The following is a 56,794-nucleotide window of genomic DNA, read 5'->3' as shown; positions in this document are numbered from 1 at the left end:
GGCAGATCGAGTCGAAGACGATGTCCAAGCTGCGCCACCCGTCGCGGTCCCAGGTGCTCCGCGACTACCTCGACTGAGTTTCTCAGCGCCTCATCGGGCCCCGCGCCGTTTCTCGGCGCGGGGCCCGATGTGCGTCAGGCGGTGTCCACGTCCAGGGTCCAGGGCCGGGTGGCCCGAGCCGGCTCGGTGAGGCGGCAGGTGTGGCCCAGGGCGTCAACGATCTTGGCGAACTCGGCGGGGGTCGCGGGATCGGCCCCGCTTTCGAGCAGGGCGCGGGCGATCTCGCCCCGTGTCGCCTTGGCCATGTGGCTGACGACCTTGCCGTCCCTGAAGACACGCACGGCCACCGACCGGTCTCCCGGCTGCCACGCGCCCGCGTAGGTCGCCGAGCGCAGGTCGACCACCAGACCGGGCAACCGGTCGAGCTGCTTGGACAGCAGGGGGCGCCAGAACGTGGCCAGGCCGCCCAGGGGAGGCAGGTTGACGCCCATCGACAGTCGGTAGGGCGGCACCTGGTCCGTGACCTTCAGTACACCCCACAGGCCCGAGAAGATGAGCACCGACTCTTCAGCCCGCCGCCGGGCATCGTCGTCGAGCGTGCCGAGGCCCAGGTTGTCGTAGAGGACGCCGGTGTAGAGCTCGGCGGCCGGTAGCGTGGCGGCGGTTCTGAGCGCCTGGTTTCTGATCAGCTCGCCTGCCAGGCCGGGCGTCAGCCCCAGCACGTCCAGGGCGTCCCGCCGCTTCGACGCCTTGATCAACGCGGTGAGCACCCGCTTGCGAGGCTTGTCGAGCGTGGGGAAGGACAGCTCGCCCACCGGCGGCCCGTTCCCTTCGAGCGCCTTGCCTTCGGACGGCGGCAACAGAATCAGCACGAGCCCACAGCCTATTGCCCCAGCCCAGCGCCTATGCCGCCGCCTCTGACCGCTCCTCGGGGTGGGGGCCGGGCCGTGCTGCGCGGGGTGGGGCCGTGCTGCGCGGGGTGGGGGCTAGGCTGCGCGAGGTGAACGTCGACCTCCTCGTCCACCAGGCCTGGCCCGCCTGGGAGCAGCATGTGCACGACGGCTGGATCCTGCGCCACGCCGGAGGCGTGACCAAGCGGGCCAACTCGGTGCTGCCGCTGGGCGCGCCCGCCGACCTCGGCGCCGCGATCGCGGCCGCCGAGAGCTACTACGCCGCCCGGGGACTGCCCTGTGTCTTCTCGATGGGGCAGGGCGCCGCCATCGGGCTCGACGCCGAGCTCGCGGCGAGGGGGTACGCGCTGGTCGACCCGACCGTGGTCATGGTGGGCACGGCGGGGCAGGCCTCTTCTCACGCTGCTCACGAGGTGCGGATCGAGGACGCTCCCTGGCCGGCGTGGCTGGAGACGTGGTGGGCCGTGGACGGCCGTTTCGGGGAGGGCATGGACACGGCAGAGCGCATCTGCACAGGAGTGCCCGCCTGGTATGCCGCGATCGAGGAGGACGGTGTGCCGGTCGCCGTCGGGCGAGGAGTGCCGCAGGGCGACACGTTCGGGATCTACTGCATGGCCACGCTGCCGGCGGCGCGTCGCCGTGGACTGGGCCGCAGCGTGCTGCGTGCCCTGATGCGGCGAGGCGGCGCGAACTCGGCCTACCTGGTCGTCACCGAGCCCAACGGGGCCGCCCAGGCTCTGTATCGGAGCGAGGGCTTCGGTGCGCGGGGTGGCTATCACTACCGGGTGCGGGCTGGCGATGACTCCCAGGTGCGGTGAAGCAGAACGGCGACCCCCGGCATGTCGGGATCGCCGTCCTTCTTCACGCGATATGTGGTTATCTCATCACGACCAGCGCCGATCAGCGCTAGTCGTTAGGGGCAATTATCGATGGTTCGCTGAGCCGAGCCGACTCGTCCAGGATGTCGGCGCCCTTGTCGCGCAACGCCGCGATGTGCTGACGCCCGTGGTGGGCGCAGAACAGCAGTTCCCCGCCCACGGGCAGGGTCGCGCGAATGTATGCCTGGGCGCCGCAACGGTCGCATCGGTCGAGGGCCGTCAGCGGCTTAACGGGGGCGAGAGCTCCAGTCACGTATCGCCTTTCGGGTCACCCTCGCCGGAGCGAGGATCTGGCGTCAGTCACTTGAGACAACATCTAACCGGACGTGGACGTTCCCAACCGCCGCACCAATACGCCGAGAGCAGAATGTGTCCGAAAGTAATGATGATCAGTCGCTTGGTAACGGCAAACATCACGACGTGGCAAGCTTGTACGCGTGCGTAGGGGAAGAACGGTAAGCTACGCACTGGTGTTCGAGCCTAAACCAGAGGAGCCGGAGTGACGCTAGTGGAGGCGGGTTACACGGCTCGTCACCTGTCGGTGCTGGAGGGCCTCGAAGCGGTCCGCAAGCGCCCGGGCATGTACATCGGGTCCACCGACAGTCGCGGGTTGATGCACTGCCTCTGGGAGATCGTGGACAACGGCGTCGACGAGGCGCTCGCGGGCCACTGCACCCGCATCGAGGTCGAGTTGCACACCGACGGCTCCATCGAGGTGCGCGACGACGGCCGGGGCATTCCGGTGGACGTCGAGCCCAAGAGCGGCCTGGCCGGGGTCGAGCTCGTCTATACCAAGCTTCATGCGGGCGGCAAGTTCGGCGGCGGTTCCTACGGCGCGTCCGGCGGCCTCCACGGCGTGGGCGCCTCCGTGGTCAACGCCCTGTCCTCGCGCCTCGACGTCGAGGTCGACCGTGACGGGCGGATCCACGAGATCAGCTTCCGGCGCGGCGTGCCGGGCGTGTTCGACGGCGACGGGCCGACCGCCAAGTTCAAGAAGAAGTCCGGCCTGCGCGACGGCGGCAAGCTGCCCAAGAGGGTCACCGGCACCCGGGTCCGTTTCTGGGCCGACAAGCAGATCTTCCTGCCCGACGCCGAGGTGTCGCTCGACGAGATCCACGTCAGGCTCCGCCAGACCGCCTTCCTGGTGCCCGGTCTCACCCTCGTGGTGATCGACAGCAGGCACGAGGAGCGCATCGAGGAGGAGTTCCGCTTCGACGGCGGCATCTCCGAGTTCACCGAGTTCCTGGCCCGCGACGAGGCCGTCTGCGACGTGCTCCGACTCCAGGGCGTCGGCCACTTCCACGAGACCGTGCCGGTTCTCGACGACCAGGGTCACATGACGCCGACCGAGGTGCAGCGCGAGCTCACCGTCGACGTGGCCGTGCGCTGGGGCAAGGGCTACGAGTCGACCATCCGCTCGTTCGTCAACGTGATCGCCACCCCCAAGGGCGGCACCCACCTCACCGGCTTCGAACGCGGCCTCGTCCGTACGATCAACGAGCAGTTGCGCGAAACCCGGCTGCTCAAGAACGGCGACGACCCGGTCACCAAGGAGGACATCCTTGAGGGCCTCACCGGGGTCGTCACCGTCCGGGTGCCGGAGCCGCAGTTCGAGGGCCAGACCAAGGAGGTGCTCGGCACCTCCGCGGCCACCCGCATCGTCTCCCACGTCGTCTCGCGCGAGCTCAAGGAGCTGTTCGCCAACCCGCCGCGCGGCTTCAAGCAGCCGCTCCGGGCCGCGCTGGAGAAGATCGTCGCCGCCGCCAAGGCCCGCATCGCGGCCCGCGAGCACCGCGACAACCAGCGCCGCAAGAGCGCGCTCGAAAACTCCGCCCTTCCCGCCAAGCTGGTCGACTGCCGCAGCGACGACGTCGACCGCAGCGAGCTGTTCATCGTCGAGGGCGACTCGGCGCTGGGCACGGCCAAGCTGGCCCGCGATTCGGAGTTCCAGGCGCTGCTGCCCATCCGGGGCAAGATCCTCAATGTCCAGAAGGCGTCCGTGAGCGACATGCTCAAGAACGCCGAGTGCGCCGCGATCATCCAGGTGGTCGGCGCCGGTTCGGGCCGCTCCTTCGACCTCGACGCGGCTCGCTACGGCAAGATCATCCTGATGGCCGACGCCGATGTCGACGGCGCCCACATCCGCTGCCTGCTGCTCACGCTGTTCCACCGCTACATGCGTCCCATGGTCGAGGCGGGCCGCGTGTTCGCCGCCGTGCCGCCCCTGCACCGGATCGAGCTCAGCAACCCGGGCAGGGGCAAGGAGAAATACATCTACTGCTACTCCGACGCGGAGTTGCACAAGGTGCTGCGCGGCCTGGAGCGCCGTGGCAAGCGCTGGAAGGAGCCCGTGCAGCGCTACAAGGGCTTGGGTGAGATGGACGCCGACCAGCTGGCCGAGACCACCATGGATCCTCGCCACCGCATTCTGCGCCGCGTCCGCATCGAGGACGCCGAAGGGGCCGAGAGCATCTTCAGCCTTCTCATGGGCAGCGAGGTGGCGCCCCGCCGCGAGTTCATCGTCAAGAGCGCCGCCGAGGTCGACCGCGACCACATCGACGCCTGACCGCGATCCGCCCCCCATCGACCCGAGATGTCCGGGCTGTTTGAGTCCGGTGGTGTCCGGGCTGTACGGGTCGATCGTCAGCGGTGGCTTCGCCCGGATCGCCGCTCCTGGTCGAGGCGTTGGGCATCGACCAGTCCGCGGCGAACGTCCGCACCGCTCAGCGTTGAGGGGGTGGGAAACTCGTTGCCTGGCCTGCCGGCGTGGCGCTCTTCGCCATGAGGATCATCGAATGTCACGGTCCGGGGTGTATGGAGGGGAAGTAAGCAAGCGCTTCCTCGGTGTCCGACTCATGATGTCCACAGGTGACCAGTCCACTTGCCGTGAAAGGGATCGAGGGCGAGTCAGGGGTGGGCGTGCCTTCACCTGGTGCGTGCGGCGATCGGGATCAGCCGCATAAGCAGGAAAATCCGACTTTGTCGGCCCGGTGCTCTAGTGTCCAGCACAGTTGATCAAGCCTGGCACATGGAGAGCACGGACATGACCTACCTGGAGCTGTCTGAAGACGGCGGCGGACCGCACAAGTTCTATGAGGTGACCGTGTCCGGCCCTCAGGTGACGATCACCTACGGGCGCATCGGCGAGAGCGGCCAGACGAAGATCACCAGTTTTCCTACCGAGGCGAAAGCCCAGGCGGCGGCCGCCAAGAAGATCGGTGAGAAGACCCGAAGGGGGTACGCGTCCGCCGTGCGGGGCGTTCGTCAGCGCAGGTCGGTCACGCGCAGGGCGATCGCCAGCACCCGTTCCACCGCCCAGCAGGCGCCGGTGCTGTGGAGCTTCGCCAGTGGCGCCTCCGCGTTCGGCATCTTCGTGGACGAGCAGCGCTGCTGGGTGGGCAACCAGCGCGGCGACGTCTACACCGTCACCCACGACGGGACCGTGACCAGCCGCTACCGTCTCCCGGACGGCGTCAAGTGCATCGTCGCCGACGACTTCTGGATCTACGCCGGCTGTGACGACGGCAAGGTGTACGACCTGACCGGCAAGGTCCCGCGGGCCGCGTACGAGATCGCCGCCGACGTGGACATCTACTGGCTCGACATCCACGACGGCATCCTCGGGGTCTCCGACCGGGCCGGACGCATCACCACGATCGACTACGAGGACGAGTTTCAGTGGGCGCGCACCGGCCGAGGCGACTCGGCCTGGATGGTCAGGTGCGACGAGGACGCCGTCTACCACGGCCACTCCGGAGGCGTGGCCCGCTACACCACCGAGGGCGCTCTCGTCTGGGAGAACCAGGGTGCCGGGGACGTGTTGTTCGGCTGGCAGGAGGAGCACTCCGTCTACGCCGGCACGGCCCGCAGCGCCGTGCACCGCCTGGCCAAGGGCGACGGCCGCGTCGAGGCGGTCTACCGCTGCGACGCGGCCGTCTATTCGTGCGCCACCTCGCCAGGCGGCCGGCACGTCTTCGCGGGCGACAGCCACTCCTCGATCTACTGCTTCGACGCTTCCGGCGAGCGCCTGTGGAAGCTCGGCACCGGCTGCGGTTCGGCTTTCTCCATGCAGTATCTCGACGAACGCCTCTACATCGTCACCACCGACGGCTCACTGGCGTGCGTCGATGCGAGCGAGGCGGCGATCGCGGCGGCCCGCACCGGCACCGTCCCGCAGCGGGTGGACGTGAAGGCGGCGGCGTCGCTCGCCGTGGTGGAGCCGTCGGTCGTGGTGGAGACGACCACGTATACCGGCGACGGCGTGGTCGTGGAATGCGTGCGCGAGGGCGAGCGGCTGCGCGTGCACGTGCTGAGCCCCGGCTACGAGTCGTGGAACGTGCAGTTCCCCAAGGACATTCGCGAACCGGGCGCCCGCTACCTCGTCGAAGGCGTCCGCTCTGCCGCGCGGGGCGGCTTCTACCGGGCCTACGGCGAGATCAAACGCCTCCTGTGACGGGAGCGTGTCCGCCTCCGGCCGGGATCCCCGCCACGAGGAGCCGGTCAGGGGGCATCTCCGGACGGCTCAGCCGCCGGGCGGCCGGAGTTCTCGGTCGGGTGCTTGTGGCGTGGTGAAACGCTCTCGGTAGGCCGTAGGCGTGACGCCGAAGCGTTGCTTGAACACCCGGTGGAGCGTCTCGACCGAGCCGAGACCGACCGAGTTCGCGACGGTCCGGAGGCCGTTGCCGGTGTGGAGCAGGTGCCGCGCCGGGGCATCCACACGGACCGACTCGACGTACTCCGCAGGCGTGACCCCGACCTGCTGGCGGAAGAGCCGTGAGAAGTGACGGACGCTGAGGTTGGTCCGGCGCGCGAGCGCCTCGTTGGACAGATCCTCGGTGAGGTGGTCCGGGATCCAGGCCTGCAGGCGCGCGATCCCGGCGTCGGTGGCCGAGGAGCGCGCGAGGAACTCGCTGAACTGGCTCTGACCACCTGGCCGCCGCACGTACATGACAAGCCACCGGGCGACTCGACGGGCCAACTCGGCATCATGATCCTCGGCGACCAGGGCGAGCGCGAGATCTATGCCCGTGGACACGCCCGCTGACGTCCAGATGTGCTCGTCTCGCACGAAGATCGCGTCGGGTTCGACGACCACCTCGGGATGATCGACGGCGAGCTGTGCCGCCGTCGCCCAATGCGTCGTCGCCCGGCGCCCGTCGAGCAGCCCGGCGGCCGCGAGCATGTGAGCCCCGGCGCAGACCGACACGATCCTCGGCGCACCGCGACCGGCGACCGACACCCACCAAGGCGAGGATGAGTTCGCGCGCACCGGGGCCGACCTCGCGTGCCGCTTCCTCGAAGCGCGCGGATGGGACCTGGACCGGATTCACCTGGTTGAGGAGGCGATCCTGCGGCACACCAACCTCGTCGCCGAGGAGGTTCCCGTGCACCGGCTGGTCCAGGCGGGAGCCGCCGTGGACGTCGCCGGGCTCGGCCACGAACGGCTCGAGCCAGAAACTCTCGCCGGCATCCTGAAGACCTATCCGCGTCTCGACTTCGTGTCGAGCATGCGCAGCCGTTTCCTCGACGAGGCCCGTCGGCACCCGGAGGGCGCCTTCGCCCATCTCGAGCGGGTTGTTCCGCTCTCCGATCGATTCGGCGTCAACCCGATCGACGGACCGGAGGGGTAGCCAAAGCCGGCAGATAGGGGACTACGTCGCCATCGTGATCACGCGCGCGTCGATGACGTTTCGCGCAGACCTCTCCTGAGCGTCGAGAAGCTCGTCGCCGTGCTCGTTCGCCCAGTGTCCGAGAGCCTTCATCGGGCCGTCGACCAAGCTCTGGCCCAGGCCGGTCAGGGTGTATTCGACACGCGGCGGGGCTTCGGCATGTGCTCGGCGGTCGATCAGCCCGTTGGCGAGCAGGCGATGCAACGCCTGCGTCAACACCTTGTCGCTGACGCCGCCGATGGCGTCGCGCAGCTCGCGCCGCCGGCGCGACCCAGAGGCAAGAGCCACCAGGACCACAGGATCCCACGTGTGGGCGAACAGATCGGTGGCCGCACGCACACGGCAGTCCGCCACGAACTTGTCTCGATCCACGTCCCGATCGCTCCTCTCGCCGACCATCATCGCCTCCGTGTTACGCACCGATCGGTGCGTAACGTCTTCTCTACCGTAGCCACCGGATGATCATCACTTGGGAGGAGATGCGGATGCGCATCGGGATTTTGGGCACGGGAACGCTGGCGGCGGCACTGGGCGAGGGCTGGGCGCGCGCCGGACATGAGCTGGCCGTCGCCGGGCGATCCCCGGCGAAGGCGCAGGAACTCGCTGATCGACTGGAGCGCAGAGCGCGCGCCCTCACGCCGCGCCAAGCGGTCGTGGATCGCGACGCCGTGCTGCTCGCGGTGTCCTGGCAGGGCGCCGAGGACATGCTGCGCAGCGCGGGCGCGGCTGACGGCTCCCTGGAGGGAACGGCGTTGATCGACCCGACGAACGCCGTCGAGCACGGCGTGGGTGTGGTGCTCACCGGCCCCGGCGAGGCGATGGCGCAGCGGATCGCCCGGTTGTCTCCGGGAGCGCACGTCGTGAAGGCCTTCCACTTGTTCCCGTCCGATCACTGGACGCGGTCTCGTGCCGGCGGCGAAGACCCTGTCACGGTGGCGATGTGCGGTGACGATCCGCACGCGTTGCACGTCGTCGGCGAACTGGTCCGTGATCTCGGCGCGGCCCCGGCCGTGCTGGGGTCGCTGGATCGTGTTCGTCAACTGGAGGAGGTCGCGGGTTTCGCCATCGGGCTGGCCTTCGCCGGCACCGACCCCAACTCCGCCATCCCACGCCTCCCACCAGCAGCGGCTGCGTGACACCCATGACGTGAACTCCCGCCGAGCGTAGGTCGCCACGCATGGTCGATCACCTGCGCCGGGCGTTCATCAGCCGTGCCGGCGACCGTTCCACCGCCGGGCCGGCACCTCGAACCCGGTCTGGCGGGCGTACTCGCCGCGATCTTGAGGCTTCCGCTACAGATGGCTTCCGCTACAGATAGATGGAGACTTGAGCGGCGAAGTCGTCGGAGGTCACGATAGGCACGCCGAGCGCCTCAGCCTTCGCTCGCTTGGATCCCGCGCCTCCCCCCGCCACCAGGAGACTGGTTCTGGCTGAGACGCTGGAGGACGCCCGGCCGCCGGCTCGTTCGATGAGTTCGTTCATCTCATTGCGCGACAGGGCTGCCAGCTTTCCGGTCATCGCACCGGTAACGACGACGGACATACCGGCAAGAGGCAGTTGTGTGTCGGTGACCACGACGGTGGCGTCGCTGCTCGCGGCACTGGGTGTGACGCCCGGCTCCGTCATGTGCACCCCGGCCTTGACCAGCTTGTCGATCAACGGCGCGACTTCGATCAGCTCGGCCACCACCATGGGCGCCTTCTCCGGGCCCATGCCCTCGACTTGCTGAATCGCCTCGGCGTCGGCCGCGCGGACGGCGTCCATGGTGGCGAAGTGGCGGGCGATGCGGCGGCTCATGGAACGGCCGGTGCCGCGCACACCGAGCGCCGCGAACACCCGGCTGAGCGGCCGGGACTTGGCCTGCTCGATGGCGGCCAGCAGGTTGTCGCTGCTGGTCTCGCCCATCCGCTCCAGCCCCAGCAACTGCTCACGGGTGAGGAAGAACAGGTCAGCGAAGTCCGTGATCAGACCGGCGTCGAGCATCTGCCTGATGCGGTTCTCCGCCAGGCCCTCGATGTCGAGCTGGTCGCGGCCGGCCGCGTAGACGATGGAGGCGATCGCGCGGCATGCCCGGCCGCGTACGCATCGCCACCGCTCCTGGGAGGCGTCGATGGCGTCACCGCAGGACGGGCAGACCTCCGGGATGGGGATCGGCTGCTCCTCGCCGGTGCGCAGGTGCACCACGGGAGCCTCCACCCGCGGAATCACGTCTCCGGCCTTGTAGACGACGACGCTGTCGCCGAGCATCAGGCCGCGCCGGGCGATGTCGGCCGCGTTGTGCAAGGTGGCGTATGTGACGACGCTGCCGTCGAGCTCGACCGGCTCCAGCACGGCGCGTGGAGCGATGATGCCGGTGCGGCCGGTGTTCCACTCCACAGCGAGCAGCCGAGTGACCTTCTCGACCGGTGGCAGCTTGAAGGCCACCGCCCACCGTGGTGCCCGGGAGCTGAACCCCGCCTGTGCCTGGTCGGCGGCCAGATCGCATTTGATCACGATGCCGTCGATGCCGAACGGCAGTCCGGCACGGATCGCGGCGATCTCGCCGACGCGCTCCTGCACCCGCTCCAGCGTCTCGGCCACGAGGCCGGCGACAGGCGTGGCGGCCGTGGTTTGCACGCCCTGCGTGGCGACCCAGTCCATGATCTCGCTGTGCGGCAGCTCGCGCAGCCGCACCGCCGGCTCGGAGGCGTCGTCGGGCGGCGGAAGCACGCCGTAGCCGAAGAACGTCAGCTCGCACACGTAGGGCCGGTCCTGCGCACGCAACGTGCCCGCGGCGGCGCTGCGCGGGTTGGCGAACGTCGTGCCGTCGTGCGCCTGCCGCTTGGCGCACGCGTCCTCGAATTGCGAGGCCGTCATCATCACCTCGCCCCGCAGCTCCACCGTGACCGCGTCGGCCAGCCGGTCGGGTAGGCCGATGATGGTGCCGATGGCGTGCGAGACGTCCTCGCCCTCGCTGCCATTGCCCCGCGTGACCAACTGCGTCAAGCGGCCGTGCCGGTAGCGGGCCGAGATCGCCAACCCGTCCAGCTTGGGCTCCACGCTCCACGCCGTGACCGGGCGGCCGAGCCTGCGCTCCAGCGAGGCCGCCCAGTCTGCCAGCTGCTCGGGGCCGAAGACGTTGTCCAAGCTGAGCATGGGCACCGTGTGCGGCACGTCGCCCGCGACCGCGCCCCCGGCGACCTTGCCGGTGGGCGAGCCGGGCAGCACCTGGTCGGGGTGGGCCCGCTCGTAGGCCTCGATGCCGCGCATCAGCCGGTCGTAGGCGTCGTCGTCGAGCGGCGAGTCACCGCTGCCGTAGTAGGCGGCGTTGGCGTCGACGGCGAGCTGGACGGCCGCGGCGTAGGCGGCCTGGTCGTCGAGCGGGGTGAGCGGAGGTGCCTCGGTCATGGTCACATCGTGCCGTGCGCCACCGACAATTCCGTGGCGCCGCGTCAGTCCACCAGGGGCAGCAGCCTGCCGGTGCGGACGTCGTAGATCGAGCCGCCCACCGGCAGGTCGTCCGGGAGGAACGGGGTGGTGCGGATGCGGGTGAGGTCGTGCCGCAGGGCGGCGTCCTGGTCCGGGACGGTGTGGAACTCCAGGCTCCGGGTGTCGATGCCGTGCCGCTGGGTGAGGTCGTGCACGTCGGTGTCGGTGACCTTGGCCATGCCACAGTCGGTGTGCGGCATCACCAGCACGCGTTGTACGCCCAGCAGGTAGACGGCCAGGACGAGGGTGCGCAGCACGTCGTCGGTCACGCGGGCTCCGGCGTTGCGCAGGATCTTGGCATCGCCGGCCTTGAGCCCCAGCAGCCCGAGTGGGTCGATGCGGGAGTCCATGCAGGTCACGACCGCGAGCCCGCGCGCCGCCGTGCCGGTGAGGGCGGAGTAGGCGAACGATTCGGCGTAGTCGGCGTTGGCGGCAAACAGATCATCGAACGCGCTCATGTCGCAAATAATCCCTCATGCGCCTTTGGCTGACTCTCGCGGGGGGGCCGACAGGCGGGAGTTGGCGAACGTCCCACCATCACCCCTCACCATGCGTGATGATGTCGTAGCTGAAAGTGCTGATCGAAGAAGGATGTCGTGAGTAGGTCCGAATCGCTCGCCGCGTACCTCCGTGCCCAGGCCCGTCGTCTCCTCGACCGCGTGGAGATCAACGACGGCGGCCGCAACGCGAGATCGGCGCTGGCGTTGTTCGACACCGCGGCCTACGCGGCGTGCCTCCCCGACGACGACCCGCTCATCCTGCAACTGGATGAGGCGGGTTGTTTCGGGCCGCTCGGATGCGAGGAGTTCGATCCGGGACAGGCGGGTTTCCGCCTCATCCGCGACTGGCCGGGCGGCGAGCCCCACGAACTGCTGCTCGCCCTTCCCGCCGCCATCAAGGCCTCCGCCTGAGCCTCATGCGGGGGCGTTGCCCGGCTTCCACTTGATGCCGCAGCCCAGCGACGGGTTCTGGGGTGAGTCCACCGGATCCCCCGCCAGCACCGCGTCGACGGCGGTCCGCAGCGACGCGCCCGTGACCGGGACGTCGTTGCCGGGCCGCGCGTCGTCGAACTCGCCCCGGTAGACGAGCGCGAACGATGAGTCGTACAGGAAGAAGTCGGGCGTGCAGGCCGCTTTGTACGCCTTCGCCACCTCCTGCGTCTCGTCCAGCAGGTACGGGAAGGTGAATCCGGCCCGGGCGGCCTGCTCGGCCAGGTGTGTGGCGTCGTCGTCGGGGTAATGGACGCTGTCGTTGCTGCAGATGGCGACGATCGACAGCCTGGAACCGTAGTCGGTGGCGAGGGCGGCGAGACCCTTCTCGATGCGCCGCACGTACGGGCAGTGGTTGGACAGGAAGACCACGAGAGTGGCGGGAGAGCCCTTGAGATCGGTCAGCGAGACGCTGCCGCCGTCGATGGCGGTCAGGTCGAAGGACGGCGCTGGGGTGCCGAGCGGAACCATGAAAGAGTTGACAGCCATACCGTCCATTGTCCTCGATCGGCGCCGTTTCAACCGCTTTGGAGGTACTGAGTGAAGGGCATCGCGGAATTCCGCACGACCGTGATCGACTGCGGCAACCCGCGCAAGGTTGCCGAGTTCTACTCACAACTGCTCGGGTGGCCGATCGACTACCAGGACGATGACTGGGTGGTGGTCACCGACGGCGGTTCGCCCGCTCGGCTGGCGTTCCAGAAGGTGGAGGAATACCGCCCGCCCATCTGGCCCCGCTCAGAGCGTCCCCAGCAGTTGCACATCGACGTCACGGTCGACGATCTCGACGCCGCCGAGAAGGCGGTGCTCGACATCGGCGCGACCAAGCACGACCACCAGCCGAGCGAGGACGACAGCTTCCGCGTCTTCCTCGACCCGGCCGGTCATCCGTTCTGCCTCTGCAGAGACTGACGCGCCCGGAAGGTCCGGGGGCCGGTCGCGGCCCCCGGACCGATCCGATCGTCAGCGGGCCGACTGCGCCAGCAGGTCCACCGCCGCGTCGAGATCGCCCGCGGCCAGCTTCTGGTCCGCCCTGGCCTGCAGGTCCGGGCGCTTGCCCGCGGCCTGAGCCAGATCCCTGGCCACCGACACCACGGCGTCGCCCTGTGCGAACGTGTCGGTCTTCGACCGTTCGAGCAGCGCCGTGGCGGCCCGCAGCGCGCCGAGGACGGCGCGCGTGTCACGTACCGTCCCGTCGGTGTTCCAGCTGGGGCCGGCCAGCGCCACGGTCAGCGCCGCCGCCGCGGCCTTCGACGACCCGTCGCCGGAGGCGAGCCGGTCGCGGACCGTCTTGAGGCGGTCACGGCCCCGATCGGTGCGCAGCCCCCAGCCGTAGGGGAACAACGGATCGTACGCCGCGTCGCCCACGTTGATCGGCAACTGCCCCACCGTGCGGAACCAGGTGAACGGCAACCGCCCGGTGTACGGCACGGCGCCGAACAGCGGGTCGGTCACCCCTGCGCCCTCGGTGCCCGGCAGCCACGCGGCCACCAGCGCCGGCACCCGTGACAGGTCGCCCAGCAGCAGCGGCCGCCCGGAGACGACCAGCACGACGCACTTCATCGCCCCGCACACCCGGTCGATCGCGGCCTGGTCGGCGGCGGACGGCTCCAGCGTGCGCCCCTGGCGCCCGACGTCGCCGAATCCCTCCGCGTACGGGGTCTCGCCCACCACCACGACGCCCACGTCATGCCCCGGCAGCGGCGCCGAGGCGTCACGCGAGTAGGTCACGGCGGAGGCGCGGGAGCGGATGGCCGACAGGATCGTGGTGCCTGGCGTGATCGGCCCCGAGGAGCCCTGCCAGGTGATCGTCCAGCCGCCCGACTGGTTGCCGATGTCGTCGGCGTTGGACCCGGCGACGTACACCTTGGAGTCGCGGCGCAGCGGGAGCAGGCCGCCCTCGTTCTTCAGCAGCACCTGCGACCTGGCCGCCGCAGTGCGGGCGACGGCGCGGTGCGCGGGCGAGCCGACGTCGGCGAGGTGTGACCGGTCGGCGTAGGGACGTTCGAACAGGCCCAGCCGGAACTTCTGGGTGAGGATCCTGGCCACCGCGTCGTCGACCCGCGCGAGCGGCACCCGCCCGGCCTCGACCTCGGCCTTCAGGGTGGCGACGAACGCCGGGTAGGCGTACGGCACCATGATCATGTCGAGTCCGGCGTTGACCGAGACGCGCACGTCGCTCGGGTAGTCGCCGGGGATCTGGTCGATGGCCTGCCAGTCACTGATCACCAAGCCCTTGAACCCGAGCCGGTCCTTCAGCACGTCGGTGATCAGCTCGCGGTGCGCGTGCATCTTCGTCGGCCCCTGGCCGTGGTCGACGCTGGAGAACGACGGCATCACGCTGGCCACGCCGCGCCTTACCGCTTCCACGAACGGCGTCAGGTGGATGGCCTCCAACTGCGCCCGGCTGCCCTCGGTGACGCCCTGGTCGATCGTGTAGTCGCCGGTCGTCGAGGAGCCGAAGGTCGTGCCGCCGTCGCCGACGTAGTGCTTGGCCGTGGCCAGCACGCCGTTGTCCTGAAGGCCGTCGATGATCGTCGCCATCCGCGACACCAGGGCCGGGTCCTCGCTGAACGACTCGTACGCGCGTCCCCAGCGGTCGTCACGTGAGACGCACAGGCACGGCGAGAAGTTCCACGGGATGCCCGTCGCCTTCACCTCGCGCGCGGTGATCTCGCCGGTCCGCTCGACCAGCTCGGGGTCGCGGGTGGCGCCGAGCCCCACGTTGTGCGGGAAGATCGTCGCGCCGACCACGTTGTTGTGGCCGTGCACGGCGTCCACTCCGTAGATGAGCGGGATCTGCAGCCTGGTCTGCTGGGCCTGTAGCTGGAAGCCGTCGATCATGTCGGCCCAGGCCGTGGGGGTGTTGGTGGCAGGCGTGGAGCCGCCGCCCGACAGCAGGGAGCCGAGCCGGTAGGCGGCGATGTCGTTGGGACTGGCCAGCGCGCCGCGTTCGGCCTGCGTCATCTGCCCGACCTTCTCGTCGAGCGTCATGCGCCCGAGGAGGTCGGCGACGCGCTGCTTGACCGGCCTGCGAGCGTCGAGGTACGGCAGGCCGTGCGCGTTGATCACGATGGCCGGATTCTCGGCCGGCGGCCTGGTGCCGGTGCCCGACAGCACGATCGGGATGGTCTCGGCGGCCTCGGCCGAGCCGTCGCCGCGTGTCCTGACGGTGAAGGACCTGGCGGAGCCCGAGGTGGTGCCGGCGGGGAAGGTCAGGGTGCCCTCGACCGCCGTGTAGTCCTCGCCGGGAGTCGCCGTGCCCTCGCCGGTGCGGTAGCCGACGGCCAGGTCGGCCGGCAGCGGCTCGCCCGTGGCCGTCGTCACCGAGACGCGGACCTGCACCGAGCCCTTCTCGTCGACCGGGTAGACCGGGCGGTCCGTGGCCAGCCGTACCGGGCGTGGGGGAGCGGTGCCGTACACCTGCACGTCGTCCCAGAGCAGCGTGCCGGACGCGACCGGCAGCCGCATGCTGTAGCCCCACATGGCGTCGAGGTCCAGCTCGCCGTCTGTCGGCGCGCCGCCAGGCTGGTAGTCGGCGCGGCGGACGAAGTCGGCGAACGGCACCTTCACCTGCCGCCAGCCGGCGCTGTCGTCGGTGAAGGACGACTCGAACAGCTCGGAGCTGCCCGCTCCACCGCCGCCGTCCTTGACCTCGAAGAAGATCCGCTGGCCCGATCCGGAGCCGTTGACCCAGAAGGAGAAGCCCTCGTACGGGGACCAGTCCTGGGTGGCGGTCAGGTCGTGGGACCAACCGCCCCATTGGCTCACGTCGTAGACGGACTTGAGGATTCGGTTGGCGGCGGGCGCACCGGGCCGGTCGGCGCCCGGCTCGATGGTCAGGACGGGGGTGGACGGGCCGTCGTTGCCCCAGGCCGCGACGCCCGGCGGCAGGCCGTCTGTCTCGAAGTCGGTGATGGTGAGGTCGGCGGCCGCCTGGGCGGGTGGGACGACGAGGAGCGACCCGAGCAGGGCCAGGGCGGCCCAGATCGGGGTCCTTGATCGGAACACGGTGCCTCCTAGAGAGAGCGCTCTCTCAGATGAGATCGGAAGGCGAGGCCGTTTCATAACATCCGATGAAATATCGCTGTTAGATCCCTGGTCAGAGACTTCCTCAGGAACAAGGTCGTCGTCACGAAGGACCAGCGCCGCACCTGCCGTGTGTCGCTGCGGCAAGTGCGATAAGTGGCGTGCGTCGCTCGGCAAGTGCGGCAAGTGCGGCAAGTGCGGCCAGTGCGGCCAGTGCCGTGTGTCGTTCAGCGAATAGAGCGATCACCGCTCCGCCGGGGAAGCCCTGGCAGAGCGGTGTCTCACCCTCCCGGGAGGTCTAACCCTCCGGTGGCGCCGAATCCTCCGGAGCCGCCGTGTCCCCGCTGACCGGGCCGGAGCCGAGGGCGCCGCCGATCGCCCCGATGGTGTGGGTGAGCCGGACGCCCGAGCCGTCTCGGCGGCCGACTTCCTCAGGCAGCGGCACCGGCTTGCCCACCGCGGAGACGGCCTTGGCCGGAGCAGGGCCCGCCCAGGCCAGCAGCAGCACGTCCTCGCCCTTGAGGAATCGCTGGGCGCGGACACCGCCCGTGGCCCGGCCCTTGGCCGGGAACTCCGCGTAGTCGGCCACCTTGCCGCCGCCCACCTGGGTGCCGGGAAGCGCGGTGGACGAGCCCGCCACGGTCACCACCTGGGACGGAAGGGACGGGTCGACCGCGCCGAACCACACCACGCGGGCCCCGTCGTCGAGCCGGATGCCCGTCATGCCGCCCGCGGGCCGGCCTTGCGGGCGGACGAGGGAGGCGGAGTAGCGCAGCAGCTGGGCGTCGGAGGTGATGAAGACCAGATCGTGTGCCTCGGAGTCGAGCTCGACCGCCCCCACGACGGTGTCGCCGTCCTTGAGGGTGATCACCTCGAAGTCGTCGCGGTTGGCCGGATATTCGGGCACCACCCGCTTGACCACGCCCTGGGCGGTGCCGAGAGCGAGGCCGGGACCGTCGGGATCGAGGCTGCCCAGGCCCACGACCGTCTCGTCGGGCTGCAACGAGACGAACTCGGCGACCGGATGGCCGCCCGACAGCGACGGCGGGTTGGCCGAGGGCGGCAGCGTGGGCAGGTCGACCACCTGGACGCGGATCAGCCGGCCCAGGGACGTCACGACGCCGACCTCGCCTCTGACGGAGGTGCGGACCGCGGCCACCAGCACGTCGTGCGCTGTGCGTTCGCCCTCGCCGGCCAGCGGGGAGACGTCGGTGGTGCGGGCCAGCAGGCCGGTGGAGGAGAGCAGGGCCAGGCACGGCTCGTCGGCCACCTGCAGCTCGACCGTGGGGGTGCGGGTGGCGCCGGACGCCTCCAGCAGCACGGTGCGGCGCGGAGTGCCGTACTTCTTCGCGATCTCGGCGAGCTCGCCGGACACCACCTGGCGCAGCCGGGTGTCGGAGGACAGGATGCCGGTCAGCTCGGCGATCTCGTCGGACAGCACCTGCTTCTCGCGGTCGAGCTCCAGCTTGTCGTAGCGGGTCAACCGGCGCAGCGGCGTGTCGAGGATGTACGCGGCCTGGATGTCGGTGAGGTCGAAGACCTCCATCAGCCGGGTCCGGGCTTGAGCCGAGTCGTCGGAGGCCCGGATGACCTGGATGACCTCGTCGATGTTGAGCAGTGCGACGATGAGGCCGTCGACCAGGTGGAGCCGCTCCTCGCGCTTGCGGCGGCGGTATTCGGACCTGCGGCGCACGACCTCGATCCGGTGGTCGACGTAGACCCGCAGCAGCTCGCGCAGGCCCAGCGTGCGCGGCTCGCCGTCGACCAGCGCGACGTTGTTGATGCCGAACGTCTCCTCCATCGGCGTCAGCCGGTAGAGCTCCTCCAGCACCGCCTCGGGGATGAAGCCGTTCTTGATCTCGATGACCAGGCGCAGGCCCTTGTGCCGGTCGGTGAGGTCCTTGAGGTCGGCGATGCCCTGGAGCTTCTTGCTGGTCACCAGCTCCTTGATTTTGGTGACCACGCGCTCGGGCCCGACGTTGTAGGGCAGTTCGGTGACGATGATGCCCTTGCGGCGCGGCGTGATCTGCTCGATCGCGCACCTGGCGCGCATCCGGAAGGTGCCGCGGCCCGTCTCGTAGGCGTCGCGGACGCCCTGCAGGCCGATGATCGAGCCGCCGGTCGGCAGGTCGGGGCCCGGGACGAAGCGCATGAGCTCGTCGAGCGTCGCGTCGGGCTTTTTGATCAGATGGCGGGCGGCGGCCACGACCTCGGTGAGGTTGTGCGGCGCCATGTTGGTCGCCATGCCGACCGCGATGCCGGTCGTGCCGTTGACCAGCAGGTTGGGGAACGCCGACGGCATGACCGTGGGCTCGGTCTCCTGGCCGTCGTAGTTGGGCTTGAAGCCGACCGTGTCCTCGTCGAGCGACTCGACCATCAGCATCGCGGCCGGGGCCAGCCTGGCCTCGGTGTAACGCATGGCGGCCGGCAGGTCGTCGGGGGAGCCGAAGTTGCCGTGCCCGTCGACCAGCGGCAGGCGCATGGAGAACGGCTGCGCGAGGCGGACGAGGGCGTCGTAGATGGCGCTGTCACCGTGGGGGTGGAGCTTGCCCATCACGTCGCCGACGACGCGGGAGGACTTGACGTGGCCGCGATCGGGACGCAGGCCCATCTCGCTCATCGAGTAGAGGATGCGCCGCTGCACCGGCTTGAGGCCGTCGCGCGCGTCGGGGAGCGCCCGCTGGTAGATGACCGAGTAGGCGTACTCGAGGAAGCTCGTGCGCATCTCGGAGGAGACGTCGATGTCGACGATCCGCTCCTCGAAATCCTCGGGAGGGGGTGTTGTCGTGCGTCGGGCCATGTCGAACATTGTGCCGAAGAAACCCTAGTGCCCGCGACACTTCGGTTCCGCGCGACGGCGGTGACCGGCGCCGTCACTCCAGTCACCCAAGCAATTGCTTGGGTGTTTCGTTCCGAAAACAGATGGTTTCCGGCTCCAGAAGGTGTCGTGACCCGCCCGGATGGGCGCGGGATGTCGGCGGGACCTGGTAACAAGGAACACATGATTGAAGCCCCCGATGTGGCGATGCTGCGCGAAGAGGCCGAGGGGCGGCTGCGGGCGCTCGCCGGAGAGCACGCCCGGCTCCGCGACGACCAGTGGACCGCCATCGAGGCGCTCGTCGTCGACCGCCGCAGAGTGCTCGTGGTGCAACGCACCGGCTGGGGCAAGTCCGCCGTCTACTTCGTGGCCACCGCGCTGCTGCGCGAGCTCGGCGAGGGGCCCACGGTCATCGTCTCGCCGCTGCTCGCGCTGATGCGCAACCAGATCGCCGCCGCCGAGCGGGCCGGCATCCGCGCCGTCACGATCAACTCCGCCAACCCCGAGGCGTGGGAGGAGGTCTACGGCCGGGTCGCGGACGGGCTGGTCGACGTGCTGCTGGTCAGCCCCGAGCGGCTCAACAACCCCGACTTCCGCGACAACGTGCTGCCCGAGCTGGCCGAGAGCGCCGGGCTGGTGGTGGTCGACGAGGCCCACTGCATCTCCGATTGGGGGCACGACTTCCGGCCCGACTACCGCAGGCTGGCCACGCTCTTCGAGGAGCTGCCGCCCGGCATCCCGGTGCTGGCGACCACCGCCACGGCCAACGCCCGCGTCACCCGCGACGTCGCCGAACAACTGCGCCCGCCCGCGGACGTCCGGTCCGACGCCGACGAACCGCTGGTGCTGCGTGGGCCGCTGGAGCGCGACAGCCTGCATCTCAGCGCGGTGCGCCTGCCGACGGCCGAGCAACGGCTGGCCTGGCTGACCCAGACGCTGCGCGAGCTGCCCGGCTCCGGCATCGTCTACACCCTGACCGTGGCGGCGGCCCACGAGATCGCCGCCTACCTGCGCGAGCAGGGCCACGAGGTGGCGGCCTACTCCGGGCAGACCGACCCGGCCGAGCGGCTGGCGGCCGAGGAGGCGCTGCTCAACAACAAGATCAAGGCCCTGGTCGCCACCAGCGCGCTGGGCATGGGCTTCGACAAGCCCGACCTGGGGTTCGTCGTCCACATGGGCGCGCCGCAGTCGCCGGTCGCCTACTACCAGCAGGTCGGCCGCGCCGGTCGCGGCGTCGAGCGGGCCGAGGTCATCCTGCTCCCCGGCACCGAAGACCGCGACATCTGGGCCTACTTCACCTCGCTGGCCTTCCCGCCGGAGCCGGTCGTCCGGGCCACGCTCCAGGCGCTGGAGGAGCGCGGCACGATGTCCACCCAGGCGCTCGAGACGGCCGTCGACCTGAGCCGGAGCCGCCTGGAGATGATGCTCAAGGTCCTCGACGTCGACGGCGCGGTCCGCCGGGTCAAGGGCGGCTGGGAGTCGACGGGTGAGCCGTGGGCCTACGACGCCGAGCGCTACTCCCGCATCGCCGCCGAGCGCCGGGCCGAGCAGGAGGCCATGCTCGGCTACCTGACCACCACCGAGTGCCGCGAGCACTACCTGCGACGGCACCTCGACGACGACGCGGCCGGGCCCTGCGGCCGGTGCGACAACTGCACCGGCCACCACCGCTCGCCCGAGATCGCCACCGAGGCGGTGGAGGTCGCCCGGCAGAGCCTGAGCAGGCCCGGTGTCCCGGTCGAGGCGCGCCGGCAGTGGCCGACCGGCCTGGCCGACCTGTCCGGCCGGATCAAGCCGGAGCTCGGCGCCGAGCCGGGCAGGGCGCTCGGGCGGCTCACCGACATCGGCTGGGGCAACCGGCTGCGCGAGCTGTTCAACGGCCCCGACGGGCCGATGGCCGACGACATGTTCAAGGCCGTGATCCAGCTGTTGTCCGCGTGGGAGTGGCGCGAGCGGCCGGTGGCCGTGGTCAGCGTCCCCTCCTCGACGCGCCCCCTGCTCGTGCGCGGGTTCGCCGAACGGCTCGCCCAGGTGGGGCGGCTGGCCTACCTCGGCGAGCTGGGCTATCGCGCGGGGCCGCCCGGGCAGCAGTTCAACAGCGCCAAGCGGGTGCAGGCGATCAGGGCCACCCTGGCCATGCCCAAGGACCTCGGCGTGGCCATCGCCGAGTGCGGGGGGCCGGTGCTGCTGATCGACGACCGCATCGACACCGGCTGGACGATGACCCTGGGCACGGCCCTCGTGCGGCACGCGGGCGCCCCGGCCGTGCTGCCCCTGGCGCTCGCCACGACCTCCTGATCGCCGACGACCGATCGGTCGGGCCGGTCGGGCCGGTCGGGCGGGCTGGTCAGACGGGGCTGGTCGGGCGCGGTTGGTCGGGCCGGTTGGTCGGGGGGCCGGTCGATCGGACTGGTCAGGCCCCGGCTCAGGCCACGCCCATCGTCACCAGGTCGTAGTTGCCGTACACCGGGCTGACGTGCACGTTGGTCGCGTCCCGGCCGCGCAGCAGCAGCGTGCGCCGCCAGACCAGCGGCACGAGCACCGCCTCCTCAGCGATCCGCTGCTCGGCCCGCGCCCACAGGGCGGCCCTCTCGGTGCCGTCGAGTTCACGTGTGGCCTGGTCGACCAGGGAGTCGATCGCGGGCACGCGGACACTCACGTTGATCGAATACTCCTTGGTGATCTGCCTGCTGTCGGCCAGCAAGGACAGGAACGACCCCGTGTCGGGCCAGTCGGGCGCCCAGGTCTTGGCGATCAGCCCGATGCCCTCCTTCTTCAGGTAGGCCGGGTTGCCGCCGTACCTCTGGTGGAACTCCGCGACCTGGTGACCCCGCGGAGTGACCCGGATGCCGGCCCTGCCGAGGGCCGTACGCACCGCCTGCGCGGCCGCGGCCTCGCCGGGCACGTCACGGTAGATGTACGTGGTCTCGAACCCGCCGGGCTCGCCGCAGGCGGCGAGCGAGCGCCGGGCGGCGTCCGGGTCGCCGTTCGCGGTCAGCCCGGGAATCGGCGCGTGCGTGCCCGGGATCGACGGCGGCACCAGTGACGTCGGCACCTGACCCGCGCCGAGCCCGGTGCGGAACCCCTGCGGCACCGCCGCGAGACCCAGCGCCTGGATCACCGCGCGCCGGCAGCCGGGGTCGTCGAACGGCTCCACCTGCGGGTTGATCGCCAGATAGTTGACGCCGCCGGTGAGCGGTGTGTCCGACCGGCTCCGCAGCGCAGAGGAGGCCGAGATCTCAGCCTCCTGCTCCTGCGTCACGGGCGGCCCGAAGGTGACCTCGCCGGCGGACAACTTCCTGGCCGCCTCGGCCGCGTCCTGGCCGAAGTCCATCTCGAACCGGTCGGGCAGCCGCGTGCGGTTGGGGTCGGTCGCGGGATCCCACTGCTCGTTGCGCACCAGCACGAGCCGCTGCTCCGTCGCGCTCTCGAACATGTACGGCCCCGACGACGCGACGGCGAAGCGGTACTTGTCGCGCGTGTCCCTGCCTCGGGGCACCGGTACGGTCTCGGGGAGCTGGACGACCTGGTCGAAGGCGCCGTACGGCTCCTTGAGATGGAAGACGATCGTCCGGTCGTCGGGGGTCTCGATGGCCGAGTCGGTGTCCGCGCTCGGCGACCTGTAGGGCCCCTGGTAGCCGGTCGGCAGGGCCAGCAGCTCGTCGAAGTGGGCCGAGCCGTTGGCGAAGCCCTCGTCCATGCTGCGCAGCACCGCGTACTTCACGTCCGCCGAGGTGATCGGGGCGCCGTCGTCGTACTTCGCGCCCCGCCGCAGCGTGTAGGTCCAGGTCTTGCCGGCGTCGCTCGGCTGTCCCAGTCGTTCGGCCAGGTCGGGGACGATCTGCGTGCCCGCCGCGCCAGGGGCGGGCTTGAACATCGTCAGCGACCGGCCGTAGAGGCGGATGAGGTTCAGCGTGTCGGGGAAGTAGGCGTCGCCCGGGTCGGTGGAGTCCAGGGCGGAGCCCGAGGCCACACGGACTGTCCCGCCGGTCCTGTTAGACGGGTTCGCGATCGCCGCCACCGCCGCGTCCTGGCCGGTCGCCCGTCCGGTGGCCGTTCCCGGCTGCCCCGAGCCGGCCGGGGTGTCGCCACGGCTGACCAGCCAGGTGACCACCCCGATCACGAGGGCCGTCGCCACCGCCACGGCCGGCACCAGCACCCTGCGCCGGGAGCCGCTGCCGCCAGGACCCGGCGCTGCCTGGGATCGCGGGCCCACGTGGGCAGGCGGCGTCTGATGGGCCTGGGATGGCGGGCCCACGTGGGCCGGTGGCGCCTGGTGGTGTGCGCCCGGAGCCGGGAGTCCCGGCACGGGTGGCCCGGAAGGCGGCGGTGGAGTGGTCGTACCGGCGGGGGCGTTCGACCGGATGAGCTCACCCAGCACCTGCTCGGCCGTCGGCCGTAACCGGGGATCCTTGCCGAGCGCGGCCCAGAGGAGCGCCGCCAGCGGCTCCGGCACCCCGGACAGGTCGGGCGTGGCACTCAGGATGCGGTGCATCACCATCGGCAGCGTCCCGAACCCGAACGCGCTTCGCCCCGTCGCCGCGAACACCATCGTGCCCGCCCACGCGAACACGTCGCTGGCCGGCTCCGGCCTGCCGTGAAACTGTTCCGGAGCCATGTACGCGGGCGTGCCCACCACGCTCGTCGTCAGGCTCTGGCTCACGTCGAGTGCCCGGGCGATCCCGAAGTCGATCACCCGGGGCCCGTCGGGGCCGAGCAGCACGTTGCTCGGCTTGAAATCACGGTGCACCACGCCCGCCCGGTGGATCGCGGCCAGCGCCGTGGCGGTCGCGATCGCCAGGCGTACCAGCACCTGGCCGCGCATGGGACCCTCGGTGGTCACCTGGTGCTGGAGTGACGGCCCGTCGACGTACTCGCCGACGATGAACGGCCGGTCATCGACCGCGCCCACCTCGAGCACCCGCGCCGTGCAGAACTCCGCGACCCGGCGCGCGGCCTCGGCCTCGCGGCGGAAGCGGCGCACGGCCTGCTCGTCGTCGGCGAACCGGGCGTGCAGCAGCTTGATCGCGACGCGCTCGCCGGAGGGGGACAGACCCAGGTAGACGCTGCCCTGGCCGCCTTCGCCGAGGAACCCGGTGACCGGGTAATCGCCGACCGACTCAGGGTCGCCCGGCCGTAACGGACGCACGCCCAGCATCCAGCTCCTTCTGGAGAGACATCGGGCCTCTCACGATAGAACGAGCCGGAAGATCCGCACTAGAGCCGGGGGCGTGCTCCCAGGTGCGTGATCGCCTTGGTGGCCAGCCGGCAACCGGAGGCCAGCGACTCGGCCGGAGGCTTGCCCGCCAGCCACGACGGCAGGAACCCGGCGCAGAACGCGTCGCCCGCACCCGTGCCGTCGATGATCCGGTCGACCGGATCGGCGGCCACCCGGACCGGGTCGGGGCGGCCGTTGCCGAACCACAGCGCACCCTCGGAGTTGAGCTTGATCACGACCTGCGGGAACCACGCGGTCAGCACCTTGGCGGCAGCCTCGGGATCATCGCGGCCGGTCAGCACCTTGGCCTGGTCGATGTTGGCGAACAGCAGCTTGGCGCCACTCGTCCACTCAAGGAACGGCTCGGCGCCCGTACGGTCCAGAGGCGCGGACGAGGCGCAGTCGACCGTGATCGACATGCCCGAGTGGTGGGCCATGTCGAGCGCCGCGAGACCCGCGTCGCGGGAGCCCTCGTTGATCAGTGTGTAGCCCGACAGGTGCAGGTGGCCGCCGCCGTTGAACAGGTCACGCGGCAGGTCCTCCGGCGAGAGGGCGGCATTGGCGCCCGGGTCGGAGAGCATCGTGCGCTCGCCCTTGTGCGTGACGAGCACCACACAGGTGCCGGTCGGCCGCTCCGGATCCATCACGAGCCGGGCGTCGACGCCGTAGCCCATCAACTCCATATCGCGGTTGCGGCCGGTGATATCGGCGCCACGGCGCCCGATGAAGGCCACCTCCGCGCCTTCGACCGCCAGCCAGGATGCGATGTTCGCCCCGGAACCGCCACCGTGCATGGTCACGACCGCCGGGGTGTCGCTGGCCCTGGCGAGTGCATAACGGGCGCGGGCGACCGCGTCGGTCATGAGATCGCCCACCACGACGACCCGCGTCATGATGCCACCACCTTGCTGCTGCCTACAGAACGAGCCTGGCCACGGCAAAGCTAACAGCTTCAGGGCTGCTCGTGGGGCGGACCCCCGACACCGGGCATCAGTCGATGCACAAGCGTTGCCCAACGGACGGCCGGGTCTTGGCATCCGGGACGCGCGGCTACGCTCGGGGTGTGGAGGCTCACTATCCCGCCCACTGGGAGGCCGACGTCGTCCTCGCCGACGGCGGCACCGCGCACGTGCGTCCGATCAGGCCCGCCGACGCCGACCGTCTGCGCGCCTTCTACTCCCGGTTGTCCGAGGAGACGATCTACTTCCGCTTCTTCGGGCCGAGGCCGAGGCTGTCCGACCGGGAAGTGGCCTGGTTCACCAACGTCGACTACGTCGACCGGGTGGCGTTGATCACCACCATCGGCACCGAGATGGTGGCCGTCATCCGCTATGACAGGACCGGCCCGGGCGAGGCCGAGGTGGCCTTCCTCGTCGAGGACGCCCACCAGGGCAGGGGAGTGGCCTCGGTGCTGCTCGAGCATCTGGCCGCCACCGCCCGCGAGCACGGCATCGAGCGGTTCGTCGCCGACGTGCTGCCCGCCAACATGAAGATGATGGGAGTGCTGCGGCAGGCCGGCTACACCGCCGAGAGCCGGTTCGCCGACGGCGTGGTCCGCATGACGCTCGACCTCACCCCGACCGACGTCTCCGCCGAGGTGACGACCTCGCGCGAGCACCGCGCGGAGGCCAGGTCCATCGCCCGGCTGCTCGCCCCCGGCTCCGTCGCGGTGATCGGCGCCTCGCGCGAGCCGGGCGGCATCGGCCAGACCGTGCTGCGCAACCTGCTGGCCGCCGACTTCACCGGTCCCGTCTACCCGGTCCACCGCGAGGTGCGGGCCGTGGCCGGGGTGCGCGCCTACCCGAGCGTCACGGCCATCGACGACGAGGTGGACCTCGCCGTGGTCGCGGTGCCCGCCGGGAGCGTCGCCGACGTGGTCAAGGAATGCGCCGAGAAGGGCGTGCACGGGCTGGTCGTGGTGTCGTCGGGGTTCGGCGAGACCGGTGCCGAGGGCCGGGCCAGGCAGGACGAGCTCGCCCGCATCGCCCGCGCCTACGGCCTGCGCGTGGTGGGGCCCAACTGCCTGGGCATCGCCAACACCGACCCCGCGGTCAAGCTCAACGCCACGCTCGCCGCCACCGTCCCCGGCAGGGGACGCGTCGGCTTCTTCAGCCAGTCGGGCGCGCTCGGCACGGCGCTGCTCCAGCGGGTGGCCCAGCGTGGCATGGGCATCTCGTCGTTCGTCTCGGCCGGCAACCGGGCCGACGTGTCGGGCAACGACCTCTTGCAGTACTGGGAGGAGGACACCTCGACCGAGGTGATCCTGCTCTACCTGGAGTCGCTGGGCAATCCGCGCAAGTTCGCCCGCCTGGCCAGGCGGATCGCCCGAGCCAAGCCGATCGTGGTGGTCAAGAGCGGCGGCACCCCGGCCGGTCACTCCGCCCGCGAGCTCGGGCTGCCCGACACCGCGATCAGCTCCCTGTTCGAGCAGGCCGGGCTGATCCGGGTGGACGACCTCATCCAGCTGTTCGACGTGGGCGAACTGCTCGCCTTCCAGCCGCTGCCCGCCGGTCCCCGGGTCGGGCTGGTCACCAACTCCGACGCGCTCGGGCTGCTCGCCGCCGACGCCTGCGTCTCCGCCGGGCTGTCGCCGGGCACCCCGGCCAACCTCGGCCCGCGGGCAGGCGCGGCGGAGTTCGGGGCGGCCCTGGCCGAGCAACTGGCCTCCGACTCGGTCGACTCGGCGGTCGTGATCTACATGCCGCCCCTGCCCGGCGACTCCGACGACGTGGCGGCCGAGCTGCTGCGCGTGTCGGAGGGGGCGGGCAAGCCGGTGCTGGCCACCTTCGAGGGGCACAACGGCATGCACCCCTCACTCAGCGTGGGCGCCACCCCTGGCCGGGGCTCCATCCCGTCCTACCCGGCGCCGGAGGAGGCCGTCAGGGCGCTGGCCCACGTGGTGCGCTACGCCTCGTGGCGCTCGCATCCCGTGGTCGCGCCGCCCCAGCTGGAGGACATCGACACCGACGGTGCCCGCGACCTGGTCCGCCAGACCCTCGCCGCCACCACGGACGAGCCCGACGGCTCGGTCGCCGGAGGGGAGACGTCGCCGGCTCTGGGGTCCTTCGCCGAGCCGGGGCCGCCCGTCGAGGTCGACGCCGCCGAGCTGCTCTCGCGCTACGGCCTCAGCGTGTGGCCCGCCGAGGTGGTGGGCTCGCCCGACGAGGCGGTCGAGGCGGCCGGACGGGTCGGCTGGCCCGTCGTGCTCAAGGCCGCCGGCCCCGAGGCGGCCGGCCGGGCCGGCACCGTGCGGCTGGGCCTGGCCACGCCCGACGGCATCCGGCACGCCTATGCCGAGCTCACCGAGCAGCTCGGTGCCGGCACCGAGCTGGCCGTGCAGCGCATGGCGCCCCAACCTGCCGTTCCCACGGTGGTCGGCGTCGTCGAGGACCCCGCGTTCGGGCCGGTCGTCTCGTTCGGGCTCGGCGAGGTGACCGCGCGCCTGCTGCTCGACCAGGGGTTCCGGCTCGCGCCGCTGACGAAGGAGGACGCCGGCGCCCTCGTACGTTCCGTCCGCGCGGCCCCGCTCCTGTTCGGCGAGTACGGCTACCCGCCCGTGGCCGTCGGCGCTCTGGAGGACCTTCTCGTACGCGTCGGGCGGATGGCCTCCGACCTGCCCGAGATGGCGCGGCTGGAGCTCGACCAAGTGCTGGTGGGCGAGTCGGGTGTGATCATCCTCGGCGCCCGGGCCACCCTCCGGACACCACCCGGCCCCCGCCTGGACGGTGGCCCGCGCCGGCTGTCCTGACCAGGCGGCCCGGGACACCGGCGACCACCCAGGCGAACCCGGAAACGCCGGCAATCTTCAACTCTGGATATCGCGATGAGCAGATAAAAGACGTTATAGGTCGTTATGCGCGAGGGGTGAGGGCACTGCGTGCTCCTGGCAGGATGGACCCATGAGGGAAACCCGAGTCTCAGCCGCGGGCCTGCGTGAAGCGATCGAACGCAGCGGCTACTACCCCGACCTCGTCACCGATGCGGTCGAGTCAGCGCTGGGCAAGGAGGCCGTGACCGCCTACGTGGTGCACCACGAGGCCACGTTCGACCCGGCCATGGAGGTGCGCAGGCACGTCACGGTCCTGGTGCTGTCGGCCACGAGGCTGCTGGTCTGCCACACCGACGAGCACCCGGCGGTCGAGGGAGTCTCGACCTCCTACGCCTCGACCACCACCGAGGCCGTCCGCCTGAGCCGGGTCCAGTCGGTCGCGGTCACCCGCGTCGTCCCCGACCCGGCCGCCTACGCGCCGGGCGTTCCTCCCACCGAGGTCACGCTCACCATCGGCTGGGGTGCCATCTCCCACGTCGACCTCGAGCCGGCCACCTGCGGCGACGAAAACTGCGAGGCCGACCACGGCTACACCGGCGCCATCACCGCCGACGACCTGTCCCTGCGGGTCAGCGAGGCCGCCGACGGCCCTGAGGCGGTCACCCACGTCCTCGCCTTCGCCAAGGCGCTGTCCGAGGCCACCGCCCGCGCCGCCACCTGACCGGCGCCACCACGAGCCGGCGCCGCCCCCTCATGGCTCCGGCGCGACCAGGGACGCGGTTAAGCTCGGAGAATGGTCGAGAACACGCCCCTGATTCCGGCGTACGGCGGGTCGTCACTGGCTGACCTGCCCCGCTCCTTACTCGCCGCCCTGGGCCTCGACGAGCACAACGTGCTCGGCCTCGAGCCTGCCCGGAACATCTGCCTGTTCCTCGTCGACGGCCTCGGAGCCGAGCTGTTGCGCGCCCACGCCGACGTGGCGCCGTTCCTCGCCGCCGCCGGCCGCACCACGCTCACCGCGGGCTTCCCGGCCACGACGGTCACCAGCCTGTGCTCGCTCGGCACCGGGCTGTCGCCGGGCGAGCACGGGATGATGGGGCTCACGCTGGCCGTTCCCGGCGCCGGCCACCTCTTCAACTGCCTGCGCTGGACGCTGCCCGACAAGATGGTCATGGACCCTCTCGAATGGCAGCCCGCCACCACCGTCTTCCAGCGCGCCGCGGCGGCCGGGATCACGGCGAGCTACGTGGCCCCGGCCGCGTTCGAAGGCAGCGGGCTGACCCAGGCCGTCCACAGGGGCGTGCGCTACCTGGCCGCCGACCCCATCGAGGAGCGCGTCGCCAGGGTGCGCCAGGCGCTCCATGAGGCGCCCGCGTACGTCACCGTCTACTACGGCGATCTCGACGCCGTCGGTCACATGACCGGGTGGGGCAGCGACGAGTGGCTGACGCAGCTCGCGATCGTCGACCAGATGGCCGAGCGGCTCGCGCAGACGCTGCCCGGCGGCTCCGCTCTCTACGTCACCGCCGATCACGGCATGGTCAACGCCTCCGACAAGATCGAGGTCGACGGCGAGCCCGCGCTGATGCGAGGGGTCGCCCTGCTGGGCGGCGAGGCCCGGGCACGCCACGTCTACACCGAGGAGGGCGCCGCCGGCGAGGTGCTTGACGCCTGGCGCGAGACGCTGGCCGGCCAGGCCTGGGTGGTGTCCAGGCAAGAGGCCGTCGAGTCCGGCTGGTTCGGGCCGACGGTGCGGACGGAGTGGCTGCCGCGCATCGGCGACGTCCTGGCCGTCCCCTACACCGATCTCGCCCTCACCGCTCCCACCATCCACAAGATCGAGGCGGTGTTCACCGGCTACCACGGCTCGATGACCGCCGCCGAGCAGTACATTCCGCTGCTGGAGGTATCCACCCGATGAGCCCGCTGATCACTCCCACCGACCTCGACGCGCTTCGCGACGCCACCGTGCTCGACGTGCGCTGGCGCCTCGGCGGCCCGCCGGGGATCGACCTCTACCGGGAGGGGCACCTGCCCGGGGCCGCATACTGCGACCTCGACACCGACCTCGCGGCGCCGCCCGGCGAGCAGGGCCGCCACCCGTTGCCCTCAGCGGCCGGCTTCGAGGCCGCCATGCGGCGGCTCGGCGTCGACGACGACCGGCCCGTGGTGGTCTACGACGACGCCGGCGCCACCGTCGCCGCCAGAGCCTGGTGGACGCTGCGCTACTTCGGCCACCAGGACGTACGCGTGCTCGACGGCGGCCTGACCGCCTGGACCGAGGCCGGCCTGCCGACGGCGAAGGAGGCCCCCGAGATCGTCCCGGGCGGGTTCACCGCCAGGCCGGGCGCGATGCCCGTGCTGACCGCCGACCAGGCGGGAGCGCTCGCCGGTGACGGGGTGCTGCTCGACGCCCGGGCCGCGGCCCGCTACCGCGGGGAGGTCGAGCCGGTCGACCCGCTGGCCGGTCACATCCCGGGCGCGGTCTGCGCGCCGACCACGGACAACCTCGGTGCCGACGGCAGGTTCCTGCCGTCCGGCGAGTTGCTGGCGCGCTTTCGCGACCTCGGCGTCCGCGAGGACGCGGTGGCCGGGGCCTACTGCGGGTCAGGGGTGAACGCCGCCCACCAGGTGCTGGCGCTGGAGGTGGCGGGCCTGCCCGGCGCCCTCTACGTGGGGTCGTGGTCCAACTGGGTCGCCGACCCGGGCAGGCCGGTCGCGACCGGCTGATCGCCCGCGCCGAAACAGGCGAAGCCCAGCACCCCCGTCTTGGCCGCCGCCGAGGCCAGGGCCGAGGCGGGCGGGCAGCCGGTGGCGAGCAGTTCGTGGAACAACGTCATCACGGCCAGCGCGTCCGCGTCGCGCACTGGCACCATCCCGGCGACCACGCAGGTCGTGCCCCTGGCCAGGAACGTGCCGGCCAGCCCGAGCGGCGCGCCCTCGGCCGGGGTGCGGGCCATGCCCGAGTCGCACGCCGACAACACCACCAGCCTGGCCGTACGCGTGAGCCCGAGCAGGTCGTAGGCCATGAGCGGGCCGTCCTCGAGCGTGATGGCCGACAGCAGCGGGCTGCGCGCGTGGAACACGCCGTGCGCCGCGAGGTGCAGCACGTCGGCCGTGACCAGCGCGTCCAGGACAGGGCCGGTGCGTCCGGCCACCTCCTGGCCGCGAGGATGGAGGGCGAGCACCCGGCGGACCTCGTCCCCGGCGTGGGCGAGGCCCGGCCCGGCGGCCGCGGCCACCACCGGTGGCCAGGACGGGACGGGCCCGAGCCGCCGGGCCGCGAGCCACGCGGTCGCGCCGGCGGCCACGCTCACGGGGCGTTCGCGCAAACACGGCAGCGCGCCCCAGGGCAGCGTGTGCAGCACTCCGGCGGGTACGACCACCATCTGCCGGTCGCCCAGCTCGGCCTCGATCGGCCCGAACAGCAGCCGTTCGAGCTCCTCCGCCGTCGGCCCGACCAGCCCGCCTCCGGGCCCGCAGTCGCCCAGGCTGCTCCTGCGCAGGGCGTAGCGCAGCTGGATGAGCGCCTCCGTGATCGGCCCCAGGTCACCGAGCCGCCGCAGCACCATCCGCTCGCCGGTGATCACCACGGCCAGCAGCGATCTGTCCTCGACCACGAACTCGACCAGTGCCCCCGAACCCAGCGCGGCCCGCACCTGGTCGGGGTCGGCCGTGCCGCCGGCGTGCGCGGGAGCCGCCACCGCCCGCCAGCGCTCGGCCCAGCCGAACACCTCGGCAGGAGACCCGTCGCGCACCGCCAGGCTCAGCCCGAACGCCGCCAGCCGCTCGCCGGCCCGCGCCGCGTGCGCCCGCAGCGCCGGATCGTCGAACGCGTCCATCTGGCTGCCCACCTCGGCCAGCCCGTCGCGAACCTCGCGGAGCGCGCCCGGGACGTCGTCCCGCAGCGACGCCTCCAGCGCGAGCGCGTGCCGGCGCACCGGCGCCGGGATCCGCGACACCCGCGCGAGGTGTCCGGCCTGCGCCTCCGAGGACAGGGTGATCAGCCGGGTGCCCTCGGGCACCCGCGGCGCGTCGGGAATCGCGTGCGAGGTCAGGTGAGCCAGCTGGGCGCGGGCCAGCGGGTGGTCGCCCAGCGCCAGGGCCGTCTCGGCGGCCACGAGCCGGAGCGCGCCCGCACCCGCCGCCAGGGCCGAGCCGGTCTCGAGCTCGTCGGCGCAGTCCGCCAGGTCGACCAGCAGCCGGGAGGTGGGACCTTCGAGCATCAGCCGGGCCCGCAGCGTCACCTCCCTGACCAGGGGCAGCCACGCCTCGCGGTCCTGGGCGGCCAGCTCCAGCTCGGCCCGCTCCGCCACGGCCAGTGCCCGGCGCGCGTCGCCGGTCAGCAACTCCACCTGGGCGAGCTTGAGCCGCGCCTCCGCCAGCGCCACCAGGGCGCCGGACGCCTCCAGATCGGGTACGGCCATGGTGAGCAGCTCCCTGGCCTCGCCCGGGAGGTGGGCGGCCAGCAGTGCCCCGGCGAAGTCGGCGCGCATCGTCGCCAGGCGCTCGGGGTAGCCGAACAAGGTGTCCTCGGCCGCCCGGTAGTGGCCGAACGCGCCCGCGAGGTCGCCTCGCCGTACGGCGAGGAACGGCAGGTTGGCCGACGCCAGGCGGACCAGGTGGTCGAGCCCGGCGTGCCGGGCGATCTGCAGGCAGGCGGTGATGTCGCGTGAGGCCGACTCCCAGTCGCCGCGATAGGCGTGGACCAGGCCGCGGTTGAGCAGCCCGCCCGCGAGGAACCTGCGGTCGTCGATCGTGCCGGGGGCGGCGACCAGCGCCTGCAGGGCGCGATCGCAGGAGGCGATGGCCTCCTGGTAGCGGCACAGGTGGGCGAGCGCCACGGCGCGCTGCGTGTCGAGCTTGGCCCGGTCGAGGGGCGAGAGGTAGGCCCAGGCCAGCGCGGCGATCCGGAGCGCCTGCAGGGGATGACCGCGTTCGGTGCGGACCGTCACCAGGGAGAGCCGCGCCTGCGCCAGGCGCTCGCGGGGCGCCTTCGGCGTCGCGATCGCCCGGCGCAGGTGCCGCTCGGCGGCCTGGAGGTCGCCCAGCTCGCGGGCGCCGAGAGCCATCGCCCTGAGGGCGACCACGCTCGCCTCCACGTCGCCGCAGGACTCGGCCGCGGACAGCACGGTGCGACCGGCGTGCAGCGCCTGCTCGGGGTCCACGATGGAACGCAGCACCGCCGCCTCGGCGGCCAGGACCAGCGGCGTGGCGTCGCCGGTCGCCTCGGCCGGAGGCGGCGAATGCGGGGGATGATCAGGAGCAAGGGGGCGGTCAGGAGCAGGGGAGGGGTCAGGAGCAGGGGGACGCCGTCCGGAGACGGCGCCTGATCCCCTGCTGCTGTTCTTCGTCATGGGCGGATGCGCACCCACCGGGTCTGGACCGGCGGGTGGCCAGGGCGATGGCACACCACGCTGAGCCAGCCCGGAGGCAGGCCGGTGGCCGCGAACTGGCCGGTGCGCGCGAGACGCCTCGTGAGCGTCAGGTGGGGGGTCCGGACATCGACGTGGGTGCCCTCTCCTGGATGCGGGACGATCTGCCCCGCGACGTCGATGAGCCCGTCGCCCACCGTCACCTCCAGGTCGAAGGTGAGGCCGGCCGCGACGAAGCGGACCAGTTGGCAACCGTCGATGCCGCGTACGCCGTGGGGCGTGGCGCTTTCGGCAGGCGCGGCGGTCACCGCTTGAGGAACCCTTAGCCCATAGGCATCGCGTGCGGCAGCGGAAACATGCCCGGGCATCGGGTCGTTCCCGGCGGCGAGCCGGAGGGCCGCCAGGAAGTACTCGTCGTTGATCATTGCACCGTCTCCTGTAGTGAGATCAAGGTGCGCAGCTTTTCCAGGCACCGCGTTCTGGTTGGGCCCACGCTGCCAAGGGGCACGCCCAGACGCAGTGCAACCTGCTGGTATCCAAGATCCGTCGCGACCAGCTGGAGCAGTGTGCGGCATGGCTCGTGCAGGGTGGAGACCGTCCTCCAGAGGATGCGGCTGCTGTCGGCCTCCAGAACGGCCGCCGCTGGATCAGAGTCGAGTGCGACGTCGAAGAAAGGCGCTCGGGGGAGCTCCTTCCTGAGGATCAGAAGCGCTTCGCGGCGGGTGGTCGTCGCCAGCCACGCGCCAACGCCTGATGGTTCTCTGATGTCATGGAGGTGTTCGAGCAGACGCAACCACGCTCCCTGGACCGCGTCCGCCGCATCGGCCTCGGTCAGCCCGCACACCCGGGCGACTGCCCACATGCGCGGCCCGAACCTCGACTCGAGCTCATCCCAGGCCGTCTGGTCGTCGTCGGCCGCTGCCTTGAGCAACTCCGCCGGATCGCGTGGCTCCTGCATGCGGCCTCCTCCGCCCGGGCTCACCAGGAGGCCACGCTGCCTCCCCGTGATCAGCCAAGGACTGAGCGTAAACTCTACAGATTCGACGGGACGAGAACCCCCAGATCGGCAATTTGCCGGGCCCTCTCGGGGGCGAGCACCCGCGCCGCCGCCTCGCGCGCCGGCCGCTCCTTCGCCGCGTCGGCGATGGCGCCCGCGACCAGGGCGGTCGCGAAGGACGTGCCGTTCCACGCGGCGTAGCCGGCGAACTCGTCACGTTCCAGGAAACTGCTGGTCAGCCACGTGCCGCGGGCACACGCGTCGACCCACGAGCCGTACGCGGAGAAGGGGGCGCGGTGCTCCTCGCTCTCGTCGACCGCGCCCACCGCGACGACGCCCGGCAGCGCCGCCGGCCAGAACGGGCGGTCGCTCGCGGTGTTGCCCGCGCAGGCGACCGCGACCGTGTCGGGCAGCGCGCCGAGCGCGTCGGCCAGCAGGGGAGGCGGGCGGTCGTCGAAGGTGTGGCCGCCGAACGACAGGTTGAGCACCTGAGGTGGGTCCTCCCGCATCCGGTGCAGCGCCCGGACCACGCCGGCCTCGTCGCCCAGCCCCTGCCCGTCGAGCACCCGGCGGACGGTGAGCGACACGCCCGGAGCCCGCCGCACCAGAATGCCGGCCAGGAAGGTCCCGTGGCCGGCCTGCTCGCCCGGCGGCACCTCCTCGTCCACCTCACGGAACCAGTCGCTGCCCGTCCACCACGGGTGCGGGGCGACGGCGGTGTCGAGCAGGCCCACGACCACGGGCGAGTGGTCACGGCCCGGCCGGTGGTGGACGCGCGGGACGGGGAACGGCCGGGAGGCCGGCCCGCCGAAGAAGAGCGGCTGGGCGGCGAGGACGTGGTTGGGTGAGGCCCGGAAACCCTGCTCGCGCAGGTCTCTGGCGATCTCGCAGACGTCGGCGCCGGCCGTCAGATGGATCACGCACACACCGTCGGCCTCGGAGACGGCCTGGGTCCAGCGCGACGCGGCGGACAGGGCGCCACGGTCGGTCAGCAGCTGGCCTGGCCGGATGAGCGCCGCGCCGACAGGTTCGATGTCCATGAGCGGGTATCTATCCGCGCTCGGGCCAGTGTCACGCGTCACAGCCGCAACAACTTGGTATGGCCCCCCTCTGGTGTCCGATTGCGACCGACGGTAGTCTCTCCCTAGTCACTTGTGATCATCCCAGGACGAGGCCGTTGGGGAAGGCGCACCTCGTACCGATCGGGAGGTCCGGTGTCTGCTTGTGGCGTGATCTACGTCCACTCGGCTCAGCCCGCGCTGTGCCCTCATATCGAATGGGCGGTCGCGGGTGTTCTTGGCGTACCCGTGGACCTGACGTGGACGCCGCAACCCGCCGCGCCCAACGTGGTGCGAGCGCAGGCGGAGTGGGAGGGTCGTCCCGGTGTCGCGGCGGCCATCACCTCTTCCCTCATGGGCTGGCAGCGGATCCGCTTCGAGATCACCGAGGACGCCTCATCAGGGGTCGACGGGTCCCGTCATGCCTATACGCCGACGCTCGGCGCCTTCAGCGCGGTCATCGGGGCGGCGGGCGACATCATGGTGCCCGAAGACAGGCTCCGCGCGGCGATGCTGATGGCCGCCCAGGGCCGCTGCGTGCTGGAGGACGAGCTCGACAAGCTGCTCGGCAAGCCCTGGGACGAGGAGCTGGAGCCGTTCCGGTACGCGGGCGACGGCGCGCCGGTCCGCTGGCTGCACGCCGCCGTCTGACCTCCCCGGGCCTCCGGACAGCCGTTCCGTGAGGCGGACAGGCCGTGAAGGGGACAGCGAAAGGGTCCCGCACCTGACTTCGGTGCGGGACCCTTTCGGCAGCTCTTACAGCGGGATGTTGCCGTGGGCGCCCCTGGCGGGGGTGGCCTGGGCGAGCAGCTTGGCGATCGCGCCGCGCGTCTCGCGCGGCTCGATGACCTCGTCGATCACGCCCAGCTCCTGAGCCCGGCCGAGCCCGCCGGCCAGCTTCTCGTGCTCGCGGGCCAGCCGCTGCTCCAGCTCGGCCCGCTCCTCCTCGGGCGCCGCCGCGAGCTCGCGGCGCTTGAGGATGCGCACCGCGGCGACCGCGCCCATGACCGCGATCTCGGCCGTCGGCCAGGCGAACACCTTGGTGGCGCCCAGCGAGCGGGAGTTCATCGCGATGTACGCCCCGCCGTAGGCCTTGCGCGTGACCAGCGTGACGCGCGGCACCGACGCCTCAGCGAACGCGTGCAGCAGCTTGGCACCGCGCCGGACGACGCCGTCATGCTCCTGACCGACCCCCGGCAGATAGCCCGGAACGTCCACGAGGACAACCAACGGCACTCCGAAAGCGTCACACATGCGAACGAAGCGGGCAGCTTTCTCGGCGGACGTGGCGTCGAGGCAGCCGCCGAGCCGCATCGGGTTGTTGGCGATCACACCGACCGTCCGGCCACCGAGGCGGCCGAGCGACGTGACGATGTTCGGCGCCCACTTGGGGTGCAGCTCGATGCCCGGCTCGTCGAGCAGGCCGTTGACCAGCGGCTTGACGTCGTAGGCGCGGCGAGCCGACTCCGGCAGCAGGCTGGAGAAGTCGATCTCGCCGACGTCGGAGGCTCGCACCCGGCCCTGGTGGCCGAGCAGCGAGGCCAGCTGGCGTGCCCGCAGCAGAGCTTCGGTCTCGGTCTTGGTGGTGACGTGCACGACGCCGCTGCGCTTGCTGTGCGGCTCGGTGCCGCCCAGCGCGGCGCTGGAGACGTCCTCGCCGGTGACGCTGCGGACCACGTCGGGCCCGGTGACGAAGATGCGGCCGGAGTCGGCCAGGATCACCAGGTCGGTGAGCGCGGGGCCGTAGGCGGCGCCACCGGCCGCCGCGCCCACGACCACCGAGATCTGCGGCACCACGCCGGAGGCCTTGGTCATCGCGGCGAAGACCCGGCCGACGGCGTGCAGCGACTCGGCGCCTTCGGCGAGTCGCGCACCGCCGGAGTGCCAGATCCCGATGACCGGCACCCGTTCGCGGACGGCCACGTCGTAGGCGTGCACGATGTGCTCGCAGCCCTCGCTGCCCATCGCGCCGCCCTGGAAGCGGGCGTCACTGCAGAAGGCGACGACGGGAACACCCTCGACGCGGCCCATGGCGGCGAGTGCGCCGCTCTTGTCTTCAGGAGTGATCAGCCGCAGCGAGCCCTCGTCGAGCAGCGCGGACAGACGGACGACGGGGTCGCGGGGATCCGCGGGCTCCTGATCGGAGCCGGACGTCACCACCCGGTTGTCGAGCACGGTCATTCAGGCTCCCTTAAAGACGACGGTCGCGTTGTGGCCGCCGAATCCGAACGAGTTGTTCACCGCGGCGATGTCGCCTTCGGGCAGCTTGCGGTTGGCGCCGTAGACGAGATCCACCTCGATGCCGTCGTCGAGGTTGTCCAGGTTGATGGTGGCGGGCACGATCCGGTCGTGCAGCGCCTTGATCGTGAAGACCGACTCGATGCCGCCCGCGCCGCCCAGCAGGTGGCCGGTCATGGACTTGGTCGAGGTGACGAGAGGATGGGTGCCGATGGCCTTGGCGACCGCTTTGACCTCGATGACGTCCCCGGCGGGAGTCGAGGTGGCGTGCGCGTTGACGTGCTTGACGTCGAGGCCGGTGACGTCGGCGTCGTTGAGCGCCTGGGTCATCGCCATGATGATGCCCCGGCCCTCGGGCTCGGGCTGGGTGATGTGGTGCGAGTCGGCGGAGTAGCCGACGCCCGAGGCGTAGGCGTAGACGCGGGCGCCGCGCGCCCTGGCGAACTCCTCGGACTCCAGCACGATGATGCCGGCGCCCTCGCCGAGCACGAACCCGTCACGGTCGCGGTCCCACGGCCTGGACGCCCCGGCGGGGTCGTCGTTGCGGGTCGACATGGCCCGTGCGGCCGCGAAGGCGGCCACGTTGAGCCCGTGGATCGCGGCCTCGGTGCCGCCGGCGACGACGACGTCGGCGCGGCCGGACCTGATCATGTCCATCGCGTAGCCGATGGCCTCGGCGCCGGAGGCGCAGGCGGACACGGTCGCGTGCACGCCGGCCTGGGCGCCGCGGTCGAGCCCGATCCAGGCGGCCGGGCCGTTGGGCATGAGCATCGGCACCGTGAAGGGCGAGAGCCGGTTCCAGCCCCGCTCCTTGTAGGTGTCGTAGGCGGACAGGGTGGTGTTGATGCCGCCGATGCCGCTGGACACCACGACGCCGAGGCGCTCGGGCGCCACCTCAGGAGCGCCCGCGTCCTGCCACGCCTCGCGCGCCGCGACCATCGCGAACTGCTCGCTGCGGTCGAGGCGGCGGGCTTCCGGCCGGGGCAGCACCTCGGCCGGGTCGACGGAGGCCGTCCCCGCGAACTTCACGGGGACGGTGTCGACCCAGTCCTCGGTGATGGTCGTGACGCCCGACTGACCGGCGAGGAGCGCCGACCAGGTCGAGGTGACGTCTCCACCGACGGGCGTGGTCGCGCCGAGCCCGGTGACGACGACACGTACCCGGTTCGCACTCACGTTTTCGCGCTCCTTGTCGATCAGGGGTGTGACTTCAGTGCTGGATGAAGGTGAGGACGTCCTTGACCGTCTTGAGGTTCTTGAGCTGGTCGTCGGGAATCTCGACGCCGAACTCGTCCTGGGCGGCCACGGCGATCTCGACCATGGACAGGGAGTCGATGTCGAGGTCGTCCACGAAGCTCTTCTCGGGGGTCACCTCGCTCGCCGGAATGCCGGTGATCTCGTTGATGATCTTGCCGAGGCCCTCGAGGATCTCCTGCTCGGTGGCAGCCATGTCGGTGGTTCTCCTTTGGATTTCTGCTGGATTCTGTACGGCTTCAGCCGTACAAGCTGTGGTGGATACGGCCGGAGCCGTAGTGGATCCTATGGAATCTCGATGACTTGACCCGCATAGGTGAGGCCGGCGCCGAAGCCCAGGATCAGCGCGAGCTGCCCTGAGCGGACCTCGCCGCGCTCCAGCATGCGCGAGAGCGCGAGCGGGATCGACGCGGCGGAGGTGTTGCCGGCGGTAACGATGTCACGGGCGACGATGGCGTTGGCGGCGCCGATCTTGCGCGCGATCGCCTCGATGATCCGCAGGTTGGCCTGGTGCGGGACGAACGCCGCCAGCTCTGACGGGTCGACCCCGGCACGCTCACAGGCCTCCTTGGCGATCGGGTGCAGGGCGGTGGTCGCCCAGCGGAACACGGTCTGGCCTTCCTGGTGGAGGAAGGTGTCGCGCTCGTTGATGATGATCGCGTCGGACTTTTCGCCCGAGCTGCCCCAGACTACCGGGCCGATGCCCGGTGTGTCGGAGGGGCCCACCACCGCGGCTCCGGCGCCGTCGGCGAAGATCACGGCGGTGGAGCGGTCGGTCCAGTCGATCCACTGCGACAGCTTCTCGGCCCCGATGACCAGCACATGCTTGGCCGAGCCCGCGCGGATCGCGGAGCTGGCGACGCCGAGCGCGAAGCAGAAGCCGGCGCAGGCGGCGTTGACGTCGAACGCGCCGGGCGCCGTGATGCCGAGCCGGTGGGCCACGATGGCCGAGGCGTTGGGAATCTGCGTCTCGAGCGTGCAGGTGGCGACGATGACCAGGTCGATGTCGGCGGCGGACAGTCCGCTCGCGGCCAGCGCCTTGCCGCCGGCCTGCACGGCCATGTCCTCGACGGACTCGGCAGCGCCGGCGATCTTGCGCTCCTTGATGCCGACCCGCGACTGGATCCACTCGTCGTTGGTCTCGATGGTCTTGGCCAGGTCGTCGTTGGTGACGACGTTGGCGGGCTGGTAGTGGCCGAGGGCCAGCACCTTCGCGCCCGGGGCTACGTCGGGAATCCTCACTTGATCAGCTCCCTGGCCGCGTCGAGGTCTTCGGGGTTCTTCAGAGCCACGGTCTGGATGCTCCGGAGCCCGCGCTTGGCCAGCCCGGTCAGAGTGCCGCCGGGCAGTAGCTCGATCATCGTGGTGACGCCCAGCTCGGCCATGGTGGCCATGCAGGAGTCCCATCTGACGGGATTGCGCACCTGCTTGACCAGGCGCTCGATGAGGTCGGCGCCGCTGGTGACGATCTGGCCGTCGGCGTTGGACAGCAGCCTGACCCCCGGGTCGGCGGGAGTGACGGACTGGGCGGCCTCGCGCAGGTGGGCGACGGCCGGCTCCATGTGCACCGTGTGGAACGCGCCCGCCACGGAGAGCGGGATGAGCCGGGCGCGGGCGGGAGGGGCGTCCTTGAACGCGGCGAGCTGGTCGAGTGTGCCGCCCGCGACGATCTGACCGGCGCCGTTGATGTTGGCCGGGGTCAGCCCGTGCTCGTCGATCGAGGCCAGGACGTCGGCCTCGACGCCGCCGAGCACGGCGGTCATGCCGGTCTCAGTGATGGAGGCGGCCTTGGCCATGGCCTGGGCGCGCTCGCTGACCAGGCCCAGCGCCTGCTCCGGGGTCAGCGCTCCGGACAGCGCGGCCGCGGCGAACTCGCCGACGCTGTGGCCGGCGAGCAGGTCGGGAGTGGCGCCGAGCGCTTCGGCCGAGGCCAGCGCGGCGGCCACCAGCAGAGGCTGCGCGACGGCGGTGTCGCGGATCTCGTCGGCTCCCGCGGTCGTGCCGTAGGCGATCAGGTCGAGCCCCACGACCTCGGACCAGGCGGCCAGCCGGTCCGCGAAACCGGGCAGCTCAAGCCATGGACTGAGGAATCCTGGGGTCTGGGCACCTTGGCCCGGAGCGACGAGTACAAGCACGAAGTCCACCCTGCCCTGTAGAGGTTCGACACGCGGATAAGGATCCGTACGAACTTTGTCCGCACTGTTTTGTAGGAAGCCTACAAGGAGGGTTTCGGGCGAGTTACGTTAGGGCGCGCCAGGTTACGGCGCTCTCCTCGAGCCTGCCCAGAATGAGCCCGACCTGGAGGGTGAAGGCCGATCGGCCGTCGGTCGGCTGATAGCCGGTGAGCTCGGTGATCTTCTTGAGACGGTAGCGCACCGTGTTGGGATGCACGAACAGCAACCGCGCGGTGGCCTCCAGTGAGGTGCCCTGCTCCAGGTAGGTGGCCAGCGTGTCGAGCAGCGGCGTGCCGGCCAGCGGGAGGTAGACGTTCTCGACGAGCTGTTTCCTGGCGTCCTCGTCGCCGTCGAGCGCGCGCTCGGCCAGCAGGTCGTCGGCGTGCACCGGCCGGGGCGCGTCGGGCCAGCCGGACGACGCCTTGAGCCCGGCGAGCGCGGCCCGGGCGGAGCGGGCGGCGGTGTGCAGGTCGGGCACCTCTGGCCCGATGACGATCGAGCCCTGCCCGAAGCGGGCCACCACCTGCCGGGCGGCGTCGTTGACGCTGCCGGCGCCGCCCACGATCACGATCAGCCGGTCGGCCTGGACTCCGGCGAGCAGATCCATGCCGATGCGGCGGCCCTTCTCCCGCAGGCCGTCGATCACCGTGCCCGGATCCTCGTCGGGGGCGTGACCGGCGATCACCACCACGGGGGAGGAGGTCCAGCCGAGCGCCGCGGCCCAGGAGTGCAGCCCGTCGTCCACCTCGCCGCGCACCAGCGCGTCGACGATCAGCGCCTCCAGCCGGGAGTCCCACGACCCCCTGGCCTCGGCCTCGCGCGCGTAGACGTGCGCGGCGGCGAAGGCCACGTCGCGGGTGTAGCGCAGCATGGCCTGCTGGAGCTGGTCCTCGCCGCCCGGCGCGGCCAGCTGGTCGGTCTGGGCCTCGACGACCTCGACGACGATGCGGACGATGTCGACGGTCTGCTGCAGCGAGATGGACCGCTTGAGCTCGCGCGGCGCGGTGCCGAAGAACTCGATGCTGGGCGTCGGCCGGTCCTCGCCCGCGTGCTGGAACCACTCGACGAACGCGGCGATGCCCGCCTGGGCCACCAGCCCCACCCACGAGCGGTCCTCGGCGCTGAGCGCGCGGAACCACGGGAGTCGCTCGTCCATGCGGGCCATCGCAGCGGTGCCGAGCGAGCCCATGGCCCGCTCCAGCCTTCGGGTGGTGTCGGCCCGGATCCGGTCTGTCACGCCTCCTAGAGTGCCAGGTCCGGTCAGATGACCGCGACGGCCGTGATCAGGCCGATCGCCACGTGGGTGACCGCGAGCAGCCGTGACCCCGGCTGCAGCTCGGGCTCCTTGACCAGATCACGGACCGAGATCCCGACCACCTTGTCGAAGACGAGCATGGCCACGGTCTGCACCACGATGCCGACCAGGCCGAAGACCGCGGTGCCCGCGAGCCCCTCGGTCAGCCGGCCGCCGGAGGACCAGATCGAGGCCGCCACGATGAGCCCCACCGCGGCGAGGGCGGAGGTGGCGAGCAGGGTGGCGTTGGGGTTGCGCTCGCTGCGGATGATCGAGCTCAGCTTGCCGGGAATGGCGAGGTCGATCACGTAGAAGCCGACTATCAGCAGGACCACGCCGACGGCGGCGTAGGCGGCGATGGCGCCCGCGCCGCGGGCGAGGGTCTCCAGCAGGGTCATGATCGCTCGATTCGGTGGGGGACGAAGGACGAGGTGTCGTCGGTGATGAGGCCGGTGGTCTCCCTGATGCCCAGACCGGCGGCCTCGTCGGCGACCATCCAGGCGCCGAGCACGGGACGCTGGCCGTCGAAGTCGGGCAGGGCGTCGAAGCCCTGGAAGACGTAGCCCTCCTGGCCGTAGGAGCCGGAGGTCTCCTGGGTGCCGGCAGGGGTGACGATGCGCATCGAGGCGCCCTCCCGGCCGAGCAGCGGCTTGGCGATATAGGAGGTCAGCTCGCGCGGGCCGTCGAGGTAGGCGGGCAGCAGGCCGGGATGGCCGGGGAACAGCTCCCACAGGATCGCGAGCAGCGCCTTGTTGGACAGCAGCGCCTTCCACAGCGGCTCGATCCAGGTCGCGTGGCGCACGGCGTGTCGCCCGAACGCGTCGGCCAGCATCCACTCCCACGGGTAGAGCTTGAACGCCGAGCGGATCATCTGGCCGTCGAGGTCGACGAAACGGCGGTTGAGGTCGTCCCAGCCGATGTCCTCCATGGCGATGGCGGCGGTGGCCAGCCCGGCCTGTTCGGCGGTCTCCTGGAGGTAGGCCAGGGTCATCGCCTCCTCGCCGGTCTCGTCCATGGAGGTCCAGGCGAAGTGGACGGGCCCGGCGGGCAGGGACATCTCGCCCCAGCGGTCGATGAGCCGCTCGTGGACGGAGTTCCACTGGTCGTCGTCCGGGTGCGTGTCCTTCAGCCAGAACCACTGCGCCACCGACGACTCGACCAGCGACGTCGGCGTGTCGGCGTTGTACTCCAGCAGCTTGGCCGGGCCGGTGCCGTCGTAGCGCAGGTCGAACCGGGCGTACAGGTGGGGGTCGCGTCGCTCCCACGATCGGGCGACCTCGGCGACGGCCCAGTCGGGGATGGCCAGGTCGGCGAAGCGGCCGGCAGAGACGACGTGCTCGGCGGCCTGCAGGCACATCGCGTGCAGCTCCTCGACCTGCGCCTCCAGCGCCTCCACCTCGTCCATGGAGAAGACGTAGTGAACTGATTCGTCCCAGTAGGGGCGGCTCAGCCCCTCGGGGTGGGCCGCGCGGTGGTAGGCGAGGCCCTGGCTCTCGATGATCTTGTCCCAGCCGTCTCTGGGCGCTCCGTGCTCGCGCCGCACCCGTCAGCCTCCACCGCTCGAACGGCTGCCGAAACCGCCCCGCTGGATGTCACGGCCGCCGCGTGAGGAGATGTTGACGTCGGACGGGCGCAGACTGGTGCCGCCACGCACGCGGGTGCCGACCCGGTTGCCGCCGTAGTACCAGTGATAGGCGCCGCGCGAGCCGACGTAGTAGTGGGAGTTGCCGTCGTCGTCGTCGCAGTGAGACTCGTCGACGACCGCGTAGGAGCCGTCGGACAGCTGGTCGTTCATGTCGACGCAGTCGGCGGCGACCTCCTCGGTGTTCTGCGTGGCAGCGCAGAACCCGACCACCATGACCGACACCACGCCGATGACGGTCAACGTGATCACCCGCGATGACTTGGACCGTTTCGGTGGGATCGGCCGCCCGGCATGGCCAGGTGAACCTGGTGGCCTCGGAGGTGGCGCCGGGGGGGTGGGGTTTCCCATCAGAATCCTGCTTTCATTGGTCGGTGAGCCTATCGCCGGTGTTCCCTGGCCATCAATCCGCCGGAGGGATGAGACGCCCATGACGCCCGTCGAGGCTCTCCGAGAGATCGCCTTCCTGCTGGAGCGCGCGGGTGAGCCGGCCTACCGCGTGCGCGCCTTCCGCCGCGCCGCCGCCGTCGTCGCGGGCCTGCCCGAGGAGGAGCTGGTACGGCTCGCGGACACGGGCGGACTGGCCGACCTGCCCGGCATCGGCAAGGTGACGGCCCTGGCGGTCACCGAGGCGCTCGCCGGCCAGGTGCCGACCTACCTGCGCCGGATGCGGGCCACCGAGGGAGCCGACCTCGACGACGAGACGGCTGCCCTGAGGGCGGCGCTCAAGGGCGACCTGCACAGCCACTCCGACTGGTCGGACGGCGGCTCGCCGATCGAGGAGATGGCCGAGGCGGCCCGCGCGCTCGGCCACGCGTACTGGGCGCTGACCGACCACTCGCCCCGCCTGACGATCGCGGGCGGCCTGTCGGCCGCCCGGCTGAGACGGCAGCTCGACGAGGTCGAGCGGCTCAACGAGCGGCTGGCGCCGTTCCGGATCCTGACCGGCGTCGAGGTCGACATCAATCCCGACGGGACGCTCGACCAGGAACCCGAGCTGCTGGCACGGCTGGACGTGGTGGTGGCCAGCGCGCACTCGAAGCTGAGGATGAACCACTACGAGATGACCCGCAGGATGGTGACGGCGATCGCCGACCCGAACGTCGACGTCCTCGGCCACTGCACCGGGCGGATCGTCCAGGGCGGCACCCGGCGCGGCGGGCGCAGGCCCGAGTCGGAGTTCGACGCCGAGCTGGTCTTCGAGGCCTGCCGGCGGTTCGGCGTGGCCGTCGAGATCAACTCCCGGCCCGACCGGCAGGACCCGCCGAAACGGCTGATGCGGCTGGCCTACGAGATGGGCTGCGACTTTGCGATCGACTCCGACGCCCACGCGCCCGGCCAGCTCGACTGGCAGCGGTTCGGCTGCGAGCGGGCCGCCCGGTGCGGCATCGAGCCCGCCCGGGTGGTCAACACCTGGCCGCTCGACGAGCTGCTGGCCTGGACCCGGTGACGGGACCGGTGGCCGTGGCGTGAGACCTCTGTGGCGCGCCGGTGAGGAGCGTCTGACGGGGGCCACCGGCCGCCCGCCGATTGTCGGTCGCCGCGCGTAGCGTCCCGGTTGTGAACCGTACTGATCGGCTCTACGCGCTCGTCGAGGACCTGCGCGCCATCTCGCCCCGCCGCCGCTCCGCGCGCGAGCTCGCCCAGCGGTTCGAGGTGAGCGTGCGCACGATCGAGCGCGACATCATCGCCCTGCAGGAGTCGGGAGTGCCGATCTACGCCGAGCCCGGGCGCAGGGGCGGATACGCCATCGACAGGAAGATGTCGCTGCCCCCGCTCAACTTCACGCCCGCCGAGGCAGTGGCCATCGCGGTCGCGCTCAGCCGGGCCGGTGACCAGCCGTTCGGCCGGCAGGCGCGCAGCGCGTTACGCAAGGTCGTGGCCGCCATGCCGGGGCCCGAGGGCGAGCTGGCCCGGGAGCTCGCCCGACGTGTCCAGCTGGTCGCCGAGCCCGCCGAGCAGGGCACCGGGATCAGGCCGCTCGGCGGCGAGGGCATCTCGCGCGCGATCGAGGACGCCTTACAGCGGCGGCGCGTGCTCAGGCTCGACTACACCGACGCCAAGGGGGCGCTGACCTCGCGCGACGTCGAGCCCGGCGTGTTCCTGGGCGGGCGCGGTGGGTTCTGGTATCTCGTGGCGTGGTGCCGGCTCCGCGACGACGTGCGGGTCTTCCGGCTCGACCGCATCGCCGCCGCCACGGTCACCGCCGAGCGCTGCCCCGACCGGCCGCTGGAGGGGTTCGCCACCGAGGTGCCGGAGATGCTCGTGCACGGCACCCTGCTCGACTGATTCACTCGAAAATTCGATCGAAAACACCGACATAGGGTTGTCGCCTCGCCGGTGGATCCTGGTCCCTGTTCGACGGACAGGAGACGGCGCCGTCCTCCGCGTGGAGACGGACGGCGCCGGCGGAGATCCGCCAGGCGGGTCGACGTCGCCTGTCCGGACGACACGCCGGGCGTCTTCTCGGGTCTTCCACCCGACGGCACGACCGGCGGTGGGTCCGCGCGGGCGCCTTCCCCGCCGGCCGGGCTCACACACGGGGCCGCCTCGCGAGCGGTCAGCCCTCCCTGGGCTCGCCGCCGATCGCCGAGCGGCGGCGCGTCCAGGGCTCCCGGTCTGGGCTCCCGGTCCCGGCCTGGGCTTCCGGTCTGGGCTTCCGGCCTGGGCTCCCGGTCTGGCTCGGGCGGCCAGAACGAGGCCCGCTAGAACGCGGCTCCGGCCAGCCAGCGATCCAGCAGGTCGCGGTCGCCGAAGACGGTCAGCGTGTCCGCGAAGCGCCGGCCGTACATCATGAGCAGCAGGTCGGCGGCCGGGCCGCGGACGGCGACGTCGCCCTTGGCATGTCCGGGTTCCCAGCTGACGCGGCCCGCGGGGCCCTGCGTGATGGTCCACTCGCCGTCGGCGTCGGTCGCGTGCAGGTGGATCGTGACGCCTTCCACGCCGGCCTCGGCCAGGCGGCGGGTGACCCAGCGGGCGTGCGGCAGGTTGCCGAGCAACTCCCCGACCCCGTCGACCGCCACCGGCGTGGGCACCGCCGGCTCCAGGTCGAGCGCGAGCTCCGCGTCGACGCGGTGGACCACCAGCTCGTACGCCATCCGCCGCGACCAGTAGCCGGCCGAGTGGTCGCCGCCCCACGACCACACTGGCGTGGCCGGGTCGGTCGACCGGAGCACGGCCAGCAGTTCGGCGGCCCCGGCCGCCAGCCACGCGGCGTCACCGCTCTCACCGGGCGCCAGTCCGTTGGGCACGTCGCGCGACCAGATCGGCTCGCTCGCGCGGGTCTTCAGGATGTGGATCACCCAGCGGTGCGTGCCGCCGACGTGGGTGACCAGCTCGGCCAGCGTCCAGCCGGGACAACTGGGCACCGGCGTGCCAGAGGCGGCGCCGGTGACCAGCTCGACGAGGCGGGCGGTTTCGCTCTCCACGAGCGCGCAGTAGTCCGTCACGCGCCCGAGCCTAGATCAGGCGGCCGCGCAGGAGACGTCCCGGTTCGGCGTCTTGCCCTTGAGCAGGAACGAGTTCACCATGCTCTGAATGCACGTGTTGCCCGAGCTGTAGGAGCCGTGTCCCTGGCCCTCGTAGGTGAGCAGGGTGGCGTTCCCGAGCTGCTGGGTCAGCCTGGGCGCCCACTGGTAGGGGGTGGCCGGGTCGCCCTTGCCGCCGACCACGAGGATCGGCGCCGAGCCCTTGGCGTTCACGTGCCTGGCCTCGTCGCTGCCCGCGACCGGCCACAAGGCGCAGATCCCGCCCGCGCCCTCGTTGCCGAACAACGGTGAGATCTTGATCGCCTCCTTCCAGGTGCGCGTCAGCTCCGCCTCGTCGGGCCGCTCGGCGGAGTCCACGCAGGTGATCGCCGGGAAGCTGGACATCTGGGTGGTGTAGGTGCCGTCCTTGGAGCGGCCGGTGTAGGAGTCGGCCAGGTAGATCAGCGCGTCGCCCCGTCCCTTGTTCGCCTGCGCGAGCGCGGTCTCCAGGAACGGCCAGGCCCCCTCGGAGTAGAGGGCGGCCGCGAGCCCGGTGGAGGCCAGGCCCTGGGTGAGCCGGCGGTTGTCGACCTGCAGCGGCTTGTTGACCAGCTTGTACATCAGCCGCATGACGTTCGCGTCGGCGGCCTTCACGGTGTCGCCGAGCTCGCAGCCCTGCTTGACGCAGTCCTTCAGGAAGCTCTCGTACGCCCGCTGGAAGCCCTTGGTCTGGGCCAGGGTGCGCTGCCTGAAGGTGACGGATGGGTCGAGCGGGGCGTCGAGCACCATCCGGCCGACCTTCTTCGGGTACTTGGTGGCGTAGATCGCGCCGAGCTGCGTGCCGTACGACATGCCGAGGTAGTTGAGCTTGGCGTCGCCGAGCGCCGCGCGCAGCCGGTCCATGTCGCGGGCGGCGCTGCCGGTGCCGATGTACGGCAGGAGCCGGCTCGCGTCACGCTTGCAGAGCTCGGCGAACCTCTGGTTGGCGGCCCTTCCCGCCTCGCGGGTCTTCTGGGTGGGCGGCAGCGTGTCGAGCTCCACGTACGCGTCCATGTCCGCGTTGTCGCCGCAGCGCACGCCCGAGCTGCGGTCGACGCCGCGCGGGTCGAAGCTGACCAGGTCGTAGCGGGTGCGCAGGGTGTCGAACATCTTGGCGGCCTGGGCGAGGGTGTCGACGCCGGAGCCGCCGGGGCCGCCGAAGTTGAACACCAGCGAGCCCAGCCGCTTGCCCTGATCGGTGGCCGCGATCTTGATCAACGCCAGGTCGATCGTACCGAGATCGGGTTTTTGGTAGTCGAGCGGCACGGTGAGCTTTCCGCAGCTGACACCGGGCTCCTCGCGGGCGGGTTTCTCCCCGCCGGGACGGACGATGTCCGTGCACGGGCCCCAGGAGATGGGGTCGACGACGACGCCTTTGGGCTCGGTGTCGGGCGTCGCCGTGCTCACACAGGCGGTGGCGGACACTGCCAGCGTGGCGGCGGCAAGGACATGACGCATATGTGCTCTCCCCCTAGGGCTCTCAAGGGGGGAGGCAGTGCCCACAATACGTGAGGGTCGCCGGGAGGGCGACGCGCCGCGAGGGGCGGACGTCCCCGCGCGCGAGTGCGCGGGGACGTCTGTCGCGGCGACTCAGACGCCCATGGACTGGGTGTCGTTGCTCTCCGCGCCGCCGGCCTCGGTCACGCCGTTCTTGAGGTGGTAGCGGGCGATCGCCTCGCGCAGCACCTCGGGGTCGAGCTCGCCGCGCTTGACCAGGCTGGTCAGCACGGCCAGCGTGATCGACGCGGCGTCGACGTGGAAGTGGCGGCGCAGCGCCGAGCGGGTGTCGGACAGGCCGAACCCGTCGGTGCCCAGCGAGGACCAGTCACCCGGCACCCACTGCGCGATCTGGTCCTGGACGGCCTTCATGTAGTCGCTGACGCCCACGAACGGCCCCGTGGCCTGGGACAGGGCCTGGGTGATGTAGGGGACCTGGCGCTCGGCGTCGGGGTTGAGCAGGTTGTGCTCGTCGCACGCCAGCGCCTCGCGGCGCAGCTCCGACCACGACGTAGCCGACCACACGTCGGCCGACACGCCCCAATCCTCGGCCAGCAGGCGCTGCGCCTCGACGGCCCATGGCCCGGCCACGCCGGAGGACAGGATGTTGGCCTTCGGCCCTTGCGTCAGCGGCCCGTCGGCGAACTTGTACAGGCCCTTGAGCAGGCCCTCCACGTCGATGCCGGCGGGCTGCGCGGGCTGCAGGTAGGGCTCGTTGTAGACGGTCAGATAGTAGAACACGTCTTCGGGCTGATCGCCGTACATCCGGCGCAGGCCGTCCTTGACGATGTGCGCCACCTCGAACGCCCACGACGGGTCGTAGGACACCGCCGCCGGGTTGGTGGAGGCGATGAGCGGTGACTGGCCGTCCTCGTGCTGCAGGCCCTCGCCGTTGAGCGTGGTGCGCCCGGCGGTGGCGCCGAGCAGGAAGCCGCGGCCCATCTGGTCGCCCAGCTGCCACATCGCGTCACCGGTGCGCTGCCAGCCGAACATCGAGTAGAAAATGTAGATCGGGATCATCGGCTCGCCGTGCGTGGCGTAGGACGTGCCGGCCGCGATCGTCGAGGCCATCGACCCCGACTCGCTGATGCCCTCGTGCAGGATCTGCCCCTGCACCGCCTCCTTGTAGGACAGCAGCAGCTCCCTGTCGACGGCCTCGTAGGTCTGGCCGTGCGGGGAGTAGATCTTGGCCGTCGGGAACATGGCGTCGAGACCGAAGGTGCGGGCCTCGTCGGGGATGATCGGCACGAAGCGGTGGCCGATCTCCTTGTCGCGCATGAGGTCCTTCAGCAGGCGTACGAAGGCCATCGTGGTGGCCACCTGCTGCTTGCCCGAGCCCTTGGCGAACTGCTGGTAGACCGAGTCGGCGGGCAGCTTGACCGGCTTGGCCCGGACCACCCGCTTGGGCAGCACGCCGCCCAGCGCCGCGCGGCGCTCGCGCATGTACTCGATCTCGGGGTCGTTCTCGCCCGGGTGGAAGTAGGGCGGCAGCTCGCCTTCGAGCGCGGAGTCGGGGATCGGCAGGTAGAGCCGGTCGCGGAACTCCTTGAGCTCGGCCTTGGTGAGCTTCTTCATCTGGTGGGTGGCGTTGCGCGCCTCGAAGTCCTTGCCCAGGGTCCAGCCCTTGATGGTCTGGGCCAGGATCACCGTCGGCTGGCCGACGTGCTCACGAGCCGCCTTGAAGGCCGCGTAGACCTTGTGGTAGTCGTGGCCGCCGCGCGACAGCTTGCGGATGTCGTCGTCGTTCAGGTGCTCGACCATCTTGCGCAGGCGGGGGTCGCCGCCGAAGAAGTGCTCGCGGATGTAGCCGCCCGACTCGACCGAGTAGGTCTGGAACTGGCCGTCGGGCGTGGTGTTCATCTGGTTGACCAGCACGCCGTCGACGTCGGCGGCGAGCAGTGGGTCCCAGTCGCGGCCCCAGACGACCTTGATGACGTTCCAGCCGGCGCCCCGGAAGTAGGACTCGAGCTCCTGGATGATCTTGCCGTTGCCGCGCACCGGGCCGTCGAGCCGCTGCAGGTTGCAGTTGATGACGAACGTGAGGTTGTCGAGCTCCTCGCGGGCGGCCAGGCCGATCGCGCCGAGCGACTCGGGCTCGTCCATCTCGCCGTCGCCCAGGAACGCCCAGACGTGGCTGCGGCTGGTGTCCTTGATCTGGCGGTTGAGCAGGTAGCGGTTGAACCGCGCCTGGTAGATCGCGCTGATCGGCCCCAGGCCCATCGAGACGGTCGGGAACTCCCAGAAGTCGGGCATGAGCCGCGGGTGCGGGTAGGAGGGCAGGCCGTGAAAGCCGTGCGACAGCTCCTGCCGGAACGCGTCGAGCTGCGCCTCGTTGAGGCGGCCCTCCAGGAAGGCGCGGGCGTAAATGCCCGGCGCGGCGTGCCCCTGGAAGAAGACCTGGTCGCCCGACTCGCCGTGGTCCTTGCCACGGAAGAAGTGGTTGAAGCCCACCTCGTAGAGCGACGCGGCGGAGGCGTAGGTGGCGATGTGGCCGCCCACGTTGGTGCGGGCGTTGGCGCGGGACACCATGATCGCGGCGTTCCAGCGGATGTAGGCGCGGATGCGCCGCTCAACGTGCTCGTCGCCGGGGAACCAGGGCTCGCGCTCCGGCGGAATCGTGTTGATGTAGTCGGTGCTGCGCAGGCCCGGCACGCCGACCTGGTGCTCGCGGGCGCGCTCCAGCAGGCGGAGCATCAGGTAGCGAGCTCGGCTGCGGCCCTCCGCCTTGACGACGTTGTCGAGGGACTCAAGCCACTCGTTGGTCTCACTGGGGTCGACATCAGGAAGCTGGCTGGGTAGGCCGTCGCTGATGATCGAGAAACGCTGGCGTCCGGAAGCCACTGGGTCTCGCCTTCCGAGAATGACTGATGTCTGGTCTGGGTCGCCTTCCATCCTGGTCGCTAGTCGTAGAAAGTGCATCTCTACTCGTTGGTAACCAGGACGTCCCTGCTGGCAGGGGGTCATGGGTGGCCTAGACCACCAATGATAGGACGAATCAAGGGGCTAGAGTACATGGCCGGGGTAATTTAACAAGTCCGGAAAAGCTTCGAAAATTCGCCCGCATGCCTTCGAGTATCCACCTTCAGTGGGACGGCGTCATCCGGGCGGGGGTATCGAGCGCCGAGCCGGAGGCTCGCCCCGGGCCTCTTCAGCTCTCAGCGCAACGTTTCGGTCAGGATTGGGTCTGCCTCTCCCGAGTCGAGCGGCGATCCCTCTTTGCGAACGGGCTTCGCCGTACGAGTGTGGAGGCATGAATGCGACGGTTGGCGACCGGCTCCTCGTGCATGGCAACTCCGTGGGGGAGAGAGACCGGACTGGCGTGATCATCGAGGTCCAGGGCAGCGACGGCGAGCCCCCGTACACCGTGAGATTCGACGACGGGCACACCGGGCTGGTGTTTCCCGGCCCGGACGCGGTCGTCGTGCCTCAGTAGACTGCACGTGTGAGATCCGAGATCTTCTCCGTTGCCACGGGCTCGCGCGAGACGGTGCACGACATCACCGCCCAGTGCGCGGAGTTCGCCGGAGCGCAGGGCGAGGACGGGCTGCTGCACGTCTTCGTCCCGCACGCGACGGCGGGCGTGGTCCTCGTGGAGCTGGGAGCGGGCAGCGACGACGATCTGCTCGCCGCGCTGCGCGACCTGCTGCCCGCAGACGACAGGTGGCGCCACGCCCACGGATCGCGTGGTCATGGCAGATCACACGTGATGCCCGCGCTCATCCCGCCGTACGCGACGGTGCCGGTGATCCAAGGACGGCTGGCACTGGGCACCTGGCAGTCGATCGCACTCGTCGACCTGAATGTCGACAACCCGCAACGCCAGGTTCGGCTGTCGTTTTTGTCCAATTGATACCTGCGGACCACTGCCGTACCCGTGGCGACCGTTGACGACTGAGGGTCACAGCGTGTGGACTGTCCCGAAGCGATAAACCGCATAAGCGGCCACTCAAGCAGGAGGGATAAACGTGAGCGCGACCGCGGGTCAGGCGCAGAGCGAGCGCGGCCTGGCCGAACGACTTGGCCTCAAGCCGGGTCAGGTGGTGCAGGAAATCGGCTGGGACGAGGACGTCGATGACGAGCTTCGTGATTCCATCGAGGACCTGACCGGCAACGAACTGCTGGACGAGGAGACCGACGACGTCGTCGACGTGGTGCTGCTGTGGTGGCGTGACGGCGACGGAGACCTTTTCGACGTCCTCAGCGGTGATGCCATGCGAGCACTCGCCGAAGGCGGCCAGATCTGGCTGCTGACTCCCAAGGCCGGGCGCGAAGGCCACGTGGAGCCGAGCGACATTGGGGAGGATGCCGCTACCGCGGGTCTCTCGCAGACCAGCAGCATCTCCGCCGCCCCCGACTGGTCGGGGACCAGGCTCGTTTCGCCGAAAGGCCGACGCTAGGGAGCCAGTGCGCCGGCCGTACGGCAGGATGAAGTCCGTGATGGAACATCCTGCCGAGGTGGGCGTCCCGGCTCCAGACTTCGAGCTCCAGGACCAGCACGGCACTCCGGTGAAGCTGTCAGGCTTTCGGGGCAGGAAGGTCGTGCTGGTCTTCTATCCGCTTGCCTTCAGCGGGATCTGCCGCAGTGAGCTGGCGGAGCTGCGCGACCTCCCGGGAGACGCACAGGTCCTCACCGTCTCTGTGGACTCCTTGTTCACCCATCGTGCCTGGGCGGAGCAGGAGGGCTACGTGTTCCCTCTGCTCTCCGATTTCTGGCCACACGGACAGGTCGCGCGGGCGTACGGTGTGTTCGATGACGCGAAGGGCGTCGCTCGCCGCGGCACCTTCATCATCGACGGCGAGGGCGTGATCCGGTGGTCGGTGGTCAATCCGATCGGTTCGGCGCGTGACGTCGCCGCCTATACCAAGGCACTCGCCGATATTTCGTAACGGAGGACATCATGCCCTGCTATCGCTGCGGGGCCCGGCAGACTGACCCCGTTCGCGGGGCCCGCCCGTGGAAGCGCGGGGTGCGCCAGGAGGCGCAGGTGCTGATCTGTCCGGACTGTCAACGCCAGCACGATCTCGACCTCGACGCGTGCGGCACCTGCCAGTCCACGGCGCTCATCTGCCGGCTCGGTGAGGTGGAATGCCGCTCCTGCGGCTCCGTGCGCCTGGCGCGCGCCGACGCGTTCGCGTGCTCGGGTGCGCCGCCCGCGCCGCCGGGGCTGTCGGACGAAGTGGAGGCGGCGCTCAATCGAGTGCTGGGCCGCGCCTGACCGCCTTGCCGGACATGTACTGAGCTGCGCTATCGTCTCCTTTCGTGTCCGCAACTAGTTCGTTCGTCGTCGGTCTCGACGTCGGAGGCACGTCCATGAAGGGCGGCCTGGTCAGCGAATCCGGCGCGGTCCTGCTGAGCGAGCGGCGCCCCACGCCTCGCGAGGACGGGCCGGACGCGGTCGTGGCCGCCATCCGCGGCTTCATCAGCCACCTGGCGGCCGCCGGTGACGGAGTCCCGGTCGGCGTCGGCCTGGCCGTCCCGGGGCTGGTCTCCGCCGACACCGCCCTCTACGCCGCCAACCTCGGCTGGCGTGACGTGCCCGCCACGGCCTTCACCGCGCTGGACATCCCCGTCATGCTCGGCCACGACGTGCGCACCGGCGGTCTGGCGGAGAGCGTGCTCGGCGCCGGGCGCGGCATCCCCGATTTTCTTTTCCTGCCCATCGGCACGGGCATCGCCGGCGCCATGATCCTGCACGGCGAGCCGTACGAAGGAGCCTCGGGCTGGGGCGGCGAGATCGGCCACATCCCCGTCTTCCCCGAGGGCGAGCAGTGCGCGTGCGGCCAGTTCGGCTGCCTGGAGACGTACGCCTCGGCGGCCTCGGTCGGCAGGCGCTACAGCCTCCGGGCCGGCCTGGAGGGCGTCCGGGCCGAGCAGGTGGTCTCCTCTGACGACCCGGTGGCCGTCGAGGTGTGGGACGAGGCCGTGGAGGCCCTGTCGGTGGCCCTGGCCACGTACACCCTGCTGCTCGACCCGAGCATGATCGTGCTGGGGGGAGGGCTGGCCGAGGCGGGGCCGGCCCTGTTCGACCCGGTGCGCACCCGGCTGGTGAAACGGCTCGCCTTCCGGGACGCGCCCCCGCTGGTCCCGGCCGCCCTCGGGGTGGACGCCGGGATGCTGGGAGCCGCCCTGCTGGGCTGGCGGGCCGCCGGCCGTCCCGAGCTGGGGGCCGGCTGGGCGGTGGATGTGCGGCCGGAGCCGTTGGTGTCGTAAGGTGTAGTGCCGATCAGGGGCGGTTAGCTCAGCGGTAGAGCACTCGCCTTACAAGCGAGGGGTCACTGGTTCGAACCCAGTACCGCCCACCTGCGAAAACGGCCCGATTCCGATCAAGGAAACGGGCCGTGGGTTACTAACTGGGTGACTATGCGGGCTGGGTCACTATGCGGTGAAGATCACGTCCATGGCCTCCGCTCCCTGCATGAGGACCGGCCGGATCTGCTTGCGATAGACCGTCTCGGTGACGACCGTGCTTCGATGGCCGACCAGGCGGGAGATGTCCTCGATCGGGACTCCGGAGTCCGACAGCAGCGAGACGAAGCTATGCCGCATCTCGCGTGGTGACCATTCCTTGCCGACGAGGCCGGCGCGGTCCAGGATCTTACGGAAGTCTCGCCGTACGTTGTGCGCGTTGCCGCTCTGGGTCCGGAAGACCAGCCCAGAAGTGTCGTCCTGTTCCTCGTGAAGTTCGCGCAGCGCCTCCGCGCAGAGGCGAGGAAGCTTGAGCGATCGCCGGGACTTCACCGTCTTGGTGTCGCCTTTGGCCCGTACGGACCGCCATACGTAGGTCGCGAATTCTTCGTGCTCCCAGCCGGCTTCGCCCACCGGCAGCCAGGCTTCCGACTTCCTGTCGTAGGCGACGACATGCGACCAGGTGAGCGCCCGTAGTTCCTCTGTCCGGGCGCCGATCAACAGCGAGAGTACGAGGTAGGCCCGCATGCGTGGAGTCGCCTTCGTGGCGGCGTCGATGATCGCTTGAGCCTGGGGGAGTGTCAGTGCCTTGGACGACCTGCCCGCCCGCCCTTCGGGGATCTCACAGAGATCGACGACGTTCCGCTTCACCTTGTCACGTCGCATCGCATTCTTGATCGACCGGTTCAAGATGGCGTGGATCAGCTTGAGTGATCGCGTGCTGAGCGTGTCCCGCTTGCTCGCGAGCCACTCGTCCACGTCCTCCACGGAGAGGTCACGCAGCTTGCGTGCGCCGAGAGCGGGAATCACATGCGTCTCGGCATAGGTCGTGTACATCCGGACGGTGCTCGCCGACCGTCCACCCAGCCCGTGTTCGAGCCAGTACTGGGTGGCTTCGCGCACGGTGTAGTTCGTCGGTGCGACGGCCGAGCCGTCCTCGTGCTCCCGGAGGATCTCCTTGAGCTTCTCCTTGGCCTCCGTCTTGGTCTTACCGCGGGCCTTCTTGACGATTCGTTTCCCGGCGGCGGTGTAGCCAAGGGTCACCGTGGCGGTCCAGCGCTGTCGCTCTTCGTCCCAGTGCAGACCGCCGTCTCCCTTGCTCCGTCTTGCGGTCATGATGCCCTCGCTTCGCGTTCAAGAAGATCGATGTATTCGGCGATGGCCGACGCTGGGATCAGCCGGGTACGGCCTTGAGTGACGGACTTCAGTCGGCCTGATCGGATGAGTTCGTAGATCACACTGCGGCTCATGCTGAGCAGGGCCATGGCCTCGTGCACGCGATATAGCCGCCGCTCCGGTGGATGCAGTGGCGTCATTCGTGCCCCAGCTGCGTTGCGATCGAGCGGGCCAGGGAGACCCGCTGGCGCATGTACGCGGCCATGATCGTCTCGCTGGAGGTGCGATCCTTCAGACGCGACCGCCAGCCCCATGACGCCTCTGGGACCAGGTTGTTCTCGGTCGGCACTTGGCTGTAGGAGCCGAACCCGATCGTCATTTCACCAACTCCTTCTGAGGGGCCACGGAGATTCCGGACAGCCGTCTTATGGGCGTAGCCTATGCGGCTGTTTGGGTTGAGAGGGACTCATTGAGTACTTCCAGGGGTG

52 protein-coding genes and 1 tRNA gene (1 of these 53 cut by a window edge) are annotated in these 56,794 nt (G+C 70.8%); 23 read left to right on the top strand and 30 right to left on the bottom strand.

The window, feature by feature from the left end; all coding sequences use genetic code 11:
- On the top strand, positions 1-77 hold the end of the coding sequence (locus AB0I38_RS32725; RefSeq protein ID WP_358488957.1) for an RNA polymerase sigma factor. It extends 1,549 nt beyond the left edge of the window; the window shows 77 of its 1,626 coding nt (coding positions 1,550-1,626); its start codon lies off the left edge, out of view; it ends in the stop codon at positions 75-77.
- Positions 78-134: 57 nt separating this feature from the next.
- Here the strand turns inward: AB0I38_RS32725 and AB0I38_RS32720 are convergent, their stop codons facing one another.
- The gene (locus AB0I38_RS32720; protein ID WP_358488953.1) at positions 135-872 is read right to left on the bottom strand and encodes a YaaA family protein; all 738 of its coding nucleotides are present in this window, start codon (positions 870-872) and stop codon (positions 135-137) included.
- A 128-nt stretch (positions 873-1,000) separates the two neighbouring features.
- On the opposite strand from AB0I38_RS32720, the gene AB0I38_RS32715 reads away from it, so the two are divergent.
- The gene (locus AB0I38_RS32715; protein WP_358488948.1) at positions 1,001-1,729 is read left to right on the top strand and encodes a GNAT family N-acetyltransferase; all 729 of its coding nucleotides are present in this window, start codon (positions 1,001-1,003) and stop codon (positions 1,727-1,729) included.
- A gap of 88 nt (positions 1,730-1,817) precedes the next feature.
- On the opposite strand, the gene AB0I38_RS32710 is transcribed toward AB0I38_RS32715, so the two are convergent.
- Complete coding sequence (locus tag AB0I38_RS32710) at positions 1,818-2,042, bottom strand: DUF7455 domain-containing protein (protein WP_189127209.1); 225 nt, start codon at positions 2,040-2,042, stop codon at positions 1,818-1,820.
- 246 nt (positions 2,043-2,288) lie between these two features.
- Between AB0I38_RS32710 and AB0I38_RS32705 the strand changes: the two genes are divergently transcribed.
- Together AB0I38_RS32705 and AB0I38_RS32700 are read left to right on the top strand one after the other, a co-directional pair.
- Positions 2,289-4,355 carry a DNA gyrase/topoisomerase IV subunit B gene (locus AB0I38_RS32705; protein ID WP_358488941.1) on the top strand — a complete coding sequence of 689 codons (2,067 nt, stop codon included), beginning with the start codon at positions 2,289-2,291 and terminating at the stop codon, positions 4,353-4,355.
- Between the two features lie 462 nt (positions 4,356-4,817).
- Positions 4,818-6,242: a WGR domain-containing protein gene (locus tag AB0I38_RS32700; RefSeq protein WP_358488931.1), complete on the top strand. Its 1,425-nt coding sequence runs from the start codon at positions 4,818-4,820 to the stop codon at positions 6,240-6,242.
- Positions 6,243-6,311: 69 nt separating this feature from the next.
- Here the strand turns inward: AB0I38_RS32700 and AB0I38_RS32695 are convergent, their stop codons facing one another.
- Entirely contained in the window at positions 6,312-7,028 is a 717-nt protein-coding gene (locus tag AB0I38_RS32695) for a GlxA family transcriptional regulator (RefSeq protein WP_358488926.1), read from the bottom strand.
- A 145-nt stretch (positions 7,029-7,173) separates the two neighbouring features.
- Here AB0I38_RS32695 and AB0I38_RS32690 point away from each other — a divergent pair, with 145 nt between their 5' ends.
- A complete protein-coding gene (locus AB0I38_RS32690; RefSeq protein WP_358488921.1) occupies positions 7,174-7,419 on the top strand; it encodes a hypothetical protein in 246 nt (81 codons plus the stop codon).
- 21 nt (positions 7,420-7,440) lie between these two features.
- On the opposite strand, the gene AB0I38_RS32685 is transcribed toward AB0I38_RS32690, so the two are convergent.
- Positions 7,441-7,878, bottom strand: coding sequence for a winged helix-turn-helix transcriptional regulator (locus AB0I38_RS32685; protein ID WP_358488915.1), 438 nt, complete (start codon positions 7,876-7,878; stop codon positions 7,441-7,443).
- Between the two features lie 65 nt (positions 7,879-7,943).
- On the opposite strand from AB0I38_RS32685, the gene AB0I38_RS32680 reads away from it, so the two are divergent.
- The gene (locus AB0I38_RS32680) at positions 7,944-8,594 is read left to right on the top strand and encodes an NADPH-dependent F420 reductase (RefSeq protein ID WP_358488907.1); all 651 of its coding nucleotides are present in this window, start codon (positions 7,944-7,946) and stop codon (positions 8,592-8,594) included.
- A 172-nt stretch (positions 8,595-8,766) separates the two neighbouring features.
- Here AB0I38_RS32680 and ligA read toward each other — a convergent pair whose 3' ends face one another.
- Together ligA and AB0I38_RS32670 are read right to left on the bottom strand one after the other, a co-directional pair.
- Entirely contained in the window at positions 8,767-10,845 is a 2,079-nt protein-coding gene (gene ligA / locus AB0I38_RS32675) for an NAD-dependent DNA ligase LigA (RefSeq protein ID WP_358488902.1), read from the bottom strand.
- Between the two features lie 44 nt (positions 10,846-10,889).
- Positions 10,890-11,384 carry a beta-class carbonic anhydrase gene (locus AB0I38_RS32670; RefSeq protein WP_358488897.1) on the bottom strand — a complete coding sequence of 165 codons (495 nt, stop codon included), beginning with the start codon at positions 11,382-11,384 and terminating at the stop codon, positions 10,890-10,892.
- 138 nt (positions 11,385-11,522) lie between these two features.
- Here AB0I38_RS32670 and AB0I38_RS32665 point away from each other — a divergent pair, with 138 nt between their 5' ends.
- The gene (locus tag AB0I38_RS32665; RefSeq protein ID WP_358488892.1) at positions 11,523-11,837 is read left to right on the top strand and encodes a hypothetical protein; all 315 of its coding nucleotides are present in this window, start codon (positions 11,523-11,525) and stop codon (positions 11,835-11,837) included.
- A 3-nt stretch (positions 11,838-11,840) separates the two neighbouring features.
- Here the strand turns inward: AB0I38_RS32665 and AB0I38_RS32660 are convergent, their stop codons facing one another.
- Complete coding sequence (locus AB0I38_RS32660) at positions 11,841-12,404, bottom strand: thioredoxin family protein (RefSeq protein WP_358488888.1); 564 nt, start codon at positions 12,402-12,404, stop codon at positions 11,841-11,843.
- 51 nt (positions 12,405-12,455) lie between these two features.
- On the opposite strand from AB0I38_RS32660, the gene AB0I38_RS32655 reads away from it, so the two are divergent.
- Positions 12,456-12,827 (top strand): VOC family protein, encoded by a 372-nt coding sequence (locus AB0I38_RS32655; RefSeq protein WP_358488880.1) that lies wholly within the window; start codon positions 12,456-12,458, stop codon positions 12,825-12,827.
- Between the two features lie 51 nt (positions 12,828-12,878).
- Here AB0I38_RS32655 and AB0I38_RS32650 read toward each other — a convergent pair whose 3' ends face one another.
- Together AB0I38_RS32650 and AB0I38_RS32645 are read right to left on the bottom strand one after the other, a co-directional pair.
- Positions 12,879-15,926, bottom strand: a complete 3,048-nt coding sequence (locus AB0I38_RS32650; RefSeq protein WP_358488875.1) for a glycoside hydrolase family 3 N-terminal domain-containing protein — start codon at positions 15,924-15,926, stop codon at positions 12,879-12,881.
- 316 nt (positions 15,927-16,242) lie between these two features.
- Positions 16,243-18,744, bottom strand: coding sequence for a DNA gyrase/topoisomerase IV subunit A (locus tag AB0I38_RS32645; RefSeq protein ID WP_436838797.1), 2,502 nt, complete (start codon positions 18,742-18,744; stop codon positions 16,243-16,245).
- Between the two features lie 201 nt (positions 18,745-18,945).
- On the opposite strand from AB0I38_RS32645, the gene AB0I38_RS32640 reads away from it, so the two are divergent.
- Positions 18,946-21,060: a RecQ family ATP-dependent DNA helicase gene (locus AB0I38_RS32640; protein WP_358488865.1), complete on the top strand. Its 2,115-nt coding sequence runs from the start codon at positions 18,946-18,948 to the stop codon at positions 21,058-21,060.
- A gap of 127 nt (positions 21,061-21,187) precedes the next feature.
- On the opposite strand, the gene AB0I38_RS32635 is transcribed toward AB0I38_RS32640, so the two are convergent.
- Both AB0I38_RS32635 and AB0I38_RS32630 read right to left on the bottom strand, forming a co-directional pair.
- The gene (locus AB0I38_RS32635) at positions 21,188-23,920 is read right to left on the bottom strand and encodes an ABC transporter substrate-binding protein (protein ID WP_358488852.1); all 2,733 of its coding nucleotides are present in this window, start codon (positions 23,918-23,920) and stop codon (positions 21,188-21,190) included.
- 59 nt (positions 23,921-23,979) lie between these two features.
- Positions 23,980-24,873, bottom strand: a complete 894-nt coding sequence (locus AB0I38_RS32630) for a carbohydrate kinase family protein (RefSeq protein ID WP_358488846.1) — start codon at positions 24,871-24,873, stop codon at positions 23,980-23,982.
- 170 nt (positions 24,874-25,043) lie between these two features.
- Here AB0I38_RS32630 and AB0I38_RS32625 point away from each other — a divergent pair, with 170 nt between their 5' ends.
- The 4 genes from AB0I38_RS32625 to AB0I38_RS32610 all read left to right on the top strand — a co-directional run bounded on the left by AB0I38_RS32625 (position 25,044) and on the right by AB0I38_RS32610 (position 30,479).
- Positions 25,044-27,728: a bifunctional acetate--CoA ligase family protein/GNAT family N-acetyltransferase gene (locus tag AB0I38_RS32625; protein ID WP_358488840.1), complete on the top strand. Its 2,685-nt coding sequence runs from the start codon at positions 25,044-25,046 to the stop codon at positions 27,726-27,728.
- Between the two features lie 151 nt (positions 27,729-27,879).
- Complete coding sequence (locus AB0I38_RS32620) at positions 27,880-28,470, top strand: DUF5998 family protein (RefSeq protein ID WP_358488834.1); 591 nt, start codon at positions 27,880-27,882, stop codon at positions 28,468-28,470.
- Between the two features lie 72 nt (positions 28,471-28,542).
- Positions 28,543-29,670: an alkaline phosphatase family protein gene (locus AB0I38_RS32615; protein ID WP_358488830.1), complete on the top strand. Its 1,128-nt coding sequence runs from the start codon at positions 28,543-28,545 to the stop codon at positions 29,668-29,670.
- Positions 29,667-30,479 carry a sulfurtransferase gene (locus AB0I38_RS32610; RefSeq protein WP_358488826.1) on the top strand — a complete coding sequence of 271 codons (813 nt, stop codon included), beginning with the start codon at positions 29,667-29,669 and terminating at the stop codon, positions 30,477-30,479. Before AB0I38_RS32615 ends, AB0I38_RS32610 begins: the two co-directional genes overlap by 4 nt.
- On the opposite strand, the gene AB0I38_RS32605 is transcribed toward AB0I38_RS32610, so the two are convergent.
- The 4 genes from AB0I38_RS32605 to AB0I38_RS32590 all read right to left on the bottom strand — a co-directional run bounded on the left by AB0I38_RS32605 (position 30,419) and on the right by AB0I38_RS32590 (position 35,161).
- Positions 30,419-33,106, bottom strand: coding sequence for a CHAT domain-containing protein (locus AB0I38_RS32605; RefSeq protein ID WP_358488823.1), 2,688 nt, complete (start codon positions 33,104-33,106; stop codon positions 30,419-30,421). The two genes, AB0I38_RS32610 and AB0I38_RS32605, sit on opposite strands and share 61 nt — an antisense overlap.
- Entirely contained in the window at positions 33,103-33,549 is a 447-nt protein-coding gene (locus AB0I38_RS32600; RefSeq protein ID WP_358488813.1) for a hypothetical protein, read from the bottom strand. Before AB0I38_RS32600 ends, AB0I38_RS32605 begins: the two co-directional genes overlap by 4 nt.
- Positions 33,546-34,082 (bottom strand): RNA polymerase sigma factor, encoded by a 537-nt coding sequence (locus AB0I38_RS32595; RefSeq protein ID WP_358488809.1) that lies wholly within the window; start codon positions 34,080-34,082, stop codon positions 33,546-33,548. The genes AB0I38_RS32600 and AB0I38_RS32595 overlap by 4 nt, the downstream gene beginning before the upstream one ends.
- 74 nt (positions 34,083-34,156) lie before the next feature.
- Positions 34,157-35,161, bottom strand: a complete 1,005-nt coding sequence (locus AB0I38_RS32590; protein ID WP_358488806.1) for a S8 family peptidase — start codon at positions 35,159-35,161, stop codon at positions 34,157-34,159.
- Between the two features lie 174 nt (positions 35,162-35,335).
- Here AB0I38_RS32590 and AB0I38_RS32585 point away from each other — a divergent pair, with 174 nt between their 5' ends.
- Entirely contained in the window at positions 35,336-35,830 is a 495-nt protein-coding gene (locus AB0I38_RS32585) for a DUF3145 domain-containing protein (protein WP_358488802.1), read from the top strand.
- A gap of 105 nt (positions 35,831-35,935) precedes the next feature.
- Here AB0I38_RS32585 and AB0I38_RS32580 read toward each other — a convergent pair whose 3' ends face one another.
- The 9 genes from AB0I38_RS32580 to AB0I38_RS32540 form a co-directional block, all read right to left on the bottom strand.
- Positions 35,936-37,360 (bottom strand): acyl-CoA carboxylase subunit beta, encoded by a 1,425-nt coding sequence (locus tag AB0I38_RS32580; protein ID WP_358488798.1) that lies wholly within the window; start codon positions 37,358-37,360, stop codon positions 35,936-35,938.
- Positions 37,361-38,593: a beta-ketoacyl-ACP synthase II gene (gene fabF / locus AB0I38_RS32575; protein WP_358488792.1), complete on the bottom strand. Its 1,233-nt coding sequence runs from the start codon at positions 38,591-38,593 to the stop codon at positions 37,361-37,363. It abuts the gene before it with no gap.
- A 34-nt stretch (positions 38,594-38,627) separates the two neighbouring features.
- Positions 38,628-38,867 (bottom strand): acyl carrier protein, encoded by a 240-nt coding sequence (locus AB0I38_RS32570; RefSeq protein WP_189128151.1) that lies wholly within the window; start codon positions 38,865-38,867, stop codon positions 38,628-38,630.
- Between the two features lie 89 nt (positions 38,868-38,956).
- Positions 38,957-39,913: a beta-ketoacyl-ACP synthase III gene (locus tag AB0I38_RS32565; protein ID WP_358488786.1), complete on the bottom strand. Its 957-nt coding sequence runs from the start codon at positions 39,911-39,913 to the stop codon at positions 38,957-38,959.
- Entirely contained in the window at positions 39,910-40,806 is an 897-nt protein-coding gene (locus AB0I38_RS32560; protein WP_358488781.1) for an ACP S-malonyltransferase, read from the bottom strand. The genes AB0I38_RS32565 and AB0I38_RS32560 overlap by 4 nt, the downstream gene beginning before the upstream one ends.
- Before the next feature lie 103 nt (positions 40,807-40,909).
- Positions 40,910-42,034, bottom strand: coding sequence for a PucR family transcriptional regulator (locus AB0I38_RS32555; RefSeq protein ID WP_358489198.1), 1,125 nt, complete (start codon positions 42,032-42,034; stop codon positions 40,910-40,912).
- A 71-nt stretch (positions 42,035-42,105) separates the two neighbouring features.
- Positions 42,106-42,537 (bottom strand): DUF350 domain-containing protein, encoded by a 432-nt coding sequence (locus AB0I38_RS32550; protein WP_358488779.1) that lies wholly within the window; start codon positions 42,535-42,537, stop codon positions 42,106-42,108.
- Positions 42,534-43,682 (bottom strand): glutathionylspermidine synthase family protein, encoded by a 1,149-nt coding sequence (locus AB0I38_RS32545; protein ID WP_358488776.1) that lies wholly within the window; start codon positions 43,680-43,682, stop codon positions 42,534-42,536. Before AB0I38_RS32545 ends, AB0I38_RS32550 begins: the two co-directional genes overlap by 4 nt.
- Before the next feature lie 3 nt (positions 43,683-43,685).
- Positions 43,686-44,033, bottom strand: a complete 348-nt coding sequence (locus AB0I38_RS32540; RefSeq protein ID WP_358488773.1) for a hypothetical protein — start codon at positions 44,031-44,033, stop codon at positions 43,686-43,688.
- A gap of 178 nt (positions 44,034-44,211) precedes the next feature.
- Here AB0I38_RS32540 and AB0I38_RS32535 point away from each other — a divergent pair, with 178 nt between their 5' ends.
- Together AB0I38_RS32535 and AB0I38_RS32530 are read left to right on the top strand one after the other, a co-directional pair.
- Positions 44,212-45,231 (top strand): PHP domain-containing protein, encoded by a 1,020-nt coding sequence (locus AB0I38_RS32535; RefSeq protein WP_358488770.1) that lies wholly within the window; start codon positions 44,212-44,214, stop codon positions 45,229-45,231.
- A gap of 110 nt (positions 45,232-45,341) precedes the next feature.
- Positions 45,342-46,070, top strand: coding sequence for a helix-turn-helix transcriptional regulator (locus AB0I38_RS32530; protein ID WP_358488766.1), 729 nt, complete (start codon positions 45,342-45,344; stop codon positions 46,068-46,070).
- Positions 46,071-46,486: 416 nt separating this feature from the next.
- Here the strand turns inward: AB0I38_RS32530 and AB0I38_RS32525 are convergent, their stop codons facing one another.
- From AB0I38_RS32525 to aceE, 3 genes are all read right to left on the bottom strand, one after another.
- The gene (locus AB0I38_RS32525) at positions 46,487-47,230 is read right to left on the bottom strand and encodes a maleylpyruvate isomerase family mycothiol-dependent enzyme (RefSeq protein WP_358488761.1); all 744 of its coding nucleotides are present in this window, start codon (positions 47,228-47,230) and stop codon (positions 46,487-46,489) included.
- A gap of 15 nt (positions 47,231-47,245) precedes the next feature.
- Positions 47,246-48,745: an alpha/beta hydrolase gene (locus AB0I38_RS32520; RefSeq protein ID WP_358488756.1), complete on the bottom strand. Its 1,500-nt coding sequence runs from the start codon at positions 48,743-48,745 to the stop codon at positions 47,246-47,248.
- A 132-nt stretch (positions 48,746-48,877) separates the two neighbouring features.
- The gene (aceE, locus tag AB0I38_RS32515; protein ID WP_358488751.1) at positions 48,878-51,625 is read right to left on the bottom strand and encodes a pyruvate dehydrogenase (acetyl-transferring), homodimeric type; all 2,748 of its coding nucleotides are present in this window, start codon (positions 51,623-51,625) and stop codon (positions 48,878-48,880) included.
- Between the two features lie 409 nt (positions 51,626-52,034).
- On the opposite strand from aceE, the gene AB0I38_RS32510 reads away from it, so the two are divergent.
- From AB0I38_RS32510 to AB0I38_RS32480, 7 genes are all read left to right on the top strand, one after another.
- Positions 52,035-52,217 carry a DUF1918 domain-containing protein gene (locus AB0I38_RS32510; protein WP_358488746.1) on the top strand — a complete coding sequence of 61 codons (183 nt, stop codon included), beginning with the start codon at positions 52,035-52,037 and terminating at the stop codon, positions 52,215-52,217.
- Positions 52,218-52,226: 9 nt separating this feature from the next.
- The gene (locus AB0I38_RS32505; protein WP_358488743.1) at positions 52,227-52,634 is read left to right on the top strand and encodes a secondary thiamine-phosphate synthase enzyme YjbQ; all 408 of its coding nucleotides are present in this window, start codon (positions 52,227-52,229) and stop codon (positions 52,632-52,634) included.
- Between the two features lie 115 nt (positions 52,635-52,749).
- On the top strand, positions 52,750-53,181 hold the full coding sequence (locus AB0I38_RS32500; RefSeq protein ID WP_358488738.1) for a DUF3052 domain-containing protein: 432 nt from the start codon (positions 52,750-52,752) through the stop codon (positions 53,179-53,181).
- 28 nt (positions 53,182-53,209) lie between these two features.
- Positions 53,210-53,671, top strand: coding sequence for a peroxiredoxin (locus AB0I38_RS32495; protein WP_358488735.1), 462 nt, complete (start codon positions 53,210-53,212; stop codon positions 53,669-53,671).
- 80 nt (positions 53,672-53,751) lie between these two features.
- Positions 53,752-54,000, top strand: a complete 249-nt coding sequence (locus AB0I38_RS32490; RefSeq protein ID WP_358488732.1) for a hypothetical protein — start codon at positions 53,752-53,754, stop codon at positions 53,998-54,000.
- Between the two features lie 44 nt (positions 54,001-54,044).
- On the top strand, positions 54,045-54,995 hold the full coding sequence (locus tag AB0I38_RS32485; protein ID WP_358488729.1) for an ROK family protein: 951 nt from the start codon (positions 54,045-54,047) through the stop codon (positions 54,993-54,995).
- A 17-nt stretch (positions 54,996-55,012) separates the two neighbouring features.
- Positions 55,013-55,084: transfer RNA gene (locus AB0I38_RS32480), tRNA-Val, on the top strand.
- A 76-nt stretch (positions 55,085-55,160) separates the two neighbouring features.
- Here the strand turns inward: AB0I38_RS32480 and AB0I38_RS32475 are convergent.
- From AB0I38_RS32475 to AB0I38_RS32465, 3 genes are read right to left on the bottom strand one after another with little or no spacing between them, the layout of a single operon-like run.
- The gene (locus AB0I38_RS32475; RefSeq protein WP_358488725.1) at positions 55,161-56,306 is read right to left on the bottom strand and encodes a site-specific integrase; all 1,146 of its coding nucleotides are present in this window, start codon (positions 56,304-56,306) and stop codon (positions 55,161-55,163) included.
- On the bottom strand, positions 56,303-56,506 hold the full coding sequence (locus tag AB0I38_RS32470; protein ID WP_358488721.1) for a helix-turn-helix domain-containing protein: 204 nt from the start codon (positions 56,504-56,506) through the stop codon (positions 56,303-56,305). Before AB0I38_RS32470 ends, AB0I38_RS32475 begins: the two co-directional genes overlap by 4 nt.
- Positions 56,503-56,685 (bottom strand): hypothetical protein, encoded by a 183-nt coding sequence (locus AB0I38_RS32465; protein WP_358488717.1) that lies wholly within the window; start codon positions 56,683-56,685, stop codon positions 56,503-56,505. Before AB0I38_RS32465 ends, AB0I38_RS32470 begins: the two co-directional genes overlap by 4 nt.
- Positions 56,686-56,794 lie beyond the last annotated feature (109 nt).

It is taken from the genome of Nonomuraea cavernae (assembly GCF_040655715.1).
GTDB classification, from domain to species: domain Bacteria; phylum Actinomycetota; class Actinomycetes; order Streptosporangiales; family Streptosporangiaceae; genus Nonomuraea; species Nonomuraea cavernae_A.
Note: the sequence above shows the minus strand (reverse complement) of the source record. Positions and strands in the feature narration are given on the sequence as shown.

Coding starts and splice junctions, on each gene's coding strand:
- AB0I38_RS32645 (WP_436838797.1), bottom strand. CDS start 18,744: ATGGCCCGACGCACGACAACACCCCCTCCCGAGGATTTCGAGGAGCGG.
- AB0I38_RS32640 (WP_358488865.1), top strand. CDS start 18,946: ATGATTGAAGCCCCCGATGTGGCGATGCTGCGCGAAGAGGCCGAGGGG.
- AB0I38_RS32555 (WP_358489198.1), bottom strand. CDS start 42,034: ATGGGCTCGCTCGGCACCGCTGCGATGGCCCGCATGGACGAGCGACTC.
- AB0I38_RS32550 (WP_358488779.1), bottom strand. CDS start 42,537: ATGACCCTGCTGGAGACCCTCGCCCGCGGCGCGGGCGCCATCGCCGCC.
- AB0I38_RS32465 (WP_358488717.1), bottom strand. CDS start 56,685: ATGACGATCGGGTTCGGCTCCTACAGCCAAGTGCCGACCGAGAACAAC.
- AB0I38_RS32610 (WP_358488826.1), top strand. CDS start 29,667: ATGAGCCCGCTGATCACTCCCACCGACCTCGACGCGCTTCGCGACGCC.
- AB0I38_RS32605 (WP_358488823.1), bottom strand. CDS start 33,106: ATGACGAAGAACAGCAGCAGGGGATCAGGCGCCGTCTCCGGACGGCGT.
- AB0I38_RS32520 (WP_358488756.1), bottom strand. CDS start 48,745: ATGCGTCATGTCCTTGCCGCCGCCACGCTGGCAGTGTCCGCCACCGCC.
- AB0I38_RS32570 (WP_189128151.1), bottom strand. CDS start 38,867: ATGGCTGCCACCGAGCAGGAGATCCTCGAGGGCCTCGGCAAGATCATC.
- AB0I38_RS32470 (WP_358488721.1), bottom strand. CDS start 56,506: ATGACGCCACTGCATCCACCGGAGCGGCGGCTATATCGCGTGCACGAG.
- AB0I38_RS32595 (WP_358488809.1), bottom strand. CDS start 34,082: ATGCAGGAGCCACGCGATCCGGCGGAGTTGCTCAAGGCAGCGGCCGAC.
- AB0I38_RS32620 (WP_358488834.1), top strand. CDS start 27,880: ATGAGGGAAACCCGAGTCTCAGCCGCGGGCCTGCGTGAAGCGATCGAA.
- AB0I38_RS32510 (WP_358488746.1), top strand. CDS start 52,035: ATGAATGCGACGGTTGGCGACCGGCTCCTCGTGCATGGCAACTCCGTG.
- AB0I38_RS32670 (WP_358488897.1), bottom strand. CDS start 11,384: ATGAGCGCGTTCGATGATCTGTTTGCCGCCAACGCCGACTACGCCGAA.
- AB0I38_RS32495 (WP_358488735.1), top strand. CDS start 53,210: ATGAAGTCCGTGATGGAACATCCTGCCGAGGTGGGCGTCCCGGCTCCA.
- AB0I38_RS32590 (WP_358488806.1), bottom strand. CDS start 35,161: ATGGACATCGAACCTGTCGGCGCGGCGCTCATCCGGCCAGGCCAGCTG.
- AB0I38_RS32580 (WP_358488798.1), bottom strand. CDS start 37,360: ATGACCGTGCTCGACAACCGGGTGGTGACGTCCGGCTCCGATCAGGAG.
- AB0I38_RS32600 (WP_358488813.1), bottom strand. CDS start 33,549: ATGATCAACGACGAGTACTTCCTGGCGGCCCTCCGGCTCGCCGCCGGG.
- AB0I38_RS32660 (WP_358488888.1), bottom strand. CDS start 12,404: ATGGCTGTCAACTCTTTCATGGTTCCGCTCGGCACCCCAGCGCCGTCC.
- AB0I38_RS32630 (WP_358488846.1), bottom strand. CDS start 24,873: ATGACGCGGGTCGTCGTGGTGGGCGATCTCATGACCGACGCGGTCGCC.
- AB0I38_RS32475 (WP_358488725.1), bottom strand. CDS start 56,306: ATGACCGCAAGACGGAGCAAGGGAGACGGCGGTCTGCACTGGGACGAA.
- AB0I38_RS32700 (WP_358488931.1), top strand. CDS start 4,818: ATGGAGAGCACGGACATGACCTACCTGGAGCTGTCTGAAGACGGCGGC.
- AB0I38_RS32535 (WP_358488770.1), top strand. CDS start 44,212: ATGACGCCCGTCGAGGCTCTCCGAGAGATCGCCTTCCTGCTGGAGCGC.
- AB0I38_RS32615 (WP_358488830.1), top strand. CDS start 28,543: ATGGTCGAGAACACGCCCCTGATTCCGGCGTACGGCGGGTCGTCACTG.
- AB0I38_RS32680 (WP_358488907.1), top strand. CDS start 7,944: ATGCGCATCGGGATTTTGGGCACGGGAACGCTGGCGGCGGCACTGGGC.
- ligA (WP_358488902.1), bottom strand. CDS start 10,845: ATGACCGAGGCACCTCCGCTCACCCCGCTCGACGACCAGGCCGCCTAC.
- AB0I38_RS32635 (WP_358488852.1), bottom strand. CDS start 23,920: ATGCTGGGCGTGCGTCCGTTACGGCCGGGCGACCCTGAGTCGGTCGGC.